The sequence below is a fragment of the Salmonella sp. WC3 genome (assembly GCF_042932255.1).
Classification (GTDB): Bacteria; Pseudomonadota; Gammaproteobacteria; order Enterobacterales; family Enterobacteriaceae; genus Salmonella; species Salmonella enterica.
The window spans coordinates 915,724-973,394 of sequence record NZ_CP170629.1; the positions used below are offsets into that span (position 1 = coordinate 915,724).

General features: G+C 50.1%; 50 protein-coding genes, 6 pseudogenes and 1 other annotated feature (2 of these 57 only partly in view). Of the genes and pseudogenes, 37 read left to right on the forward strand and 19 right to left on the reverse strand.

The annotated features are described in order from the left end of the window. On the reverse strand, window positions 1-620 hold the 5' portion of the coding sequence (robA, locus tag ACFK9X_RS04345) for an MDR efflux pump AcrAB transcriptional activator RobA (RefSeq protein WP_000371685.1). It extends 250 nt beyond the left edge of the window; only the first 620 of its 870 coding nucleotides appear in the window; it begins with the start codon at window positions 618-620; the stop codon falls past the left edge of the window. A gap of 211 nt (window positions 621-831) precedes the next feature. Here robA and creA point away from each other — a divergent pair, with 211 nt between their 5' ends. The 4 genes from creA to creD are packed head-to-tail and all read left to right on the forward strand — an operon-like array spanning window position 832 to window position 4,838. Then, complete coding sequence (gene creA / locus ACFK9X_RS04350) at window positions 832-1,305, forward strand: protein CreA (RefSeq protein WP_000875811.1); 474 nt, start codon at window positions 832-834, stop codon at window positions 1,303-1,305. A gap of 12 nt (window positions 1,306-1,317) precedes the next feature. Further along, window positions 1,318-2,007: a two-component system response regulator CreB gene (creB, locus tag ACFK9X_RS04355; RefSeq protein WP_001187047.1), complete on the forward strand. Its 690-nt coding sequence runs from the start codon at window positions 1,318-1,320 to the stop codon at window positions 2,005-2,007. Continuing rightward, window positions 2,007-3,431 (forward strand): two-component system sensor histidine kinase CreC, encoded by a 1,425-nt coding sequence (creC, locus tag ACFK9X_RS04360; protein ID WP_151115665.1) that lies wholly within the window; start codon window positions 2,007-2,009, stop codon window positions 3,429-3,431. The genes creB and creC overlap by 1 nt, the downstream gene beginning before the upstream one ends. A gap of 57 nt (window positions 3,432-3,488) precedes the next feature. Continuing rightward, complete coding sequence (gene creD / locus ACFK9X_RS04365; protein ID WP_076737687.1) at window positions 3,489-4,838, forward strand: cell envelope integrity protein CreD; 1,350 nt, start codon at window positions 3,489-3,491, stop codon at window positions 4,836-4,838. A 57-nt stretch (window positions 4,839-4,895) separates the two neighbouring features. Here the strand turns inward: creD and sthE are convergent, their stop codons facing one another. The 8 genes from sthE to arcA form a co-directional block, all read right to left on the reverse strand. Then, window positions 4,896-5,981 carry a fimbrial major subunit SthE gene (sthE, locus tag ACFK9X_RS04370; protein ID WP_151115667.1) on the reverse strand — a complete coding sequence of 362 codons (1,086 nt, stop codon included), beginning with the start codon at window positions 5,979-5,981 and terminating at the stop codon, window positions 4,896-4,898. A gap of 40 nt (window positions 5,982-6,021) precedes the next feature. Then, window positions 6,022-6,579: a fimbrial protein gene (locus ACFK9X_RS04375; protein ID WP_001056984.1), complete on the reverse strand. Its 558-nt coding sequence runs from the start codon at window positions 6,577-6,579 to the stop codon at window positions 6,022-6,024. Window positions 6,580-6,596: 17 nt separating this feature from the next. Next, the gene (locus ACFK9X_RS04380; protein WP_151115669.1) at window positions 6,597-9,134 is read right to left on the reverse strand and encodes a fimbrial outer membrane usher protein; all 2,538 of its coding nucleotides are present in this window, start codon (window positions 9,132-9,134) and stop codon (window positions 6,597-6,599) included. 45 nt (window positions 9,135-9,179) lie between these two features. Continuing rightward, window positions 9,180-9,863 carry a fimbrial biogenesis chaperone SthA gene (sthA, locus tag ACFK9X_RS04385; RefSeq protein ID WP_000680530.1) on the reverse strand — a complete coding sequence of 228 codons (684 nt, stop codon included), beginning with the start codon at window positions 9,861-9,863 and terminating at the stop codon, window positions 9,180-9,182. A 70-nt stretch (window positions 9,864-9,933) separates the two neighbouring features. Continuing rightward, on the reverse strand, window positions 9,934-10,479 hold the full coding sequence (locus ACFK9X_RS04390; RefSeq protein ID WP_000482239.1) for a fimbrial protein: 546 nt from the start codon (window positions 10,477-10,479) through the stop codon (window positions 9,934-9,936). 338 nt (window positions 10,480-10,817) lie between these two features. Further along, complete coding sequence (locus ACFK9X_RS04395) at window positions 10,818-11,489, reverse strand: winged helix-turn-helix transcriptional regulator (protein WP_151115671.1); 672 nt, start codon at window positions 11,487-11,489, stop codon at window positions 10,818-10,820. A 384-nt stretch (window positions 11,490-11,873) separates the two neighbouring features. Then, complete coding sequence (locus tag ACFK9X_RS04400) at window positions 11,874-12,188, reverse strand: hypothetical protein (RefSeq protein ID WP_088365367.1); 315 nt, start codon at window positions 12,186-12,188, stop codon at window positions 11,874-11,876. A gap of 266 nt (window positions 12,189-12,454) precedes the next feature. Beyond that, complete coding sequence (gene arcA / locus ACFK9X_RS04405; protein WP_151115673.1) at window positions 12,455-13,171, reverse strand: two-component system response regulator ArcA; 717 nt, start codon at window positions 13,169-13,171, stop codon at window positions 12,455-12,457. 95 nt (window positions 13,172-13,266) lie between these two features. On the opposite strand from arcA, the gene yjjY reads away from it, so the two are divergent. From yjjY to thrC, 6 genes are all read left to right on the forward strand, one after another. Then, entirely contained in the window at window positions 13,267-13,407 is a 141-nt protein-coding gene (yjjY, locus tag ACFK9X_RS04410) for a protein YjjY (RefSeq protein ID WP_001541509.1), read from the forward strand. A 399-nt stretch (window positions 13,408-13,806) separates the two neighbouring features. Beyond that, complete coding sequence (locus ACFK9X_RS04415; RefSeq protein ID WP_151115675.1) at window positions 13,807-14,493, forward strand: tRNA/rRNA methyltransferase; 687 nt, start codon at window positions 13,807-13,809, stop codon at window positions 14,491-14,493. Between the two features lie 213 nt (window positions 14,494-14,706). Next, window positions 14,707-14,772: a thr operon leader peptide gene (gene thrL / locus ACFK9X_RS04420; protein ID WP_001575544.1), complete on the forward strand. Its 66-nt coding sequence runs from the start codon at window positions 14,707-14,709 to the stop codon at window positions 14,770-14,772. Continuing rightward, window positions 14,708-14,828 (forward strand) — a sequence feature (Thr leader region). (Overlaps the previous gene by 65 nt.) A 25-nt stretch (window positions 14,829-14,853) precedes the next feature. Beyond that, window positions 14,854-17,316, forward strand: coding sequence for a bifunctional aspartate kinase/homoserine dehydrogenase I (gene thrA, locus ACFK9X_RS04425; RefSeq protein ID WP_151115677.1), 2,463 nt, complete (start codon window positions 14,854-14,856; stop codon window positions 17,314-17,316). Window position 17,317: 1 nt separating this feature from the next. Further along, window positions 17,318-18,247: a homoserine kinase gene (gene thrB, locus ACFK9X_RS04430; protein WP_151115679.1), complete on the forward strand. Its 930-nt coding sequence runs from the start codon at window positions 17,318-17,320 to the stop codon at window positions 18,245-18,247. A 3-nt stretch (window positions 18,248-18,250) separates the two neighbouring features. After that, window positions 18,251-19,537 (forward strand): threonine synthase, encoded by a 1,287-nt coding sequence (gene thrC, locus ACFK9X_RS04435; RefSeq protein WP_000781110.1) that lies wholly within the window; start codon window positions 18,251-18,253, stop codon window positions 19,535-19,537. Window positions 19,538-19,630: 93 nt separating this feature from the next. Here thrC and yaaA read toward each other — a convergent pair whose 3' ends face one another. Further along, window positions 19,631-20,404, reverse strand: coding sequence for a peroxide stress protein YaaA (gene yaaA / locus ACFK9X_RS04440; protein ID WP_151115681.1), 774 nt, complete (start codon window positions 20,402-20,404; stop codon window positions 19,631-19,633). Between the two features lie 78 nt (window positions 20,405-20,482). Further along, window positions 20,483-21,913: pseudogene (locus ACFK9X_RS04445) on the reverse strand (alanine/glycine:cation symporter family protein). Window positions 21,914-22,181: 268 nt separating this feature from the next. On the opposite strand from ACFK9X_RS04445, the gene tal reads away from it, so the two are divergent. After that, the gene (tal, locus tag ACFK9X_RS04450; protein WP_000130175.1) at window positions 22,182-23,135 is read left to right on the forward strand and encodes a transaldolase; all 954 of its coding nucleotides are present in this window, start codon (window positions 22,182-22,184) and stop codon (window positions 23,133-23,135) included. A 110-nt stretch (window positions 23,136-23,245) separates the two neighbouring features. After that, the gene (gene mog, locus ACFK9X_RS04455) at window positions 23,246-23,836 is read left to right on the forward strand and encodes a molybdopterin adenylyltransferase (protein WP_000380373.1); all 591 of its coding nucleotides are present in this window, start codon (window positions 23,246-23,248) and stop codon (window positions 23,834-23,836) included. A gap of 56 nt (window positions 23,837-23,892) precedes the next feature. Here mog and satP read toward each other — a convergent pair whose 3' ends face one another. From satP to ACFK9X_RS04470, 3 genes are all read right to left on the reverse strand, one after another. Then, on the reverse strand, window positions 23,893-24,459 hold the full coding sequence (gene satP, locus ACFK9X_RS04460) for an acetate uptake transporter (protein ID WP_000528525.1): 567 nt from the start codon (window positions 24,457-24,459) through the stop codon (window positions 23,893-23,895). Window positions 24,460-24,608: 149 nt separating this feature from the next. Further along, entirely contained in the window at window positions 24,609-25,322 is a 714-nt protein-coding gene (msyB, locus tag ACFK9X_RS04465) for an acidic protein MsyB (protein WP_001103477.1), read from the reverse strand. 35 nt (window positions 25,323-25,357) lie between these two features. After that, a complete protein-coding gene (locus ACFK9X_RS04470; RefSeq protein ID WP_001258090.1) occupies window positions 25,358-25,762 on the reverse strand; it encodes a DUF2541 family protein in 405 nt (134 codons plus the stop codon). Window positions 25,763-26,110: 348 nt separating this feature from the next. Here ACFK9X_RS04470 and dnaK point away from each other — a divergent pair, with 348 nt between their 5' ends. The 4 genes from dnaK (at window position 26,111) to ACFK9X_RS04490 (ending at window position 30,951) form a co-directional block, all read left to right on the forward strand. Further along, entirely contained in the window at window positions 26,111-28,027 is a 1,917-nt protein-coding gene (gene dnaK, locus ACFK9X_RS04475) for a molecular chaperone DnaK (RefSeq protein ID WP_151115683.1), read from the forward strand. A gap of 85 nt (window positions 28,028-28,112) precedes the next feature. Further along, entirely contained in the window at window positions 28,113-29,252 is a 1,140-nt protein-coding gene (gene dnaJ / locus ACFK9X_RS04480; RefSeq protein ID WP_001119009.1) for a molecular chaperone DnaJ, read from the forward strand. A gap of 280 nt (window positions 29,253-29,532) precedes the next feature. Continuing rightward, on the forward strand, window positions 29,533-30,480 hold the full coding sequence (locus ACFK9X_RS04485) for a LysR family transcriptional regulator (protein ID WP_000534907.1): 948 nt from the start codon (window positions 29,533-29,535) through the stop codon (window positions 30,478-30,480). A gap of 126 nt (window positions 30,481-30,606) precedes the next feature. Then, entirely contained in the window at window positions 30,607-30,951 is a 345-nt protein-coding gene (locus tag ACFK9X_RS04490; RefSeq protein WP_000026889.1) for a phage holin family protein, read from the forward strand. Between the two features lie 60 nt (window positions 30,952-31,011). Here the strand turns inward: ACFK9X_RS04490 and ACFK9X_RS04495 are convergent. Both ACFK9X_RS04495 and ACFK9X_RS04500 read right to left on the reverse strand, forming a co-directional pair. Beyond that, window positions 31,012-31,545 (reverse strand): annotated as a pseudogene (locus ACFK9X_RS04495) (glycoside hydrolase family 108 protein). Between the two features lie 16 nt (window positions 31,546-31,561). Further along, window positions 31,562-32,005 carry a transcriptional regulator gene (locus tag ACFK9X_RS04500; RefSeq protein WP_151115685.1) on the reverse strand — a complete coding sequence of 148 codons (444 nt, stop codon included), beginning with the start codon at window positions 32,003-32,005 and terminating at the stop codon, window positions 31,562-31,564. Between the two features lie 380 nt (window positions 32,006-32,385). On the opposite strand from ACFK9X_RS04500, the gene ACFK9X_RS04505 reads away from it, so the two are divergent. The 12 genes and pseudogenes from ACFK9X_RS04505 (at window position 32,386) to ACFK9X_RS04560 (ending at window position 46,963) form a co-directional block, all read left to right on the forward strand. Beyond that, a complete protein-coding gene (locus ACFK9X_RS04505; RefSeq protein ID WP_045900309.1) occupies window positions 32,386-34,485 on the forward strand; it encodes a glycosyl hydrolase family 18 protein in 2,100 nt (699 codons plus the stop codon). A gap of 91 nt (window positions 34,486-34,576) precedes the next feature. Then, window positions 34,577-37,572 (forward strand): annotated as a pseudogene (locus ACFK9X_RS04510) (chitinase). 280 nt (window positions 37,573-37,852) lie between these two features. Continuing rightward, window positions 37,853-38,557 (forward strand): winged helix-turn-helix transcriptional regulator, encoded by a 705-nt coding sequence (locus tag ACFK9X_RS04515; RefSeq protein WP_000738617.1) that lies wholly within the window; start codon window positions 37,853-37,855, stop codon window positions 38,555-38,557. Between the two features lie 429 nt (window positions 38,558-38,986). Further along, entirely contained in the window at window positions 38,987-39,529 is a 543-nt protein-coding gene (locus ACFK9X_RS04520) for a fimbrial protein BcfA (protein WP_000743357.1), read from the forward strand. A 100-nt stretch (window positions 39,530-39,629) separates the two neighbouring features. Next, window positions 39,630-40,316, forward strand: coding sequence for a fimbrial biogenesis chaperone BcfB (gene bcfB / locus ACFK9X_RS04525; protein WP_000742551.1), 687 nt, complete (start codon window positions 39,630-39,632; stop codon window positions 40,314-40,316). Window positions 40,317-40,320: 4 nt separating this feature from the next. Then, complete coding sequence (bcfC, locus tag ACFK9X_RS04530) at window positions 40,321-42,942, forward strand: fimbrial usher BcfC (protein ID WP_001245857.1); 2,622 nt, start codon at window positions 40,321-40,323, stop codon at window positions 42,940-42,942. Beyond that, window positions 42,943-43,950 carry a fimbrial protein BcfD gene (locus ACFK9X_RS04535; RefSeq protein ID WP_151115687.1) on the forward strand — a complete coding sequence of 336 codons (1,008 nt, stop codon included), beginning with the start codon at window positions 42,943-42,945 and terminating at the stop codon, window positions 43,948-43,950. It abuts the gene before it with no gap. Then, window positions 43,951-44,496, forward strand: coding sequence for a fimbrial protein BcfE (locus tag ACFK9X_RS04540; protein WP_050947860.1), 546 nt, complete (start codon window positions 43,951-43,953; stop codon window positions 44,494-44,496). It abuts the gene before it with no gap. 15 nt (window positions 44,497-44,511) lie between these two features. Then, the gene (locus tag ACFK9X_RS04545) at window positions 44,512-45,030 is read left to right on the forward strand and encodes a fimbrial protein BcfF (protein WP_001524221.1); all 519 of its coding nucleotides are present in this window, start codon (window positions 44,512-44,514) and stop codon (window positions 45,028-45,030) included. Continuing rightward, complete coding sequence (bcfG, locus tag ACFK9X_RS04550; protein ID WP_001135034.1) at window positions 44,996-45,727, forward strand: fimbrial chaperone BcfG; 732 nt, start codon at window positions 44,996-44,998, stop codon at window positions 45,725-45,727. Before ACFK9X_RS04545 ends, bcfG begins: the two co-directional genes overlap by 35 nt. Window positions 45,728-45,791: 64 nt before the next feature. Continuing rightward, complete coding sequence (locus tag ACFK9X_RS04555; protein ID WP_000291392.1) at window positions 45,792-46,637, forward strand: DsbA family protein; 846 nt, start codon at window positions 45,792-45,794, stop codon at window positions 46,635-46,637. Between the two features lie 38 nt (window positions 46,638-46,675). Next, complete coding sequence (locus ACFK9X_RS04560) at window positions 46,676-46,963, forward strand: hypothetical protein (protein ID WP_000839833.1); 288 nt, start codon at window positions 46,676-46,678, stop codon at window positions 46,961-46,963. Between the two features lie 98 nt (window positions 46,964-47,061). Here the strand turns inward: ACFK9X_RS04560 and ACFK9X_RS04565 are convergent, their stop codons facing one another. Next, complete coding sequence (locus ACFK9X_RS04565) at window positions 47,062-47,511, reverse strand: transcriptional regulator (protein WP_151115689.1); 450 nt, start codon at window positions 47,509-47,511, stop codon at window positions 47,062-47,064. Window positions 47,512-48,258: 747 nt separating this feature from the next. Here ACFK9X_RS04565 and ACFK9X_RS04570 point away from each other — a divergent pair. Next, window positions 48,259-48,450, forward strand: a complete 192-nt coding sequence (locus ACFK9X_RS04570; protein WP_012218477.1) for a hypothetical protein — start codon at window positions 48,259-48,261, stop codon at window positions 48,448-48,450. Between the two features lie 137 nt (window positions 48,451-48,587). Here the strand turns inward: ACFK9X_RS04570 and ACFK9X_RS04575 are convergent. Then, window positions 48,588-48,985: pseudogene (locus tag ACFK9X_RS04575) on the reverse strand (5'-nucleotidase C-terminal domain-containing protein); the annotation flags it as partial. A gap of 440 nt (window positions 48,986-49,425) precedes the next feature. On the opposite strand from ACFK9X_RS04575, the gene ACFK9X_RS04580 reads away from it, so the two are divergent. The 8 genes and pseudogenes from ACFK9X_RS04580 to nhaR all read left to right on the forward strand — a co-directional run bounded on the left by ACFK9X_RS04580 (window position 49,426) and on the right by nhaR (window position 57,090). Further along, complete coding sequence (locus ACFK9X_RS04580; RefSeq protein WP_000052612.1) at window positions 49,426-50,190, forward strand: outer membrane protein OmpK; 765 nt, start codon at window positions 49,426-49,428, stop codon at window positions 50,188-50,190. Between the two features lie 20 nt (window positions 50,191-50,210). Beyond that, window positions 50,211-51,703 (forward strand): annotated as a pseudogene (locus tag ACFK9X_RS04585) (sulfatase). A 103-nt stretch (window positions 51,704-51,806) separates the two neighbouring features. Beyond that, the gene (locus tag ACFK9X_RS04590) at window positions 51,807-53,003 is read left to right on the forward strand and encodes an anaerobic sulfatase maturase (RefSeq protein ID WP_001189145.1); all 1,197 of its coding nucleotides are present in this window, start codon (window positions 51,807-51,809) and stop codon (window positions 53,001-53,003) included. Between the two features lie 17 nt (window positions 53,004-53,020). After that, entirely contained in the window at window positions 53,021-54,274 is a 1,254-nt protein-coding gene (locus ACFK9X_RS04595) for a hypothetical protein (RefSeq protein ID WP_000457885.1), read from the forward strand. A 118-nt stretch (window positions 54,275-54,392) separates the two neighbouring features. After that, window positions 54,393-54,650: a hypothetical protein gene (locus ACFK9X_RS04600; protein ID WP_043985883.1), complete on the forward strand. Its 258-nt coding sequence runs from the start codon at window positions 54,393-54,395 to the stop codon at window positions 54,648-54,650. Next, window positions 54,572-54,799: pseudogene (locus ACFK9X_RS04605) on the forward strand (arylsulfatase); the annotation flags it as partial. The gene ACFK9X_RS04600 and the pseudogene ACFK9X_RS04605, both read left to right, overlap by 79 nt. Window positions 54,800-54,962: 163 nt before the next feature. Beyond that, a complete protein-coding gene (gene nhaA / locus ACFK9X_RS04610; RefSeq protein ID WP_151115691.1) occupies window positions 54,963-56,129 on the forward strand; it encodes a Na+/H+ antiporter NhaA in 1,167 nt (388 codons plus the stop codon). A gap of 61 nt (window positions 56,130-56,190) precedes the next feature. Further along, window positions 56,191-57,090, forward strand: a complete 900-nt coding sequence (nhaR, locus tag ACFK9X_RS04615) for a transcriptional activator NhaR (protein WP_000062872.1) — start codon at window positions 56,191-56,193, stop codon at window positions 57,088-57,090. 54 nt (window positions 57,091-57,144) lie between these two features. Here the strand turns inward: nhaR and ACFK9X_RS04620 are convergent, their stop codons facing one another. Beyond that, on the reverse strand, window positions 57,145-57,671 hold the final stretch of the coding sequence (locus tag ACFK9X_RS04620) for a TIM-barrel domain-containing protein (RefSeq protein WP_151115693.1). It continues 1,513 nt past the right edge of the window; only the last 527 of its 2,040 coding nucleotides appear in the window; its start codon lies beyond the right edge, outside the window; its stop codon occupies window positions 57,145-57,147.

The following is a 57,671-nucleotide window of genomic DNA, read 5'->3' on the forward strand; positions in this document are numbered from 1 at the left end:
GCCTGCTCTTGCGGCAGTGCGGTGGTATAGAATACTTCCTGCTCATCGTCTTTCTCCATGCTGGGGCGCGTTTCATTAAGCCCATAAAGCACTGGCGGAATAGTTGGCGAATGACCGAGGAAATCATGCCAGAATTGCACGCGCATTTCGTGGCGGAAGTCGGAAATCTGTTCCAGCGAGCAGGAATAACTCTGCGTGACGCCAAGGAGCGGCGTATCTTCCAGCGTAACGAACTGATGTTCCGGCACGGTAAACTCGCCCAGCCGTAATGGCGGGCGAATGCCAAAGGCGCTCCATTCCGAGGAGCGACGATACAGCGCTGGCGTCTGGGAAAACTGTTTCTTAAAGGCGCGCGTAAAGGTTTGCTGAGAATCGAAGCGGTACTGAAGAGCAATATCCAGAATTGGACGCGCGGTCAAACGCAGCGCCACTGCTGATTTCGATAAACGACGGGCGCGGATGTAAGCGCCAATGGCGTGGCCCGTCACGTCCTTAAACATTCTCTGCAGGTGCCACTTGGAATAGCCTGCTTTTGCCGCCACATTGTCAAGTGACAGCGGCTGATCCAGATGACCTTCCAGCCAGATTAACAGGTCGCGAATTATGCCAGCCTGATCCATAAAATATCCCCATCCTTTCAACAACGAGCACCCGATATCAGGTAAGAGGATAATAGCATTTTTTGTTCTTTTAGCATTCAGTGTTTTTTTTGAGCTTAAATGCTTTTTTTAGGCAACGTGACAGGTAATTATTCTAATCCTGTGATCTATAACCATTTTATTTTAGAATGTCTAATAATTACGCAACGTAACTTTTATGAATGGTAACAATATGAAATACAAGAGCTTAGTACTTTTCTCAATTTTGTTGCTGCTGGGGCAGAGCGCCCGTGCGGAACAAATTGGTTCAGTCGATACGGTATTTAAAATGTTCGGTCCTGACCATAAAATCGTGGTGGAAGCTTTTGACGATCCTGATGTCAAAAACGTGACGTGCTATGTTAGCCGGGCGAAAACGGGCGGCATAAAAGGCGGATTAGGGCTGGCGGAAGATACGTCTGACGCCGCCATCTCTTGCCAGCAGGTCGGGCCTATTGAACTGAGCGACAAAATTAAGAACGGCAAGGCGCAGGGAGAGGTGGTGTTCAAAAAACGCACCTCATTGATATTTAAGTCATTGCAGGTCGTGCGTTTCTATGATGAGAAACGCAACACGCTGGCGTATCTGGCCTACTCCGACAAAGTAGTCGACGGATCGCCGAAGAACGCCATCAGCGCGGTGCCGGTCATGCCGTGGCGACAATAACAGGGAAAGAGTATGCAGCAACCGCAGGTCTGGTTAGTCGAGGATGAACAGGGAATCGCCGATACGCTCATCTACACCCTGCAACTGGAAGGGTTTACCGTTGAGCTATTCGCTCGCGGGCTGCCCGCGCTGGAAAAAGCGCGTCAGCAACGGCCGGATGCGGTGATTCTCGATGTGGGACTACCGGATATCAGCGGCTTTGAGCTGTGTCGGCAGTTGCTGGAACGCCATCCTGCGCTGCCGATTCTTTTCCTGACTGCCCGTAGCGATGAAGTGGATCGATTGCTTGGTCTGGAGATCGGCGCAGATGATTATGTCGCCAAGCCGTTCTCGCCGCGCGAAGTGAGCGCCCGCGTGCGCACGCTGCTGCGCCGGGTGAAAAAGTTTGCTGCGCCGTCGCCGGTGGTGCGTACCGGACATTTTGAACTCAATGAACCGGCGGCGCAGATCGCCTGGTTTGGTACGCCGCTCTCGCTGACGCGTTATGAGTTTCTGCTCCTTAAAACCCTGCTGCTGTCGCCGGAACGCGTGTACTCGCGTCAGCAATTGATGGATATTGTCTGGTCTGATGCCCAGGAGACCTTCGATCGGACGGTCGATACACACATCAAAACCCTGCGCGCTAAACTACGCGCGATCAATCCGGAGCTCTCGCCAATTAACACGCATCGTGGAATGGGATACAGCCTGAGGAGCGTCTGATGCGCATCGGAATGCGTTTGCTGCTGGGCTACTTTCTTATTGTCGCCGTCGCCGCCGTGTTTGTGCTGTCTATCTTCGTTCAGGAGATAAAGCCGGGCGTCCGCCGCGCGACGGAAGGGACGCTGATTGACACCGCAACGCTGCTGGCGGCGCTGGCCCGCGACGATCTCCTTTCCGGCAACCCGACTGGCGGCCAGTTGGCGAAGGCATTCGCCCAGCTGCAACATCGCCCGTTTCGCGCCAATATCAGCGGGATCGTCAAAGTGCGCAATGAATACCATGTCTACATGACGGATGCGCAGGGGAAGGTGTTGTTTGATTCGGAAAACAAAGCGGTGGGGCAGGATTATTCTCGCTGGAATGACGTCTGGCTTACGCTGCGCGGACAGTATGGCGCCCGCAGCACGGCAAAAGATGCTGCCGATCCCAATAGCACCGTGATGTACGTAGCCGCGCCGATAATCAGCGATGGACGGATTATCGGCGTCCTGACTGTCGGCAAACCGAATGCGGCAATGGCGCCGGTGATTAAGCGCAGCGAACGGCGCATTCTGTGGGCCAGCGCCGTTTTACTGGGAATTGCGCTGGCGATTGGCGCGGGGATGGTCTGGTGGATTAACCGCTCCATCGCCCGGTTGACGCGCTATGCGGATTCCGTCACCGAAAACCGCCCGCTTGCGTTACCTGCATTAGGCAGCAGCGAGCTGCGTAAACTGGCGCAGGCGCTGGAGAGTATGCGCATTAAGCTGGAAGGCAAGAATGAGATTGAGCAGTATGTGTATGCGTTGACTCATGAGCTGAAAAGTCCGCTGGCGGCGATACGCGGCGCGGCGGAGATTCTGCGTGAAGGACCGCCCGCGGATGTGGTTACCCGCTTTACAGAGAATATACTGGCGCAAAATACGCGAATGCAGGAGCTGGTAGAAACCCTGCTGCGCCAGGCGCGGCTGGAAAACCGACAGGATATCCCTCTCGCGCCGGTTGCTGTTGATGAACTATTTACGCAGCTTAGCGAGGCGCGCAGCATTCAGTTGGCGGCAAAAAATATCACCCTTACTCTACGGCCTTCCTCGCTGGTTGTCGTCGCCGACGCGGAGCTTCTGGCGCAGGCGTTGGGCAATGTGTTGGACAATGCCATCGACTTTACGCCTGAAAATGGCGTTATCACATTAAGCGCTCAACCGATGGGAGAGAAAGCGATCCTGCAGGTGACGGATTCCGGCTGTGGTATTCCTGATTTTGCGCTGCCGCGCATTTTCGACCGATTCTATTCGTTGCCCCGCGAAAACGGGCGTAAAAGCAGCGGGCTTGGACTGGCGTTTGTCAGCGAGGCGGCGCGACTCCTCAACGGTGAGGTGACGTTGTGCAATCGTCCCGAAGGCGGCGTGCTGGCCTCGTTGACACTTCACCGTCACTTCACATAACTTCAAATTCTCCCCACATCGCGTTCTTACACTGCTGGTATTGCAAAGGAGAACGCTATGTTGAAATCCCCCCTGTTGTGGAAAATGATTACGTTAGGCGGCGCCATGATCCTGCTGTTAATTCCCCTGATGATGGTACGGCACACCATCGTGGAACGTGCTGATTATCGAAGCCATGTAGAAGCCGCTATTCGTCAGAGTACCAGCGGCCCACAAAAGGTTGTCGGCCCGCTGGTGGCGGTTCCGGTGACAGAGCTCTATACCGTGCTGGAAGAGGAGAAAGAGGTCCAGTATAAGCGCAGCTATCTCTATTTTTGGCTGCCGGAGTCGCTATTGGTCGAAGGCAATCAAAACGTTGAAGCGCGAAAAATAGGTATTTATCAGGGGCAGGTGTGGCATACCGATATGGCGATAAAGGCGGAGTTTGATGTGGCCCGTCTGCATGAGCTGAACAGACCGAACATTACCCTTGGAAAGCCCTTTATCGTCGTGGGCGTCGGCGATGCGCGCGGTATCAGCGCAGTAAAAGCGCCGCAGGTGAATGGTGAAACGCTCACTGTAGAACCGGGGACCGGCTTACCGGAAAGTAGAGAGGGCATTCATATCCCGCTGCCGGACAGTCAGTGGGCGACGCGCAACCTGACGTTGGCGATGTCGCTAAATTTAAGCGGAACCGGCAGCTTTTCACTGGTTCCCGTCGGGCGTAGCAGTGAAATGACCCTGACCAGCAACTGGCCGCACCCAAATTTTGTGGGGGATTTTCTTCCCGGTAAACGCGCAATCAGCGGTTCGGGATTTCAGGCCCAGTGGCAAACCAGCCGGTTTGCCACGAATCTCGGCGAACAGTTTGCTGATGCGCAAAAGGTGGATTGGGACAACTTACCGGCGTTTAGCGTCGCTGTATCGACGCCAGCCGACCAGTATCAACTGACGGACAGAGCGACGAAATATGCCATTTTGTTGATTACGCTAACGTTTATGGCTTTCTTTGTCTTCGAAACCCTGACGGGGCAGCGGTTACACCCGATGCAGTATCTGCTGGTGGGGTTATCGCTGGTGATGTTCTACCTGCTGTTGCTGGCACTGTCGGAACATATCGGTTTCACGCCAGCCTGGATCGCCGCCAGCCTGGTGGGCGCGTTGATGAATAGCGTTTATTTGCAGGCAGTGCTGAAAGGATGGCGCAATAGCGTACTGTTTACGCTAGCGTTATTGGCGCTGGATGGCGTGATGTGGGGATTGCTGCGTTCGGAAGATAGCTCGTTGCTTCTGGGTACCGGCGTTCTGCTACTGGCGCTTGGCGGCGTGATGTTCCTGACGCGCCATCTGGACTGGTATTCGCTCTCTTGTCAGCAACGTAAGTCATTACCGCCAGTACAAGATGACGAATTACGTTTGTGGAAATAAATCTAACGGGCGCGCGCGTTAACGTTTTCCCGCGCAGCGCCAGAAAATGTGATGCCGTTAGTTATAGGTCAGGTTTAATGTTGCCGTGGCATTCGCTTGCCCGGCCGTTACCGTGGCGGCGGTTTTATAGTAGCGCGCGCTAATTTTCAGGGTGGTCGACATATTCATGGTTCCGCCGTTAACCGTCTGGCTGCCATCGGCATTGGTGGTAATCGTGTGAGTAAAGAGATCAATTTTTTGATTGATTGGCAAACTGTCGGTAAAGAAACCGGCGTCCGGCGCCTGAATACCCAACTGTACGCCAACGCCGGTTGCGCTGGTTGGCGCGCTTGCATTGCTCAACTGGATGACTGAATTATCAGGATTGTTTCCTCTGGCCGGTTGGGCGCTTAACGATGCGGAAATAGCGGTGCCTTGTTCGCAGGTCAATAAGATATCCTGCTCGCCTGTGCCCGCCGTTTGACTGTTAGCGAAACTGCCTAAATTGACGCTGCCTAAATCAACGGTGATGGCAGGTGTTTCTACCCGACATCCCATCGCTTTCATAATCAATTGTGTATTCCCCAAATACAGATGGGTCAGGATATCGCCGCCGGAGTCTTCCGTTGCGCTATCGCGAAAGGATACGCGCGCCAGTGGGCTTTGGAATGTCGCGGTACCGGAGGTGATCGGACCTCCTAAGGCGACCAGTTCAACATTGTAGGCGGGAGCCATCGCATGGTGTGTTTTATTGCCATCGCCATTATGGTAGGTATTATCGATTGGCATGACATTATCGTAAGGGCCAGCATTCGTTTGGGTTTTAATCGCAATGCCCACGCCGGAAATGCCGGTGCTAAATACCGGTGTGTTGTTCCCGTCATTCGCATTGATTGTCGCTGATGTATTTGACTGCGCGCTACCGGGTTCATATAAAAAACCGACCTTATAATCGCGACTACAGCCATCCATTGTGACTTCGGAGGTGGAAAACCAGCCCGATTGCCACAACACTTCGCCTGCGGTATAGGCGTGGCTATCCACCACAAGCTGCGACGGCGGGGTGATAGTGATCGCGCCTTCATTTCCGGAACGTTTACAGGAGGCGTAACCATGACCGGAATACGCGAACAGCAGAATAAGCGCCAGATATAACCTTCTCATGAAAAATTCCTGCTTTTATACCAGGTGAAATAGAAAGATGTTATTGCCATGCGATAGTGATCGTCACAACGGACGTGAAATCCCCTGCCGTGACTTTTCCATACGGGGTATACATCCTTGCGGCGACAGGCAAATTGGCTTCATGGGTATTACTGTTGATATCCACCGTGTAAGTGACGTTGTTGGCCAGATTGACCAGACTTTTACCGTCCAGGTTAAAAAGCTGTAATCCTAAATCCTGCGCCGGATTGGCCGCGCTGTTTGCATAAATCGCAGAAGCATAATTTGGATCGGGATAAGGTACGCCGTTAAATGAAATCGCGGCTTTTGTGGTCGTTGCCGGGCAATTCGTCATTTTTATGGTGAAAGGAATGGTGGCGGTATTGCCGCCGGCCACGGCGATATCCGCCCGGGCATATTGTCCAAGAGAGAGCGTGTCGGGGACCGTCACGGTACACGGATCGGCATAAATTAATCCCGTAACGTTAATGTCTACGGCATCTGCGGTATTGTATGCCGCGCTGATCGATGGCGACCATAATGCCAGACCCGTGAACGTTAACAGGGCGGCTAATGCAGCAAATCTGTTCATATTCATCTTTTATCCCACCAGAATCACTGGCATTGCTCGTGTAAGATTTCTACGCCAGAAGCGGAGGGGGAGCTCGGTATACGATAAGAGACCTGACACCGGTCTGCTGCTGTTGGCCCCCACTTCACTAATAACCGCCCTTGTTTTTCCAGTCCGGTTAACCAGGCTTGCCCCGCATCACCAACAAAACTGCTGTGATTGTCTGGTTTTGTTAAAGACGAGACGGTCGCGCCAAAAGGAACAGGCAGATTGTTTATGCGGGTTAATACCATCAATGCCTTGTAACCAATACTGGTTTTATATTCAGCCCTGACCACCGCGCCACGGGTAGGCACCAGCGTTTTACTGGTATCAATGAGTTCAATATTTTTTCTAATGCCCGTCGTATCTAAAGACACTTCATTACGATGGTAAGGCGAAGCATAAGGTACGACGGCATAACCCCGAAAATCGGTGTCCACGCCCGTTTCGTTATTCACGGGGACACCCGCTGCGCCAGGGGCTTTAACCAATATGATGGTGTCGTCCATTGGCTGGGATAGTGTCAGGCCATTTCGATGTAACAGTACGCCGCCCTGAACGCCATAATTCAGGCGACGCATATGATTATCGTAGCTATACCCGCCGTTAATATCCGCATACGTCCCGTTATAGGTTGCGCTCACATTACCGCTGGTGGCTTTCTCTTGAGAGGAATAACCTTCCTGAACGCTCCATGAGAGATTTTTCTGTGCCAGCGCTGTTCCGTTTAAACCGACAGTATGCGTGGTATCGCCGTCTTTCGCGGAATTCATATTGTAGGTGGCATACGTTGACGGCATAAAGGCATCTAACGGAATACTAATATTGATTGAAATTTGCTGGTCATTACTGTCTTCCGTATCGTCGTCTTCATCCTGAGAATTATCGGCGTTCAGCGTATAAGAATAGTTAATGCCATAGCTTACGTTATGCCATGTGTTGTTATAGCCAATACTTAATGATGTGGTATGAGTGTCATTCCAGTAATCTTCATTATATAAAGTGAGTGAAATGGAACCGTAGATAATGTCTTGCGACAACGACAGGTCGGTGCGATTACGAACATGATCATAGTGACTATTATCGCTATAGGTATCCAGCACATCCTCAAGAGCGTAGTAATCTTTGGTCGAATAACGGTAACCGGCGACAGTGAAATTGGTGCCTGTTGACTGAATATCTTTGCTGTAACGAATACGCCAGGATTGTCCGGTAAGCGTATCGCTAACCACATCGCCTGCTTTAATTTTTGACCATGAGTTGGTGACGTCTAAAGACAATGCGCCCAGATCGCCAAGGTTTAAGCCTGTCCCGATGAGCGCCGCATGATAAACATCATTGCTCAGCGTACTCTCTATTCCGCCATAGGCGGTTATGCCGCCTGCTAATCCGTATAAGGCCGTCAGTTCAGCGAAGTTCTGTTGCGCGGAATGCGTATCTGATGAACGCGTGCGGCCTACCGTCAGGTCGTATTTCAGGTGGCCTTCACGCTGTAATACCGGAACGCTGGCGTAGGGCACAATGAAATGCTGTTCAGAACCATCGGATTCTTTGATGGTGACGTACAGGTCGCCCGAACCGCCGGTTGGATAAAGATCGTTGATGGCGAATGGACCCGCCGGAACGTTAGTTTTGTAGATGGTATAACCGTTTTGTTCAACGGTTACCTGCGCGCTGCTTTTGGCCACCCCGCGAATGACCGGGGCGAACCCTTTCATACTGTCCGGCAACATATCGTCATCAGAAGAGATCTGTACGCCCTTAAATGAAATACTGTCAAAGACGTCCGCGGGCGTGTTATTTTCCCCGGCGATCAGCTGTCCTTTTAAAAATTCGATATCGCGAGAAACATAGGTGTAGGCAGAATCCCAGCTATTTTGCCCATCGCTATCATGATTCCAGGTTGAGTAGTTACGAAAACGCCATGCGCCAATGTTAATACCAGGGCGCAGGTTAGCGTATTCGCTATTTTCCGTCCGGTTTTCATCAATATCGTGATCCTGCGATCCGGTAAAACTGTAGTTCAGCAAAAAAGCATTAATGCCTTCATCCCATTCGCTGGTAGGGACGAATTCTCGCGGGTCGGCGATCAACGCGATTTGAGGGATCGCTAAATCCAGCCGGTTACCGATGACATTAAACTTTGCTACAGCGCCAGCCAGCAGACTAAGATCGGTACACCCGTTTGGGTCATTTTTAAGCTCGGGGAAGTTTTCTGTTTTTACGCCCCACTGCTTGAGTTGTTCAACGCTAAGACACGGCTGTAGGGAGAGCTTATTATCTGCTGATTTTTTATTTTTAAAGGCAATGTTTTTTGTTTCAACACTGGTGTTATTAATATAAATATCAACATTATAGGTGCCTTCTGCCTGCCCCCCCTTTTCGAAAACCGATAGATCGACATTCTCCACGCCCGGTTCATCATTTTCCAACGATAATGGATTAAAATGATCATGCGCTAACGCTGGTTTTATGGAACAGCATATAAAGAGAAACGATAACGCTAATTGAGAACGGGGCTCTACTCTGGAGAATTGCACAGTAAAAGTCCTGAAAGGGTAAAAGTAAAATGAAGTCGTTAATGGCTAGAATGAACCGGAATGCGGCTCTAAACTCATCCCATAATCGCTGATTAATCGCCACGTTACCGTGCCATGAGGGGCGGCAGTAGAACCCAATTTAAATGACGCTGATGATTTTGGCGGAACGAAAGTCGCTGATTTCACTTCATGGCTGTTAAGCGTCACACTGGCAAAGTTCATATAATAGGGAGTGGGGTTATTTACGGTAATAACATCACCTGCCGTCTGCCATTTTAATTGTTGGCTCTGGCTATCAGGCGTTGATTTTGTTAATGCTGGCGGTCGATATATAAGCTTTATTTGGGTATTAATGGAGATTTCCACGCGGTTCGCGGAGGCATTATCATCAATAGAAGGAATACCCTTAATATTGAGCCAGTACATAGACTCCCGATCTGCAGGTAGGGGGGCGCCAGAGCGAATAACCCGAATACTGTTCTTTTGCCCGGCATCAAGGCGAAAAAGAGGCGGGGTGATAATAAACGCCTGCTTATTTGTGACCTGGGGATCGGCAACCGATAACCATGACTGAACAAGATTCGCTTTGCTGTCTTTATTCTCTACATTGATTGACGACTCATCATTATTGCCGTCGAAAACCAGTCGGGTTCCGCCAACAACAATGCTGGCATAGGCAACATGGCTTGTCAGTAATACGACCAACACGGATTTCTTTATGTGTTTCATTTTTTACTCTGTAAAGATGTTTTACGCTATGGACTGGCATCCTGCCTGTCCACATCAGGATGAGAATGCCTTACTGATACGAAACGGTATACGTAACCTGAGTGCTAACATCTCCACCGGTTACGGTTGCGGAACCATCGTTTGCCATGGCGGCGTAATAGGTAAAGTCTGCTGTCGAGCCGTCGGTTGGCAGGTTTACTGCGGCATCATCCGTGTTATCTGTCACATCGCTATGTGAAGCGTTCTGAATAGAAATACCGACACCCGCGGCGCCCGTTTCCGATCCTTCGTCCGCGTTTTTGAAGTACGTTGGGTTGGAATCATCTGTTGCGCCGTGGAAGCGGAACATGGCCTGGGTTGGTACGCCAGTCCCTGCTTCCGGGCAGCTAACCAGGCTTACGGTAAACGGCACGTAATCGGTTGTGGCGCCTTTTTCCGCGATGCGTTCTTTGCTGTAATTGCCTAAATCAATGGTGGTATCCGTGGAGCCATTAACCTGAACCGTACACGCCTGATCGTAAATTTTGCCATTGAACGTAATCGTGTTCTGGGCAAATACCGGTGTGGATGCTACGGCAGTTAACATTGCCAGGATGATAATTTTCTTATTAAACATATTAATTGTTGCCTGATTCTATTCGCTGAAAAATAAAGATAGCTATATAAAATAAAATATTATATTTTACTCTGTATGCGCTTCTTTCTGTTCTGTAGATAAGCAGGCGGCTATTCTACGTATATCAACTATGAACTCAATAAAAATTCTGATGCAATATTGAACGGCAGTCCAGTTTCGGACCCGGTAACAAAGTTTAATAAAATACCACTAAAGAAGTATGGTTGATGACTAGATTTATAGAGCAAGATCTCTTTTTTGATAATAGTTATTATTTCCTGGAGGATTTATTTAACTCTATATTGCTTTATTTTTAAGAATATACGACGCTTGTCCGTTTAAAATGAAACCGGCAGGTTTCGAAGTTCTAACAGTCTTCCATGCAGTATTTTTATATAGTCTCCCGCTTTTAGTTCTGAAAGTACCTGCATGATACGGCTGCGTGAAAGCCCGGTTCTCTGTTGTATGAAGTTCTGTGCGTTGATCTCAAATCGTGAGCTTTCAGGATACGACCACAGTTCAAGTAACAGCGCTTTTATCTGGCTATAGGCGTCCTGCCCGATAAGGTTTCTGTCACGGTTAGTCATGAAAGCAATGCGGTACATCAGGATGTTCGAAATGTCACGCCAGAGATGCTTTTCATCGGCTATTTCCACAAAATCTTTTACTGGGACAGGATAATATTCACAGGTGGTTTCGGCGATAAAAAAGACGTCTGAATTCTCTTCTGACTGGTATAAGTCAGCATAGGCATCTACAAGGCCTAAAATCATTGGTGAGACACCGCAGCCCATTACAATGCTGTCGATACGCCGACATACTTTAATAGCGCCTTTAGTGATTAACAGGATGTGGGATTGATTATCAATCTTGATATCCAGTGTTTTACCGGCCGTAATAGTGACAGGGGAGATGTTTTGAATAACGTGCCGATGAATATTTAAAATGGCTTGCAGGTTTTTTTCTTTCCCTGTGGGACGATACACACTCCCGCCGTTTAACTGCTTCATATCTTCCCCATTATTATGGCTGATAAAGTGGTTGACTATTAAAAGGTAAACATAAATTTAATATTCACTTAAAATTATAATTAAGTAAATTAAAATAGCCAACAAGAATATTTAAGTCAATGTATTCACCTTATCAATGCATGAGCGACAACGCTGTTTGTAAGGTTAACCATAGTAAATGTGATGATTTTATTTGCAATCATTTTATGACAGCTATCATAGGTACCGTGCTTAACGAGCGCGTAGAGCGTACAGGATAGCGAAGCGATGAACATCGCTGTTGGAGGATACGAATGAGAGAAAAGTACAAAATGCAGGCGGGCGGCGTTTTACTGAGCGAAATCGCCGCCTGCCGGAACTCCTCCCGGCGGGAGCCATAAGCGGTTAGCGGTACTGGACGATCAAACTTTGAATCTCCGGATGATCTTTTAACGACACGTGCCGTACCGTGGCGATTCCATTCATCAACGAAATAGCGTTTCCAGACGGTGTGGCGACTGTCTGTAAATGGGGGATATTATTCCGCAAACATGATACCTCGATATTGCGATCGTGAGGCGCAAGATTACAACCATATTCGACAATCTGGCCTTTGAAATGAATAACGCCTGCGGAGACCTGCGCGGTAGCAGCCAGCGCGGCTGATGAAGCTGACATCGCTGCACAAAACAGGTAGCAGCATAATGGTGATTTTTTCATCCTTTGAAACCTCACGTCCTGTGAGCATCCCCTTATTTTTTGGGGACTAACAAATCCCGTGTATTACTCTTTAATGTGAATACACAAACTACCTTAACTTTCGCAAGCTGAGATAAACAGCGCTATACGACAATTTTTATGTAAAAGAGTACGTCATAACGGCAGGTCAGGAGGGAAAGCGAGGCCGCTTAGCGGAAGGGGGACATAAGAAACAGCCAGTAAGAATAACTTACCGGCTGTTTTTACGGTTTGGCGCCTGGGCCGAATTAATCCTGCAGGTCGCCGCAGAAGCGATAACCTTCGCCGTGAATGGTGGCGATGATTTCCGGCGTATCCGGCGTGGATTCGAAATGCTTACGAATACGACGAATGGTAACGTCAACAGTACGGTCATGCGGCTTCAGCTCGCGCCCGGTCATTTTCTTCAACAGCTCTGCACGTGACTGAATTTTGCCAGGGTTTTCGCAGAAGTGAAGCATCGCGCGGAACTCGCTGCGCGGTAGTTTATACTGCTCGCCGTCCGGGCCGATCAGTGAACGACTGTTGATATCCAGTTCCCAACCGTTGAACCTGTAGCTTTCAACGCTACGACGCTCTTCGCTGACGGTACCCAGGTTCATGGTACGGGACAGCAGGTTGCGGGCACGGATGGTCAATTCGCGTGGGTTAAACGGTTTGGTGATGTAATCATCCGCGCCGATTTCGAGGCCGAGAATTTTGTCGACTTCGTTATCGCGGCCCGTCAGGAACATCAGCGCAACGTTAGCCTGTTCACGCAGTTCACGCGCTAACAGGAGACCGTTTTTCCCTGGCAGATTGATATCCATGATCACCAGGTTGATGTCATATTCAGAGAGGATCTGATGCATTTCCGCGCCATCTGTCGCTTCGAATACATCATAGCCTTCCGCTTCGAAAATACTTTTCAACGTGTTGCGTGTTACCAACTCGTCTTCAACGATAAGAATGTGCGGGGTCTGCATGTTTGCTACCTAAATTGCCAACTAAATCGAAACAGGAAGTACAAAAGTCCCTGACCTGCCTGATGCATGTCGCAAATTAACATGATCGGCGTAACATGACTAAAGTACGTAATTGCGTTCTTGATGCACTTTCCATCAACGTCAACAACATCATTAGCTTGGTCGTGGGTACTTTCCCTCTGGACCCGACAGTGTCAAAAACGGCTGTCATCCTAACCATTTTAACAGCAACATAACAGGCTAAGACGTACCGGACACCTAATAAAACTACGCTTCGTTGACATATATCAAGTTCAATTGTAGCACGTTAACAGTTTGATGAAATCATCGTAGCTAAATGCTAGCTTTCATCACAAATTTGCAATATTCCAACTAGTTACGTAAGCCAACTAATAAATGTGATGAATCCAAAGAACAGGATCTATTTTAAATTAAATTATCCTAAATAAACAGCAGGATAACGATGTTCTGTTAACATAAACAGCAATAGTACAGATACGCAATAGTGTAGCGTCTTTTACGAAATCAAAAATGCTTTTTCAGTGATATCCGTTAAAATTTTGTAAATTTGCGAAGCGTAATATGCTTACAAACGCCAGCTAATTTCCTGTAAATTAGTCAAAAAGAGTAATGAAATGCGTGTAACAATCGTTCTTGTCGCTCCCGCCAGAGCGGAAAATATCGGCGCAGCCGCCCGGGCTATGAAGACCATGGGATTTACTGACCTGCGTATTGTCGACAGCCAGGCGCACCTGGAGCCCGCCACCCGTTGGGTCGCACATGGATCTGGAGATGTTATTGATAATATTGAGGTTTTTCGCACCCTTGCCGACGCGCTCCACGATGTGGATTTTACCGTCGCGACGACAGCCCGCAGCCGGGCAAAATTTCATTACTACGCTTCGCCCGCTGAACTGGTTCCCTTATTACAGGAAAAATCACGCTGGATGCGTCATGCCGCGCTGGTTTTTGGCCGTGAGGATTCCGGTTTGACCAATGACGAGCTGGCGCTGGCGGATGTATTGACCGGCGTGCCGATGGCGGCGGATTACCCTTCGCTCAATCTGGGTCAGGCGGTCATGGTGTATTGCTATCAATTAGCAGGTTTAATGCAACAGACCACAGAATCCGTTGATATTGCTGATGAATCGCAGTTACAGGCGTTACGCGCGCGCCTTTTACGCCTGCTAACGACTCTGGAGGCGGCCGATGACCACAAATTAACCGACTGGCTACAACAGCGAATCGGCCTGCTGGGACAGCGAGATACGGTAATGTTGCACCGTTTGGTCCATGATATTGAAAAAAAACTAACAAAATAACGTGCTGTAATTTTTAAAATAATAAGAGATTACGTCTGGTTGCAAGAGATCATAACAGGGGGAATTGGTTGAAAATAAATATATCGCCAGCAGCACATGAACAAGTTTCGGAATGTGATCAATTTAAAAATTTATTGACTTAGGCGGTCAGATACTTTAACCAATATAGGAATACAAGACAGACAAATAAAAATGACAGAGTACACAACATCCATGAACCGCATCAGCACCACCACCATTACCACCATCACCATTACCACAGGTAACGGTGCGGGCTGACGCGTACAGGAAACACAGAAAAAAGCCCGCACCTGAACAGTGCGGGCTTTTTTTTCGACCAGAGATCACGAGGTAACAACCATGCGAGTGTTGAAGTTCGGCGGTACATCAGTGGCAAATGCAGAACGTTTTCTGCGTGTTGCCGATATTCTGGAAAGCAATGCCAGGCAAGGGCAGGTAGCGACTGTACTTTCCGCCCCCGCGAAAATTACCAACCATCTGGTGGCGATGATTGAAAAAACTATCGGCGGCCAGGATGCTTTGCCGAATATCAGCGATGCCGAACGTATTTTTTCTGACCTGCTCGCAGGACTTGCCAGCGCGCAGCCGGGATTCCCGCTTGCACGGTTGAAAATGGTTGTCGAACAAGAATTCGCTCAGATCAAACATGTTCTGCATGGTATCAGCCTGCTGGGTCAGTGCCCGGATAGCATCAACGCCGCGCTGATTTGCCGTGGCGAAAAAATGTCGATCGCGATTATGGCGGGACTCCTGGAGGCGCGTGGACATCGCGTCACGGTGATCGATCCGGTAGAAAAACTGCTGGCGGTGGGCCATTACCTTGAATCTACCGTCGATATCGCGGAATCGACTCGCCGTATCGCCGCCAGCCAGATCCCGGCCGATCACATGATCCTGATGGCGGGCTTTACTGCCGGTAATGAAAAGAGTGAACTGGTGGTGCTGGGGCGTAATGGCTCTGACTACTCTGCCGCCGTGCTGGCCGCCTGTTTACGCGCTGACTGCTGTGAAATCTGGACTGACGTCGATGGTGTGTATACCTGTGACCCGCGCCAGGTGCCGGACGCCAGGCTGCTGAAATCGATGTCCTACCAGGAAGCGATGGAACTCTCTTACTTCGGCGCCAAAGTCCTTCACCCTCGCACCATTACGCCCATCGCCCAGTTCCAGATCCCCTGTCTGATTAAAAATACCGGTAATCCGCAGGCGCCAGGAACGCTGATCGGCGCGTCCAGCGACGATGATAATCTGCCGGTTAAAGGGATCTCTAACCTTAACAACATGGCGATGTTTAGCGTCTCCGGCCCGGGAATGAAAGGGATGATTGGGATGGCGGCGCGTGTTTTCGCCGCCATGTCTCGCGCCGGGATCTCGGTGGTGCTCATTACCCAGTCCTCCTCTGAGTACAGCATCAGCTTCTGTGTGCCGCAGAGTGACTGCGCGCGTGCCCGCCGTGCGATGCAGGATGAGTTCTATCTGGAGCTGGAAGAGGGGCTGCTGGAGCCGCTGGCGGTTACGGAGCGGTTGGCGATTATCTCTGTTGTCGGCGACGGTATGCGCACGCTACGCGGCATTTCAGCGAAATTCTTCGCCGCGCTGGCGCGGGCCAATATCAATATCGTGGCGATCGCTCAGGGATCTTCTGAGCGTTCCATTTCTGTGGTGGTGAATAACGACGATGCCACCACCGGCGTGCGGGTAACGCACCAGATGCTGTTCAATACCGATCAGGTGATTGAAGTGTTTGTCATTGGCGTCGGCGGCGTCGGCGGCGCGCTACTGGAACAGCTTAAACGTCAGCAAACCTGGTTGAAGAACAAGCACATCGATCTACGCGTGTGCGGCGTGGCGAACTCAAAGGCGTTGCTAACCAATGTGCATGGCCTGAATCTGGACAACTGGCAGGCGGAACTGGCGCAAGCGAACGCGCCGTTCAATCTGGGACGCTTAATTCGCCTGGTGAAAGAATATCATCTACTCAATCCGGTGATTGTTGATTGCACCTCCAGTCAGGCGGTGGCCGACCAGTATGCTGACTTCCTGCGTGAAGGATTCCATGTGGTGACGCCAAACAAGAAAGCGAACACCTCGTCGATGGACTACTACCATCAGCTACGTTTCGCCGCCGCGCAATCACGGCGCAAATTCTTGTATGACACCAACGTCGGCGCCGGTTTGCCGGTAATCGAAAACCTGCAAAACCTGCTGAATGCGGGTGATGAACTGCAAAAATTTTCCGGCATTCTTTCCGGGTCGCTCTCTTTTATTTTCGGTAAACTGGAAGAGGGGATGAGTCTCTCACAGGCGACCGCCCTGGCGCGCGAGATGGGCTATACCGAACCCGATCCGCGCGACGATCTTTCCGGTATGGATGTGGCGCGGAAACTGTTGATCCTCGCCCGCGAGACGGGCCGCGAGCTGGAGCTTTCCGATATTGTGATTGAACCGGTGTTGCCGGACGAGTTTGACGCCTCCGGCGATGTGACCACCTTTATGGCGCATCTGCCGCAGCTTGACGACGCGTTTGCCGCCCGTGTGGCGAAAGCTCGTGATGAAGGTAAGGTATTGCGCTATGTGGGCAATATCGAAGAGGATGGCGTGTGCCGCGTGAAGATTGCCGAAGTTGATGGTAACGATCCGCTCTTCAAAGTGAAAAACGGTGAAAACGCGCTGGCGTTCTACAGCCACTATTATCAGCCCTTGCCGTTGGTGCTGCGCGGCTACGGCGCAGGCAATGATGTGACGGCGGCGGGCGTGTTTGCCGATCTGTTACGGACCCTCTCATGGAAGTTAGGAGTTTAACATGGTGAAAGTGTATGCCCCGGCTTCCAGCGCGAACATGAGCGTCGGTTTCGACGTGTTGGGCGCGGCCGTCACACCCGTTGACGGCACGTTGCTGGGCGATGTGGTATCCGTTGAAGCAGCGGACCATTTCCGTCTGCATAACCTGGGGCGATTTGCCGATAAACTGCCGCCGGAGCCGCGTGAAAATATTGTTTATCAGTGCTGGGAACGTTTTTGCCAGGCATTGGGGAAAACCATCCCGGTGGCGATGACGCTGGAAAAAAATATGCCGATTGGTTCCGGGTTAGGGTCCAGCGCCTGTTCCGTCGTCGCCGCGCTGGTCGCGATGAATGAGCACTGCGGCAAACCGTTAAACGACACGCGTCTGTTGGCGCTGATGGGCGAGCTGGAAGGCCGTATCTCCGGCAGCATCCATTACGATAACGTCGCGCCGTGCTTTCTTGGCGGTATGCAGTTGATGATTGAAGAAAACGGCATTATTAGTCAGCAGGTGCCGGGCTTTGATGAGTGGCTATGGGTACTGGCTTATCCGGGCATTAAAGTTTCTACCGCAGAAGCACGGGCCATTTTGCCTGCGCAGTATCGCCGTCAGGATTGCATTGCGCATGGACGGCATCTGGCCGGTTTTATTCACGCCTGTTACTCGCGGCAGCCGCAGCTTGCCGCCGCGCTGATGAAAGATGTTATTGTCGAACCATACCGCGCGCGTTTACTGCCGGGCTTTAGCCAGGCGCGACAGGCGGTGTCGGAGATCGGCGCGCTGGCGAGCGGGATTTCCGGGTCGGGGCCGACGCTGTTTGCGCTATGCGATAAACCGGAGACGGCGCAGCGCGTCGCGGACTGGCTGAGCAAACATTATCTGCAAAATCAGGAAGGCTTCGTTCATATTTGCCGGCTGGATACGGCGGGCGCACGAGTAGTGGGATAATCAATGAAACTCTATAATCTGAAAGACCATAATGAGCAGGTCAGCTTTGCGCAGGCCGTCACGCAAGGACTGGGCAAACAGCAGGGACTTTTTTTTCCGCACGAACTGCCGGAGTTTAGCCTGACGGAAATTGATGAGATGCTCAACCAGGACTTTGTCAGCCGTAGCGCAAAGATTCTCTCGGCATTTATTGGCGATGAAATACCGCAGCAAATTCTGGAAGAGCGCGTCCGCGCGGCGTTTGCGTTCCCGGCGCCGGTAGCGCAGGTAGAAAGCGATGTCGGCTGCCTGGAGCTGTTCCATGGTCCGACGCTGGCCTTTAAAGACTTCGGCGGGCGTTTTATGGCGCAAATGCTGACGCATATCAGCGGCGACAAACCGGTGACGATTCTGACCGCAACGTCAGGCGATACCGGCGCGGCGGTGGCTCACGCGTTCTATGGCCTGGAAAATGTGCGGGTCGTCATTCTCTACCCGCGCGGTAAAATCAGTCCGTTGCAGGAAAAACTGTTCTGTACGCTGGGCGGCAACATTGAAACCGTGGCGATCGACGGCGATTTCGACGCTTGCCAGGCGCTGGTGAAACAGGCATTTGATGACGAAGAACTGAAAACGGCGCTGGGGCTGAATTCGGCTAATTCGATTAATATCAGCCGCCTGTTGGCGCAAATTTGCTACTACTTTGAAGCCGTGGCGCAACTGCCGCAGGGGGCGCGTAACCAACTGGTGATCTCCGTCCCCAGCGGCAACTTTGGCGATTTGACGGCAGGGCTGCTGGCGAAGTCGTTAGGCCTACCGGTGAAACGTTTTATCGCCGCCACCAACGTCAACGACACGGTGCCGCGTTTTCTGCATGACGGAAAGTGGGCGCCGAAAGCGACGCAGGCGACCCTGTCGAATGCGATGGATGTCAGCCAGCCGAATAACTGGCCGCGCGTGGAGGAGCTATTCCGCCGTAAAATCTGGCGTCTGACTGAGCTGGGCTATGCGGCGGTGGATGACACTACGACACAACAGACGATGCGCGAGCTGAAAGCGAAAGGTTATATCTCGGAACCTCATGCGGCGGTAGCGTATCGGGCATTACGCGACCAGTTAAACCCTGGCGAGTATGGCTTGTTTCTCGGAACGGCGCATCCGGCGAAGTTTAAAGAAAGCGTGGAGTCCATTCTGGGAGAAACGCTGGCCTTGCCTGAAGCGCTCGCCGAACGCGCCGATCTGCCGCTGCTTTCACATCATCTGCCTGCGGATTTTGCCGCCCTGCGTAAGCTGATGATGACCCGCCAGTAACCATTGCGCCCGGTGGCGCTGTCGCTTACCGGGCCTATGGGGTGGTGTCGATTTGTAGGCCGGATAAGGCGTAACCGCCATCCGGCGATGCCGTTACTGCTCGTAGCGTTTAAAGACCAGCTCGTCTTGTGTGGAGGTTTCTTCATCAAAGAAATACCCTTCACGGTCAAACGCGGTAAGCTGTTCCGGCTTCGTTAAGCGGTTTTCAATAATAAAACGGCTCATCAGTCCGCGCGCTTTTTTGGCGTAGAAGCTTACCACCTTAAACTTGCCGTTTTTCTCATCAAGGAACACGGGCTTAATCAGTTCGGCATTCAGTTTCTTCGGCTTCACCGATTTAAAATATTCCTCGGAGGCCAGATTCACTACCACCCGATCGCCCTGCGCCTCAAGCGCTTCGTTGAGCTTATCGGTAATGATATCGCCCCAGAATTGATAAAGATCTTTGCCGCGCGGATTCTCCAGGCGAATCCCCATCTCCAGACGATAAGGCTGCATTAAATCCAGCGGGCGCAATACGCCATACAAGCCAGAGAGCATACGCAGATGTTGTTGAGCAAAATCAAAATCCGCGTCGTTGAACGTTTCCGCCTGTAGGCCGGTATAAACATCGCCTTTGAACGCCAGAATCGCCTGGCGTGCATTATCCGGCGTAAAATGAGGCTGCCAGTCATGAAAACTCGTGGCGTTGAGATCCGCCAGTTTGTCGCTAATTCCCATCAGCCTGGAAATTTGCGGCGCCGAAAGCTGGCGGGCCTGTTGAATAAGCTGCTGGCTGTGATCCAACAGCTCCGGCTGGGTATAGCGGGTCGTGGCCAGCGGGCTTTGATAATCAAGCGTTTTTGCAGGTGAAATCAGAATCAGCATATTCAGTCCTTGCAGGGAATTTTCTGCGACTTTAGCAAAAAAACGCCGCAGAGTTGACCGATGGTTGCGATTGTCGGCTTAATCGCGCGATGCCGCCTCCCAGGTATCTGGCGCCAGTTGTGGTTCGATATCCGGGAAGCGCCGCGGATCAAACTGCGGTCTTACGCCCAGTTTCCGTTGTCGCAGATAATCGCCGGCGAGGGTATACACCACCGGTGAGAGCAACAAAATCGCCGTCAGATTGGTAATGGCCATACAGGCCATGATCATGTCAGCGAGCTGCCATATCAGCGGAAAACTGATAAGCGTACCGGCGATAACCATGCCAAGCGTCGCAAGGCGTAATAGCCAGATGGCCTTTGCGTTATGTAACCGCAGAAAAAACAGATTGTTCTCGGCGTAAATATAGTTGGCGACGATAGAACTGAACGCGAACAGAATGACGATAAGCGCGACAAAACTGGCGCCCCATTCACCGGTCAACGAAACCATTGCATGTTGGAGAAGCTGAATGCCTTCTGTTGACGAGTGGGACGCGTGATTCCCCGCCAGCAGGATAATCATCGCGCTGGCGGTACAGATGATAATGGTGTCGCTGAATACGCCAATCATTTGCACAATCCCCTGCGCGACAGGGTGAGGGGGATACGACGTTGCCGCTGCGGCCGCATTAGGCGTTGACCCCATTCCCGCTTCATTAGAGAACATCCCACGCTGAAAACCGCTGGTAATAGCCTGAGTGAGCGTATATCCGGCTGCGCCTGCCGCGGCTTCCTGCCAGCCAAATGCGCTTTTGACTATCGAGGCGATAACGCCAGGCATTTGCTCAATATGCCAGAGGCAAATGAACACTCTGCCGGCGACCCACAATAACGCGATGAGGGGAATCAGCCATTGCATCAGGCGGGCGACGCCTTTTATGCCGCGAATGATAATTAACAGGGCACAGAACGCCAGAGCAATGCCGGAGATAAGCGGCGGAATGTTGAAGGCGAAATGGAGCGCGCGTGAGACGGCATTCGCCTGCACGCTATTAAAAATCAACCCGTAGGCGACGAGCAGAAAGAGGGCGAAAACCACGCCCATCCAGCGCATTCCCAGCCCACGCGCCATATACCACGCCGGGCCGCCGCGGAACTGGCCTGTCGGGTCACGTTCTTTATAAAGCTGGGCAAGCGAACACTCGGCGAAGGAGGTCGCCATGCCAATGATGGCCGAGACCCACATCCAGAATACCGCGCCGGGACCGCCTGCGGCGATAGCCAGCGCCACGCCGGCCAGATTACCGCTGCCAATCCGCGCCGCGAGGCTGGTACACAGCGCCTGAAATGACGTCAGGCCGCCTGGCTGCGGGCTAAAGCTGCCTTTCAGACTGCGGCTAAATTGGCGAATATAACGAAATTGAATGAATCCGGTACGCCAGATAAATCAACATCCTGCGCCGAGCAGCAGGTAAATCATTACCGAGCCCCAGAGTATTTCGTTAATAAAACTGAAAAACTCAGGCATTAACGTCCCTCTTGTTGATGCCGTCACGCTTTGATGATCCTGTATAAGCGTGACCCATGATGTAGATGACCTTGTCAGACTAATATTAACGGCAGTTTACCATAAATACGGCGGTATCCTTTAATTGCGCATCAACCGTCGGCAGATACGCAAACAGTGCACAAGGGCAGCCAGGTGCATGTAGGCGGTTGCGCCGTGAGTGCGTCGTGTTATCATCAGGGTAGACCGGTTACATCCCCTAACAAGCTGTTTAAAGAGAAACTCTATCATGACGGACAAATTGACCTCCCTTCGTCAGTTCACCACCGTAGTGGCTGATACCGGAGATATCGCGGCAATGAAGCTGTACCAGCCGCAGGATGCTACAACTAACCCTTCTCTCATTCTTAACGCAGCGCAAATCCCGGAATATCGTAAGCTGATTGACGATGCTGTCGCCTGGGCGAAGCAGCAGAGCAGCGACCGCGCGCAGCAGGTTGTTGACGCGACCGATAAGCTGGCGGTGAATATTGGCCTGGAAATCCTGAAGCTGGTGCCGGGGCGTATTTCTACCGAAGTTGACGCGCGTCTGTCTTATGACACTGAAGCGTCTATCGCCAAAGCAAAACGTATCATTAAACTCTACAATGATGCGGGTATCAGCAACGATCGTATTCTGATCAAGCTGGCGTCCACCTGGCAGGGCATTCGTGCAGCCGAACAGCTGGAAAAAGAAGGCATCAACTGTAACCTGACGCTGCTGTTCTCCTTCGCGCAGGCGCGTGCGTGCGCCGAAGCGGGCGTCTACCTGATCTCGCCGTTCGTAGGTCGTATTCTTGACTGGTATAAAGCCAATACCGACAAGAAAGACTATGCGCCAGCTGAAGATCCGGGCGTGGTTTCCGTAACGGAAATCTACGAGTACTACAAACAGCATGGTTACGAAACCGTCGTTATGGGCGCAAGCTTCCGTAACGTAGGCGAAATTCTGGAGCTGGCGGGCTGCGACCGTCTGACTATCGCGCCGGCATTGCTGAAAGAACTGGCGGAAAGCGAAGGGGCGATTGAGCGTAAGCTCTCTTTCTCCGGCGAAGTCAAAGCGCGTCCGGAACGCATTACCGAAGCCGAGTTCCTGTGGCAGCATCACCAGGACCCTATGGCGGTTGACAAACTGGCGGATGGTATCCGTAAGTTTGCGGTAGACCAGGAAAAACTGGAAAAAATGATCGGCGATCTGCTGTAATCATTAACGCGTGGCCCTGATATGGGTCACGCTACCTCTTCTGAAACCTGTCTGTCCTTCCTTTCGCAGTGTATCATTCTGTTTAACGAGACTGTTTAAACGGAATAATTATGGATACCTTACGTATTGGCTTAGTTTCTATCTCCGACCGCGCTTCCAGCGGCGTTTACCAGGATAAAGGCATTCCTGCGCTTGAGGAGTGGCTCGCTTCTGCGCTGACCACGCCTTTCGAGGTCCAACGGCGCTTAATTCCTGATGAACAGGAAATTATCGAGCAAACGTTGTGTGAACTGGTCGATGAGATGAGCTGTCATCTGGTGCTGACCACTGGCGGTACCGGTCCGGCGCGTCGCGACGTCACGCCGGACGCGACCCTTGCCATCGCCGACCGTGAAATGCCAGGTTTTGGCGAGCAGATGCGCCAGATCAGCCTGCGCTTTGTGCCGACCGCCATTCTTTCCCGCCAGGTGGGCGTTATCCGTAAACAGGCGTTAATTCTTAATCTGCCTGGACAGCCAAAATCGATCAAAGAAACGCTGGAAGGCGTAAAAGCGGACGATGGCAGCGTTAGCGTGCCGGGCATTTTTGCGAGCGTGCCGTATTGCATACAGCTGCTTGACGGGCCGTATGTCGAAACCGCGCCGGAAGTGGTTGCCGCTTTCCGTCCAAAGAGCGCCAGACGTGAGAATATGTCGTCCTGACCGGAAAATACTGATAGTAGGGTTATTCCTCCCGGTGCGGGAGGAATAAAAGAGATTTAGTGCGCCTCGCCGATTGGCAGAATAGTGCGGCCAAATTGCTCGTTTAGCACTTCACCCATCGCCAGATAAATAGCGCTGGCGCCGCAAACCAGACCAACCCAGCCTGCGATATGGATAATGGCTTCGTTACCGGTGATATTGCCGACCGCCAGCAGAGCGAACAGTACGGTCAGGCTCAGGAAAACAAATTGCAGCGCGCGGGCGGCTTTCAGCGTACCGAAGAACATAAACAGCGTGAACACGCCCCACAGACCTAAATAAGCGCCGAGTAGCTGAGCGTCAGGCGCATCCGTCAGGCCCATTTTCGGCATCAGCAGGATAGCGACCAGCGTCAGCCAGAACGAACCGTAAGAGGTAAAGGCCGTTAAACCAAAGGTATTGCCTTTTTTATACTCCAGCAGACCGGCAAAAATTTGCGCGATACCGCCGTAGAAAATCCCCATCGCCAGAATAATACCGTCCAGGGCGAAAAAACCGGCATTGTGCAGGTTAAGCAGAATGGTGGTCATGCCGAAGCCCATCAGGCCCAGCGGTGCCGGATTAGCCAACTTAGTGTTGCCCATAATTCCTCAAAATCATCATAATTGAATGGTGAAATAGTTTCCCAGAATAACGAGTTCCGTATTCGGGGCGCGGCATAATAATCAGGGGGAAGAGGACTGTCTATGATCTAATAAGGGGGAAAAGAAAATATTTCCCCCAGTGAGGGCATTCACGCCTGAACGGCTGCCATCATTCGTCGCAGGCAGGCTATTTGCAACACTGCCGGAATAGTCACGCGATACGCGCTGCCGCTCATCGCTTTGACGCCGTTTAACGCCGCGCCGACCGGGCCGCCAAGACCTGCGCCGCGCAGCAATCCGTGGCCCAGGATGCTCATTGCGGCATGGGTACGCAAAATGCGGGTAAGCTGGGTGGAAAGCAGGTGGGAGACCCCTTTTGCCAGACTGCGATCTTTCATGAGCAGCGGCAGCAGTTCTTCCAGTTCAGAAACTTTGGCGTCTACGGCTTGCAGAAATTCCTGCTTATGCGCCGCGTCCATCTTCTGCCAGGTATGACGTAAAAAATGCTCCAGCAGTTGCTGTTCTATTTCAAACGTCGACATGCTTTTATCTGCTTTGAGTTTTAGCCGTTTTGCGACATCCAGCAGAATCGCGCGGTACTGTTTTCCGTGTCCGCGCAATTTGTTGGCGATACTGTCGCCGCCGTAATGCTGAAACTCGCCGGCAATGAGCTGCCAGTTACGGCGGTGTTGCTCCGGGTGACCTTCCATCGCTTTGAACAGTTCGTTATGACTAAGGACGCTCGACAAGCGAGCCTTGCCCTTTTCGTTATGCGTCAGCAAACGGGCGAAATCGGCGAGTTGTTCTTCGCTACAATGCTGAAGAAAGTCTAAATCCTCGTCGTGTAAATAGGTGACGTTCATTTTCAGTCTGGCTTTTGGAATAGAAATAACAGCGATTAATCGTCGCCAATGACTTTAAGTCTCGCCATATCGGAAGAATTTACCGTATGGCCTGAGAAGGTAATCTTTGATACGCAGCGTTTGTTGTCGTTATCGCTATTAATATTGATCCAGCCTGTTGTCTGGCCCTCTTTGATTGAGGAAGGGACGTTCAGGCTTTGGCTGGCGCTACGCGCAGTTTTAAAATAGACGGATGCGCCGCTAAGTTCGATGTCGCCGTGATCCGCCGTGAGTTGAATGCGCTTCACGATGCGGCAGACGGGAATTTTCAGCGTGAGATCGTTCGTTTCATTTCTGGGCATGGCAATAACACCCAGTATTTTATGGTCGTTCGCGTGCGCGACGCTACTTAACGCCAGGCCGAAAAGCAGGCTGGCGGAAATCGTTAACACAGATCGCATGAAATTTCTCTTTGACGGGTTCAATAAGCAATTACCGTCTATCATACTCTGCTCATGGCAACGATTCAGTTTTGTAATCTTTTCTTTTTATTACAATTTTTCTGTGAATGGTATTCGTTTTTTAATTTATTTCATGAATATTTATCTGTCTGGTTTTCCATCGCGCCCTCTCGTCACTAAAAAATTTTTTCATCTCCCCCTTGATGACGTGGGTTACGACCCCATCTTGTAGTCAACCGCAGTGGTGAGTCTGAAAAAAAACGATTCAGGGTAGTTGAAACCGCACGTTTCGCCCTTATTACAGATTCACAACCACATGATGACCGAATTTTTAGTGGAGACGTTTAGATGGGTAAAATTATTGGTATCGACCTGGGTACTACCAACTCTTGTGTAGCGATTATGGATGGAACGCAGGCACGCGTGCTGGAGAACGCCGAGGGCGATCGCACTACGCCTTCTATCATTGCTTATACCCAAGATGGTGAAACTCTGGTTGGTCAGCCGGCTAAACGTCAGGCAGTGACAAACCCGCAAAACACCCTGTTTGCGATTAAACGCCTGATTGGCCGCCGCTTCCAGGACGAAGAAGTTCAACGTGACGTTTCTATCATGCCGTACAAAATCATCGGCGCCGACAACGGCGACGCATGGCTTGATGTGAAAGGTCAGAAAATGGCGCCGCCGCAGATTTCTGCCGAAGTGCTGAAGAAAATGAAGAAAACGGCTGAAGATTATCTGGGCGAACCGGTAACTGAAGCGGTTATCACCGTACCGGCTTACTTTAACGATGCGCAGCGTCAGGCAACCAAAGATGCTGGTCGTATCGCGGGGCTGGAGGTTAAACGTATCATCAACGAACCGACTGCCGCAGCGCTGGCTTACGGTCTGGATAAAGAAGTCGGCAACCGTACTATCGCGGTTTACGACCTCGGTGGTGGTACTTTCGATATCTCTATTATCGAAATCGACGAAGTTGATGGCGAAAAAACCTTTGAAGTTCTGGCAACCAACGGTGATACCCACCTGGGTGGTGAAGACTTCGATACCCGCCTGATCAACTACCTCGTTGACGAGTTTAAGAAAGATCAGGGCATTGACCTGCGTAACGATCCGCTGGCCATGCAGCGCCTGAAAGAAGCCGCAGAAAAAGCCAAAATCGAGCTGTCTTCTGCGCAGCAGACCGACGTGAACCTGCCGTACATTACCGCAGATGCCACCGGTCCGAAACACATGAACATCAAAGTGACTCGTGCGAAACTGGAAAGCCTGGTTGAAGATCTGGTGAACCGTTCTATCGAGCCGCTGAAAGTCGCACTGCAGGACGCTGGCCTGTCCGTGTCTGATATCAACGACGTGATCCTCGTTGGCGGTCAGACCCGTATGCCAATGGTGCAGAAAAAAGTGGCTGAGTTCTTTGGTAAAGAGCCGCGTAAAGACGTTAACCCGGACGAAGCTGTGGCTATCGGCGCAGCGGTACAGGGCGGCGTGTTGACCGGTGATGTGAAAGACGTACTGCTGCTGGACGTTACCCCGCTGTCTCTGGGTATCGAAACGATGGGTGGCTTGATGACTCCGCTTATCACCAAAAACACCACCATCCCGACCAAGCACAGCCAGGTGTTCTCTACTGCGGAAGACAACCAGTCTGCGGTAACCATCCATGTGCTGCAGGGTGAGCGTAAGCGTGCGTCTGATAACAAATCTCTGGGTCAGTTCAACCTGGATGGCATCAACCCGGCGCCGCGCGGTATGCCGCAGATCGAAGTCACCTTCGATATCGATGCTGACGGTATCCTGCACGTCTCCGCGAAAGATAAAAATAGCGGTAAAGAGCAGAAGATCACTATCAAGGCGTCTTCTGGTCTGAACGAGGAAGAAATTCAGAAAATGGTTCGCGATGCAGAAGCGAACGCTGAATCCGACCGTAAGTTCGAAGAGCTGGTTCAGACCCGTAACCAGGGCGACCATCTGCTGCACAGCACCCGTAAGCAGGTTGAAGAAGCAGGCGATAAACTGCCGGCTGATGACAAAACCGCTATCGAGTCTGCCCTGAACGCGCTGGAAACTGCCCTGAAAGGCGAAGATAAAGCCGCTATCGAAGCGAAAATGCAGGAACTGGCGCAGGTTTCCCAGAAACTGATGGAAATCGCTCAGCAGCAACATGCGCAGCAGCAGGCTGGCTCCGCTGACGCTTCTGCAAACAACGCGAAAGATGACGACGTTGTCGACGCTGAGTTTGAAGAAGTAAAAGATAAAAAATAATCGCCCTTTGAACGGGTAATTACTGGCACGGGCGAAGAGGTTTCCTCTCCGCCCGTGTATGCATGTTAAGGGCAGATAAAAAGAGATGGCGAAAAGAGATTACTACGAGATTTTAGGCGTTTCCAAAACAGCGGAAGAGCGTGAAATCAAAAAGGCGTATAAGCGCCTGGCCATGAAATATCATCCGGACCGCAATCAGGGTGATAAAGAGGCCGAAGCTAAGTTTAAAGAGATTAAAGAAGCCTACGAAGTGCTGACCGATGCGCAAAAACGCGCAGCCTACGATCAGTATGGTCACGCCGCGTTTGAACAAGGCGGTATGGGCGGCGGATTTGGCGGCGGCTTTAATGGCGGCGCTGATTTCAGTGATATCTTTGGTGACGTTTTTGGCGATATCTTTGGCGGCGGGCGTGGTCGCCAACGTGCGGCGCGTGGGGCTGATTTGCGTTATAACATGGATCTCACCCTGGAAGAAGCGGTGCGTGGCGTGACCAAAGAGATCCGTATTCCGACGCTGGAGGAGTGCGACGTTTGCCACGGCAGCGGCGCGAAAGCTGGTACGCAACCGCAAACCTGTCCGACCTGTCATGGTTCTGGTCAGGTACAGATGCGCCAGGGATTCTTTGCTGTACAGCAGACCTGCCCACACTGTCAGGGCCGCGGTACGCTGATCAAAGATCCGTGCCATAAATGTCACGGTCATGGGCGTGTTGAAAAGAGTAAAACTCTGTCCGTTAAAATCCCGGCGGGCGTGGATACCGGCGATCGTATTCGTCTGGCAGGCGAGGGCGAAGCGGGCGAGCATGGCGCACCGGCAGGCGACTTGTACGTTCAGGTCCAGGTGAAACAACACCCTATTTTCGAGCGTGAAGGCAATAATCTTTATTGCGAAGTGCCGATCAACTTTGCGATGGCGGCGCTGGGCGGTGAAATTGAAGTGCCGACGTTAGATGGTCGTGTGATGCTGAAAGTACCGAGCGAAACACAAACGGGCAAGCTGTTCCGTATGCGCGGCAAAGGCGTGAAGTCCGTACGCGGTGGCGCGCAGGGCGATTTGCTGTGCCGTGTGGTGGTTGAAACGCCGGTCGGTCTGAGCGAAAAACAGAAGCAATTGCTAAAAGATCTTCAGGAAAGTTTTGGCGGCCCGACGGGAGAGAAAAACAGCCCGCGTTCAAAAAGCTTCTTTGACGGCGTGAAAAAATTCTTTGACGATTTGACTCGCTAATCTTTTTCCCGTTGTATTTTTCTTCAGCCCGGGTGTATATCCGGGCTTTTTTCTGCCTGTACGCGCCCAGGCTTCTGTTAAACGCATCGTATCCTCTCATTTGTTGATATTTTGTTTTTACTGATAAACAAATTGATGTTAATCAGCAGTTTTGTATACGCTTATTCTTTAAAAAAACGTGATGTGATGACATTAATGATTGCTTTTTTAGATGCTGTGAATTGATTTATCTTGAGTATTATCTATATTGCTTTTTTTAGTTTCCGGAGGCAGACAGCGAATGGGATCGAAAGGTGCCAACAAGAGCTTTGATTATAATTTAATCAAAATTCTTGACGCTGTTATTTTGTCAGGAAATGCGGCTATGGCGGCAAAAAAGTTAGGCATTACACCGGCTGCCGTTTCTCTGGCGTTAAAGCGCCTGCAGAGTTATTACCCGGAAGAACTGTTTAGCAGAGGGAAAGGCGGGCTCATCCCCACAGCTAAGGCTGTCGACATTCACCAAAATTTCAGTCAGGTGATGAAACTGGTGGATGACACATTTCTCTGTAATAGCAAAAAAGATGAAGCGTTCCAGATAACGTTATTAGGCAGTGATATTGTTGAAAGCTATTATCTTTCTCAGCTCTATAACAGCGATATATTTGACCGTATTTTGATAAATCATTTCACTGTCAGAAATATGAGTCGGGAGCATATCAGCGAACTTCTGTTTACTGCGCAAGGCGATCTGTTGATTAGTGCCGAACCTTTGCTGGAGTCCGGCATAGAGAATCAAATTATTGATAGTTTTAAATCATTTGTTTGTATCTGTAGCAGTAAACACATGCTGAGTACCCTCTCACAACTGTCGCTACATCATTTTTATTCTTCGCGTCATGCGTTATATCAGCCGGGGATGGGGGCTTCAGTGATATATCATGATAGCGAATTATTTAAGGATGATCTTTACTATACTGGCAGGCGTATTGTCGGCTATCGCAGTGATTCGCTTAACGGTTTGATGAGCATGATCGAACGAACCTCATTGATTGCATTGATGCCTTTGAAATTAGCGCTTTTTTATAAAAATCATCGTAAATATGACATTAAATTTATTCAGCCTCCGCCCGAACTGGCTTTGAAGTCAGTTCAGGTCTATGCATCCTGGAATAAAAATAGTAGAAATATATCGACGATTAATGAGATGGTAAGTATGTTACAAACACTTTCCTCCTTCCGTCGCTAATACACCTCATTTTTACGCTTTGATTTAATATGGTTTTAAATGATGTGCTTTGATTTTTACCCTCCTGACAGGGCGCTTACACTCCTTGTGTTAATTATTCATTTATAATGATTTCGGAGTGTTAAAATGTCTATTCCCAACCATGTGTCGACAACGGAAGTTGTGCTATTGGAGCTAGAGATCTTACTCACTATTATTTCGATTGGCGCGTGGGGAGGCTTTGTCAGCTATCTTTTACGCAAAGATAAGACAGAATATAATAGTTCTCATGAAAGTATTAAATATTGCTTAACGCAGATCGTGATTTCCTGCTTCACCAGTTTCTTGTTAAGCGCGATTGCGATCGAAAAAGAATGCAGTTTCAACATTGTTCTGTTGGCGGCAGGCTTAGGCGGTGTTTTCGCGAGTCCGATCTTAAAGATTCTTGGGCGGCGGATTAAAAAAATTATCGAAGGTAATAATTCAGATTAATTATCATTTGCAGTATCAGGCTCATCCGTGAGCCTTTTACGCGTCTTTTTTCAGCCTGGTCTAGGTCACTCTATTCTTGATCCAGCCATAAATAAATTGTTCGTTATTGTGGTTTTTCTCAGCAACGTTTAAGTAGTACGTGCCCTGACTGCAATTGAGGGCTTTCACCAAAACGGCTTCCCCTTCCTGGCCTCGCTAGGCCAAATAATGTTCGAGAGCGGCAAGCGTCCGCGGGCCAATATTGCCATCCACATGAATATCCGGGTAGCGTTTACCTTCGTGATTAAAGACGTTCAACCAGCGTTGCAGCCACGCGCTGGGGTGGTAAGCGCCTATGTTGACTGCCGCATTGCACAGCTCGAAGGAGACTGGCCACGATAGCGTCGAGATGACGTCAAAACCTGGTTTTATCCAGTAATCCTCTTCGAGAATCGCGTAGGCTTCAGCGTGGGTCAGATCCCGCATATCGCCAGCATAGCCATGCGCTCGCGCCGTGGCTTCGGTAATGCCCCAATGGGTGGCGCCGCCTTTATCTTTAGGGTTAAATACGTAACCGCCTTCAAGCGCAATAATTCCATCTATAATTGGATTCATCTTCCCTTTCCTTCGCTTAGTGAATATGCAGATACATGAGAGAACCTAACGTTACTGAAAATACGGTCGTCAGGGCGGCGATGGTTTGCCGTACAATCTGTTTTTTTCTTCCCTTTGTTTCGCTATCCGTCGCGATAATGGTGATATCACTATTAACTTTGAGGCCTTGTCTTGGAATGGTAATAAAAAGATCGTTAATACCAAGCGCTTTAAGGTCACGTCTGATTAAATAGAGAATCTGCGTTAGATTTGCATCATTAACATAATGGCTTCGACTTCCCCATAACGCAGTGGTTATTTTTTGTCGCTCGATAATCTCCAGATGAGCATTCTCGATGATGAAACTGAGACATTTGGCTCTCATCGCAGTCATTTTAATAACCTGTGAATTTGAGACCGTCCTCAGTTCATATTTACCTTCATTGTAAATGCAATTGCTATTAATGATATAAGTTCTCATAACGTCTTCCTTTAGAAATGTACATCCTGGTTGTCTGTGGTGACTATATTGTATGAGAAATGTCTTAATCCAATAAATGTCACTGGTTTTATTGTATTGTCATTGTCTATAGCGAGTGTAATCACATTATTTCATTGTAATTAAATGATATTTAATTACATGATAAATGATATTTACTATGTTCTCACCAGAACGGAGTAAGCGGGCGCTGAGAGGTGTTGTTTTCTCTTCGTTAGACGGTGTTGTTAACCTCATTTTTATGATTTTTATATCATCTAAAAAGATGATGTTTTGTGATTAGCTATTTTTTATGCCTGTAACGATTATGGACCCCGCAGAACGAGCTGCGACAATTTTGAAACGTAAAAGGAAATTTGAAAATGGCTACAAGCAAACTGATTCAAGGCGATACAATTACTGAAACTACTCATGCAGCGAATGGTTTTGATCCTGCAACAAGCGATGATAAAATAAGCTATACTTCCGCTCGTGTTGCGAAACCGGTATACAATAAATATAAAAATTCCACGACTAAACCGAAGGTATTCGGTTATTACACCGACTGGTCACAGTATGACAGCCGTCTGCAAGGCAATATGTCCCAACCGGGCCGTGGTTATGATTTAACCAAAGTTTCACCGACGGCTTATGACAAACTGATTTTTGGCTTTGTTGGCATCACCGGTTTCAGAAAAATTGATACAGAAGACCGCGATGTCGTAGCAGAAGCGGCAGCGCTGTGCGGCAAAGTGAAATATGAGCCGACCTTCCTCGACCCATGGGGCGACTTCCAGTCTTATATCAACCTCGGCTTTGATGTCAGCGGCTGGGATGTGGATCCGAAGACTGTAACTCAGTCTAACGCCAAGGGTCTGCTGGGCGCGCTGCGTGATATGCAGGCAAAAGCGAAAGCCGCAGGTCACACGCTGGCGCTCTCCATGAGTATCGGCGGCTGGAGCATGAGTAACGGGTTCCACGAAACCGCCGCTTCTGACTCTTCTCGTAAAATCTTCGCCAAAGGCGTGGTGAAACTGTTCAAACAGTTCCCGATGTTCAGCGAAGTGGATATTGACTGGGAATACCCGAACAATGAAGGGGCGGGCAACCCGTTTGGTCCGGAAGATGGCGCTAACTACGCGCTGCTGATTGCCGAACTGCGTAAACAGCTGGATTCCGCGGGTCTGAGCAATGTGAAGATCTCTATTGCCGCTTCTGCTGTCACTACTATTTTTGACTATGCGAAAGTAAAAGATCTGATGGCTGCCGGCCTGTATGGCATCAACCTGATGACCTATGACTTCTTCGGTACGCCGTGGGCGGAAACGCTGGGCCACCACACCAACCGCAAAGCGCTGGAAGAGGGCGGCTGGGCTGTCGAAACTATCGTTGATCACCTGCTGGCAGAAGGTTTCTCCGCTGACCGTATCAACATCGGTTATGCCGGCTATACCCGTAACGCTCGTCAGGTAGAAATTGAATCCCTGTCGCCGCTGAAAGGTTCTTACAACCCAGGTTCAGGCCCTACTACCGGTTCCTTCGAATCCGGCACCAGCGAATGGTATGACGTCATTTATAGCTACCTGGATCTGGAAAACCAGAAAGGCCGTAACGGTTTCAACGTTTACACCGACCAGGTCGCTGATGCTGACTACCTGTATAGCCCGGAATCCAAACTGTTTTTATCCCTGGATACGCCGCGTACTGTCAAAGCAAAAGGCGAATATGCAGCGAAACTGGGCCTGGGCGGCGTGTTTACCTGGACTATCGATCAGGACAACGGCGTGCTGGTTAACGCCGTGCGTGAAGGTCTGGGTTATGAAATCGAATCTGAAGTTATCGATATGGAACCGTTCTACTTTGAAGGTATCAATGTAGAAAAAGATGAAGAGCAGAGCGACAGCGACGACGCGCAGAAGGTCAACCACGCGCCGAAAGCGGCGATTGAACTGATGGTTGTAGGCGGATCTACGGTACAGCTGTCTGGCGCAGGTTCTTCTGATGAAGATAACGATGAGTTGTCCTTTAGCTGGGGCGTGCCTTCTCAAATCGATGTGGCAGACAAAACGGCAGAAATCATTGAGGTTGTGGTACCGGAAGTTAGCGAAAAAACAGCCTTTCAGTTCACCCTGTTTGTACGCGACTGCTACAACGAACCGTCCTCTCAACAGCGCTTTGTTCTGACGGCTGTGCCTGCGCTATCTCAGGTTCAACCGGAACCGGAAGAGGAAGAAGAGATTATCGTTCCTGTACCGGACGAGGAAGAAGAGACCACGCCGGCTGAGGATGATACGCCAGCAGATGACAAAACGTCACCTTACGCGCAGTGGGATGCTTCTACCGTTTATGGCGCAAACTGGGGTTCTTTCGAAATCGTTAGCTGGAAAGGCCATAACTATCAGGTGAAATGGTGGTCTATGGGCAACCAGCCTGACCTGAACTGCGGTGTCGGCGGTGCATGGACCGATCTTGGCGCTTACTAATACACGGTATTAAGCCGATGTATTGGGCTTCATGATTCAAGCCCCGGTTTACCGGGGCTTTTCTCCACCAGGGACAGAGGAAGAGTAGACCATGACCATTTCCATTCACGCCAGCGCATTTGACGTCAACAGCTGGTATCAAAAAATTACCTTAACTTTCATCAATGAGAGCGGTAATGCGGTCGATATGAACCATGCCGCAATATCATTCACGGCTTCCGGGCACATCGATCCATGGGGAAATAGCGGCGGTACGCTCAAAGGGAACCTGCCGCTTACGCTGAATGATAGTTCGTATGGCACGCTGGAAACTAACAACATCATCATTAATAACAGCGATGCATTACTTCTTCAGCCGGGCGAACGCGGGACGCTCTCTTTCAGCCTCGCGGCGACGCAGGTGCCGGTAAAAATGTCCGCCATCACCTTGACGCTGGCGTCATCGTCATCCGAAGACGCAGAGTCTGCAACCCCATCCGATCAGGAGACGCCAGCGATACCCGCCGCAGACGAACAACTCGCCGAACCCGATGTGCCGGAAAAGGACAATGATCTTCAGGAACACGGCCTTACGCTTAACGTTAGCGAGTTGAATACCGCAAGTTGGTATCAACGCGTCACCTTTACGCTGACCAACCTCTACGCCCAGGCGGTAGATCTCAATCAGCTTCAACTGAATTTTACGGCCAGCGCGCACCCCGATCCCTACAGCCCGTTTCAGGGAACAATGCTGGGGAATCAGGCCGTGACGCTGGCCAGCGATGGGGGATGGCCCATCGAGAAGAATACCATCACCATTAATCATGACGGCGCGCTGATGCTGGCGGCGGGGGATACCGCCGAATTACAGTGCTATCTGGCCGCCACGCAGACGCCAGTTGCCATCAGCGATTTGAACGCGACGTTGGCCCATGATCCTGCCCGTCAGGGAAAAGTTTGCGTTCATTTTCCTGCCATGACGCAGACCGTGGCGCTCAAACCGGTGATTGAGCTGCTGTTTCCTGCCGGCGAAACCCGGCGCTTTGTCGGTGAGTGGGGAGAGGTTATGACAATAGGCGATCTTAGCGCAGGAACGTATCGGCTTACCGTACCGGTACTGGCGAATGATGAGATGCAAATCGCGCCAGTCGAGTCCTCTTTTACCGTTACGCTGCAATCCGGCGATGCCGCCGCGCAGGTCCAGGTATCCTGTCTGCCAATTGTCCGTTATGCCAGCGCGCGTCTGATGATTGACGCCCCTGCGCTTGGTAATGCGAAATTGACCGTTGAGATCGCCGATGTTACACAAGCGGATGAGCGTACCGTCACGCTGATCGCCAACCAACCGCAGTTAATCACCCGGCTACTGGCGGGGCATCATTATACGGTCAATCTGCAGCCTGCGATGATTAATAACCGCTTTATAGCGGCACCCATACAGCTTACGGGTTTTATCCTTGCTTCGGCGCAGGTTGCCGAGGTTGCTGTCGCTTACCAACAGTCAGCGCTCGACACGGCGAGTTTCGTGACGGTGGATGCCACTATACTGGGTCTGCCAGATGGCGTCGCGCCGCAGCGTTATCTGTTCAGTAGCGGTAAATATCAATACTCATTAATGCTGGAGAGCGGCAGCGATCGGCAGACGTTGGCATTACGCTTTGCGCCCGGGCTGTATGATGTTCAGACGGACGATATTTTCATCGACAGCGTGCCGTGGCGTTGTGAACAGGCCGGGCCGCTACGGTTGTTGCAAAAGGTCAACCATGTGGCGCTGGAGTTTCTGCCCGGCGTGACGCTACAGGTAAAAGGTTGGCCTGATTACCTTGCTCATGGCGGCGTGACGGTTAACGCGCCAGAGACGGTTTCTCTTTATCGCGATATACCGTTTAGCGCGTTGTTTAAATACGATGGTTTTGACGGCGGCGGCGATCCGGTTCCGGCCGCGGAGGTTGACGTGAACGGGGATGGTTTTCTGGATTACGCGACGTTACCGATCCATAAAACCGTTGCGCTGGTGCGCCAGATAGAAAAAGAAGCCGGGCGTAGCGTCATGCCGGTAATGGTCATTTATACCGCGAATGCCAGCGGCGGTAGCGCGCTGGCGGATTTACAGGATGCGCAAAAGCTACGTAACCATTTTGGTAACTTTATTACCCAGTGTCTGGCGGCGCAGTCATACAAAGATGAGACGCATCCTGTCCCGGCCACCTTTGTGCTTACCCGGATTTTCTCGGGGCGCTACAGCAAGGACCGTATGGCTATACCGTAGTACGGCAAAAAAACAGTGTGCCGGTGAATGCCCAACTGGCGGCGGCGATACAAGCATTACCGGCGATGGCTGGCTTTATCGTGCCTTCGTTGCCGACGTTTAGCGACGATCTCTACGGCTATATTCAGGCGGTGAACTATCTTGTTCGTCAGTTTGCCCCGGATGTGGCTTTTGGCTGGCAGACGAATGTCTGGGCGACAGGAACGGCGGACTGGGTGCTGCGCGATACCGCTGATCCGGTAGCTGAAGGGCAGGCGATCGCCGGATTTATTCATGAACTGGGCGTTTATAGCGGAGAATATGCGCCGGACTTTATTGCGTTTGATAAATTTGAGCGTGACTGTTTCAGTCCTGATGCGCTTGCCCACTATGGCTGGAATGCGACATGCTGGCTTAATTACCTGGCGATGGTCAAACAGGTGACGAAAGCGCTGCTGACGCCCGCCATGCTGTGGCAAATCCCTGGCGGCCATATGCCTACAGTAGAAGAGGGCGTCAGTAAAATCAGCGCTGCGCACTTTGCATCCGGCGGAACCTTTTTTATGGGTGACGCCCGTATTGGCAGCGATCCTGACACGCTCTCTTTGCAGCTACTCAATACGGCCTTAAATAGCGCGACTTACGGCGTCCCGACCGTCGGCGACTTTTTACGTAAAGGTAAAGGGTATGACTGGGGCCAGATGCAGGCGCTGAACCTACCGGACTTTAACGTCTTTTCGATCTTATGGGGCGGTGGTTCTACTATCAGTATTACGACAATCCATTCTAACGGTGAAGACGGCGGCTGGCTGGCGGATAAAATGGTAGAGTATTATGCTGCCCCTCGCTATTTCAGATAATATCACTGCTTATTTGCATTAATCTGGACTATTAGTTTGAGATTCGAAGGCGCGTTCTTTCGAATCTCTTTTCCTGCGCCCCCTGACCTCTCATTCTTTATGCGTAATTTGTTATTAATTTTCTGTAATCATTTTGTATTAAGAATTGTCTTAATCTTAAAAATATTGCGTATTAGTGCGTTGTGAATACAGAAATACTGCATAGCGATGTTATTTATTATTAATTTAAGTACTTTTTGAGAGGTTATACTGTGACGCTACATTGAGTAGACAACCGTTAATGAAAAAAATGATGAACGACGCTTTTGCTAAAGATAATAATGAGAATTCATTACACTCTTTTCTTTTTTCTCAGCAGGCTAAACCTCACGCGGCAATTGATGCCTTATTTTCGGCCTTGTTGCCATTTGGTCAACCGTTTACGCTGGGTATCGGCGATGAGTTTTATTTACAGGCAAACGATGAACACTACATTGTATTACTGGAGTCAGGCGTTGTTTCTTTCTGTCATGATGACAAACGACTCCATATATCTTCATCGTTTGCGCCATCGGTCGTGGGTATGGTTGACAGCTATGGCGCTACCTATAACGTCCCCGCGCGACCGGAACACTTTTTGCTCGCAGAAACGGTTTGTACCGGTAGATTTGTTCGCCTGCCGGATTTTATAAAAATCGCCGATGAATGCGATTTGTGGCACGACGTGGCCCGTTGTCTGGCTTACCGTCTGATGGTGATGAGCGCGCGCGATCGTGAATTAGTCGGCGTCGATTCTTATCTGAAAGTTCGGGCGCTGCTGACTGAAATCTGGGCTTATCCACAGGCCTACCGGGAAAGCATTATCGTGTTGAATTTTATTCAACGGCGTACCGGGATATCGCGCAGTCGGACCATGAAGATTCTGTCTGAACTAAAAAAAGGCGGGTATATCCATATTGATAATGGGCGGCTGACGGCGCTCGGAAAACTGCCAGTGGCGTATTAATGCACTATCCGCAACGATATATTTACATATCTCGACTGAATTTGCCTGGTATCGTTAATAGAATGTTTTACTGAAGGTTGTTATGAAAGCTATTTTTAAAAAGTCAATATGGCTAAAGGAGATAGGCCGAACGACTGGTGTAAAGTTAATATAAAACAACATGTTATGCCTGGTCCTATAAAACCAAATGTCGATGATTGCAACTTGCCGTTGGCTTGCTAATAATTAATAACATCGTTATCTCATTATAACGTAAAGATTAACTCACGACGTTGAGTGGCTGTTTTATTGCCTCTGACATTTATATCAGAACAAGAAGACACTTTTTTTCGCATAAGAAAAAGTCGTGATATTGCTGTGAAGAAATATCAGCAGCCGTTTCGTTAAAAAATCTGATTACCCTCATTTTTATATTTAAAAGGAGCTTGAATGAAAAAGCCTGTACTAGCATTAATGGTCTCTGCAATTGCCTTTGGCGGAATGTTGTCCACCGCGCAAGCGGATACTACAACCGTCACTGGCGGTACGGTAAATTTTGTCGGACAGGTCGTTGACGCTGCCTGTTCTGTTTCCGCTGATTCTGTCGATCAGACCGTGACATTAGGCCAGGTTCGCGCCAGTAAATTAACCGAGGCCGGTATGGTGGCGAATCAAAAAGAAGATTTCACCATCAAACTGGAAGACTGCGATACTCAGACCAGCCAGAATGCGGCGGTGATTTTTAATGGCCAACAGGACGCAAACCAGCCGGGGTCGCTGGCGAATACCGCTGGGGCAGGTTCGGCGACGAATGTGGCATTACAACTTTATGGACCAGATGGCCAGGCGCTGAATATCGGTGAATCGTCCAGTACTGTTACCTTGAACGATGGCGAAAACGTTATTCCGCTTAGCGTGGATTATATCGCTACCGGTACGGCGACTGCCGGTAATGTTACCGCGACGGCGACATTTAGCATGGTTTATTCCTGATTCCTTATCGGGATTTTTTTCTCGTCTGTTGGGAGGCGAGAAAGGGGCGTTACGCGCGTCACTGCGCGTAACAAACCGACGGCATCAGGATATTACGCAGATGAAAAAAAACGTACCGATTTTCCTTCGATTATTGCTACTGCTGTCGGCGGCCGGCCTGTCGTTTGCCGCGCAGGCGGGAGGCATTGCGCTGGGCGCGACCAGAGTGATTTATCCGCAGGGAAGTAAGCAAACCTCCTTGCCGATTATTAATTCTTCTGCCAGCAATGTTTTTTTAATTCAGTCATGGGTCGCCAATGCCGATGGTTCACGCTCGACGGATTTTATCATTACGCCGCCTCTCTTTGTGATCCAGCCTAAAAAAGAAAATATATTACGTATTATGTATGTCGGGCCGTCATTACCGACCGATCGCGAAAGCGTATTTTATTTAAACAGTAAAGCGATACCCTCTGTCGATAAAAATAAATTGACCGGCAACTCCCTGCAAATTGCGACGCAAAGCGTGATTAAGCTATTTATCCGCCCGAAAAATCTGGCGGAGGCGCCAGCTCATGCCCCGTCGACGCTTCGCTGCCGTAACGAGCGCGGCCAGCTAACGATTACTAACCCTTCGCCGTACTACGTTTCGATGGTTGAACTGTACAGCGCGGGGAAAAAACTGCCGAATACTATGGTTCCGCCGAAAGGCGCGATCACTCTCCCGGCGACGCCCGGCCAGGTATCTTTGCGCACGGTAAACGATTTTGGCGCAACGACGCCAGCACGCGTTTGTCCAGCTTCATGATGTTATGCGTAATCAGCTTTTCATGACGCGATATTACTCCAGCGTAACTAAACCCGTATTAACCCCGCTGGCGTTGGCTATCGCATTGGCGCCTGCGCCGGGGTGGGCGGAAAACTATTTCAACCCGGCATTTCTGTCTGACGACCCGTCTGCGGTGGCCGACCTATCGACCTTTTCCCGTAATGCCCAGGCGGCGGGGATGTATCGCGTTGACGTTTACCTGAACAATACGTTTCTCGCGACCAGAGACATTGCCTTCCAGGCGGTGAAAACGACGGGAAAAAGCGCGCCCACCGATGACAGCGGATTACGCGCCTGCCTGACGCCTGAAATGCTTAAAAATATGGGGGTAAACACCGGGGCGTTTCCACTGTTGGCGAAGGCGGCGGCGGGAAGTTGCCCGGATCTCGCCAGTGCGATACCGGCCGCCCGGACCCGCTTTGATTTTGCGCAGCAACGTCTCGACATTAGCATCCCGCAGGCGGCGATGGTTGCCAGCGCCAGAGGCTATATCCCACCGAAATACTGGGATGAAGGTATTAATGCGTTGCTATTGAATTACACCTTTACCGGCGCGAATAGTCAGGATCGGAGCCCAGGCGGCAGTGCGGAGAACAGCTATTTTCTTGGATTGAATAGCGGCCTTAATCTGGGGGCCTGGCGGTTACGCGACTACTCCACATGGAACGCGAATAGCGGCGATCAGAATAGCGACAGCGACTGGCAGCACATCAGTACTTATCTGGAACGTGATGTGGTCTTTTTGCAGGGAGAACTGACGGCAGGCGATAGTTATACCCCCTCCGCATTATTCGACAGCCTTCCTTTTCGCGGGCTACAACTGGCGTCTGACGACAATATGTTGCCAGACAGCATGAAGGGCTTCGCACCGACCATTCACGGCATTGCCAGAAGCAACGCGCAAGTGACCATTCGGCAAAACGGCTACATCATTAATCAGCGCTATGTGCCGCCCGGGGCATTTACTATTAATGATCTCTATCCTACCGCCGCCAGCGGCGATTTGACTGTGGAAGTCAAAGAGTCCGACGGTTCTATTAATCGCTATAACGTGCCCTATTCCGCCGTGCCGATTCTACAACGAGAAGGGCGGCTGAAGTATGCGGCGACGGTGGCGGAGTATCGTAGCGAGAGTAGTCAAAAAGAGAAGGTGAAATTCAGTCAGGCGACCTTGATATGGGGGTTACCGCATGGTTTTACGCTGTATGGCGGAACACAACTTTCCAGTCATTATCACGCGCTGGCGATCGGCAGCGGCGCAAATCTGGGCGACTGGGGCGCGGTGTCGCTGGATGTCACCCAGGCTACCAGTACGCTGGCGGATAATAACACCTACCAGGGGCAATCGCTGCGTTTCCTGTATGCCAAATCGCTTGCACAGTCAGGAACCAATTTACAGCTTATGGGCTATCGCTATTCAACCTCGGGCTTTTACACGTTGGATGATACCACGTGGAAACGGATGAGCGGCTATGACGATGACAGTCGGACTGACAGCGATAAAAGCAGGCCGGAATGGGCGGATTATTACAACCTTTATTACACCAGGAGGGGGAAAGTACAACTCGATATCAATCAACAGCTAGGCGGGTTGGGATCGCTTTTTATTACCGGCAGCCAGCAAAGTTACTGGCACACTGATGAAAAGGATTCTTTGTTGCAGGTGGGATACAGCGATACGCTGGCGGGGATTGCATGGAGCGTTTCTTACAACAATAACAAATCCGCAGGCGATGCGGAGCGCGATCAAATTTTCGCGCTGAATATCTCGGTGCCGCTAAGTCAATGGCTGCAACACGATGATGAAGTCACGCGCCATCACAATGTTTACGCTACCTTTAGCACCAGTACGGACAAACAGCATAACGTTACGCAGAATGCGGGCCTTAGCGGCACACTGCTGGACGAAAACAATCTTAGTTACAACATACAACAAGGTTATCAGAATCACGGTATTGGCGAAAGCGGCGCCGCTAGCCTGGAATACGATGGCGCGAAAGGCAACGCCAATATTGGCTATAACGTTAGCGATAACGGCGATTACCAGCAGGTGAATTATGGCCTGAGTGGCGGCCTGGTGGCGCACGCGCATGGAGTGACGCTAAGCCAGCCGTTAGGCAATACCAATATTTTGATTGCCGCGCCGGGCGCAGCCAATGTCGGCGTTGTCGACCAGCCGGGTATTCATACGGACGCGCGTGGCTATGCGGTGGTGCCGTATGCGACAACATATCGCCAAAACCGTATGGCGCTGGACGTTAACGCCATGGCGGATGATGTCGATATTGATGACGCGGTGACTCGCGTTGTGCCGACCGAAGGCGCGCTGGTTCTGGCCCGCTTTAAAGCGCGGGTCGGCGCGCGTGCCCTGGTAACGCTGAATCATAACGGTAAGCCTGTACCCTTTGGCGCAACGGTGACGGTGAATGATCGCCATGCGGAGGCGATTGTTGACGAGGCCGGGGAGGTCTATCTTTCCGGGTTGTCAGCGCAAGGCGTTCTGCACGTTCGCTGGGGGAACCTACCGGATCAACAGTGCGTCGCGTCCTATCATCTCTCTTCCTCCCGTCAGATTCTGAGTCGACAACATGCGGAGTGTCATTAAATGAAAATACCTCTTTTATTTGCTCTGCTGGCGGGAAGTGTCGTATCGCAGTACGCCTTCGCAGACGTGTGTAAAAACGTTAACGGCGTGCCTTCCAGTATTAATTACGATTTAACGACCACTCTGACGGCAGAACAAAACCAGGTGGGAAAGACGGTTCAACTGGAAAAAAGCCAGGAAGTTAATGTACAGGCGGTGTGTCCCGCCGGCGCGTCGACCTATAGCCAGACTTATCGCTCCTATGTGTCGCCATATCCGGTCGTAGAAACGAGCGGTAACTGGAAATATTTAAAGCTGGACCCGGACTACCTTGAAGGCGGAATGCGAATTGAGGATTCTTCGGCGGGCGATATCTATCCGCCAATGAACAATGTCCTGATGGGATATGATGAAAATGTGAAAGCGGGTCAACCGTTTTACGTTCGTGACTCAAATCTGGAGTTTCAGCTCAAAATTGTTAAACCGTTCGTCGGCACGGTGAATATTAGTCCTAAGACTATGTTTAATGTTTATGTCATGACCGCCGCAGGCGATCCGCTGACAGATGTCGTGTACAGCATTCTTTATAGTGGAACGGTGACCGTACCGCAAAGCTGTGAAATCAACGCCGGACAAACGATTCTGGTAAATTTCGGCGCATTATACAGCGGCAATTTCAACCATGCAGGCCAAAAGACGGAGGGGGTACGAGCGAAAAAATTCAGCGTACCGGTAAAGTGCAGCGGTCTGGATTCGCAGGTCAATTTAACAATGCGTCTTATCGCTACGCCGGATAGCCACGTTCCCCAGGCTATCGCTTCGGATAATGCCGATGTCGGCGTAGTGGTCGAAACCGATGAAGGAAACGCGCTTATCCCCAATGATGTACAGAGCGTCGCGCCTTTTATCACCGATAGCGCCGGACGCGCTAACATCACATTGCAGGCCTACCCGGTAAGTACAACAGGCGAAACGCCTGCGGAAGGGGCATTTACCGCACTGGCCAGCCTGCGAGTGGACTTTGACTAAATGAACAGATCACACTGCGCTCTTTTTGCCATGGGACTGATGCTGTGTCCACAAATCAATGCCAGCGCTGACGACCTCGCTTATAACCTCGAATTTACCGGCACTATTGTGGCGCAAACCTGCGACATAGATATTTCCAGTCTCAGTCAAGGTATTGATTTAGGGCAGTTTGCAGTTGGCGATTTCCCCTCGACGGGAACAACGACAAAATTTAAGCCCTTTAATATCAACCTCAAAAATTGTTCCCGAGGAATTACCGGGGCGAAGATCTGGTTTACCGGCGAACCCGATCCGGACAATCCCGCGCTACTGGCAATAACCGATACCGGAATGGGAAGCGGAAACATGTTAGCAAGCGGGGTAGGGGTGGAAATTCTGAATGATGATCAGGATACCATCAGTATCAATAATGCCGACTCGGTGGTCTATCCGTTGAAAGCCGGACGCAACACGCTGTCTTTTTATATTCGCTATAAATCGACCCGGCCGACGGTCACGTCCGGGAACGCGACGGCGGTCATGTATTTCGATATGCAGTATGAATGAGGAGCCATCGTAATTATGCGTAACGATATCCTGTACGGCATCGGGATGCTGCTGGCGGCATCCGGCGTCCAGGCGCACGATGGCCGGGTTTATGTCTCCGGAACCATCACGGACAATACGTGTTCGCTCTCTCCAGACTCGGAAAATATTAACGTGGCGATGGGCGCGGTTTCTCAACGGCAGTTTTATCGCGCGGGCGACGGTTCCGCCTGGCAACCTTTTGCTATCGATTTACAAAACTGCGGCAGCACTGCCAGCGGCGTAACGGTCAGTTTTAGCGGTGCGGGGGATAGCCGTAATACGGATTTATTGGCGCTTACCGCAGGGGAAAGCGACGCTTCAGGCATTGGGATTGCGCTTTATGATCAAAATAAAACTTTAATCCCACTGGGGCAGGAGAGTGATGTGGTGACGCTCAGTCCGGGCCAGGCGTCGGCGCATCTGCAATTTTACGCGCGTTATCTTGCCGATGGCGGCGCGGTAACGCCCGGGGACGCCAATGCCTCCGCAACCTTCATTCTTGCCTATGAATAAGTTCTTTTTACGCTGCGCGATATATTGGTGCTTGCTTCCCATATCATGGGCGCAGGCTGGCGTGGTAATTGGCGGTACTCGCTTTATCTATCATGCGGGCGCCCCGGCATTAAGCGTACCGGTAAGTAACCATTCAGAAGCGTCCTGGTTAATTGATACGCATATTTTACCTGGTGGCCGATGGCCAGGAACCAAAAACGAAGGGAATATCACGCCCTTCGTGGTCACGCCGCCATTATTTATGCTTTCAGCGCGCCAGGAAAACTCAATGCGGGTGGTTTATACCGGTGGACCGCTACCCGCCGACAGGGAAAGTCTGTTTACCTTGAGTATCGCCGCTATTCCCTCCGGTAAACCGGAAGCGAACCGTGTACAAATGGCGTTTCGTTCGGCTTTAAAATTGCTCTATCGCCCTGAGGGACTCGCCGGCAATCCGCAGCAGGCCTACCGGCATCTGATCTGGTCGCTTACCCCCGATGGCGCGACGGTACGCAATCCTACACCCTATTACGTTACGCTCTTTTTATTACGTGCTAACGAGCGCGCCCAGGACAACGCCGGGGTCGTGGCTCCCTTTGCAACGCGTCAAACGGACTGGTGCCGGCACACGGTTCGCTGCACTGTGCGCTGGCAAAGTATTAATGACTATGGGCGGGTAATGCCAGCGCAAACCGTGGATCTGACGCGTATTCATTAACCTATTTTTCAGGCGTCTCCCGATAGCGGGAGGCTTTCCGAACTTATCGAACGAGACTTTTATTATGTATTATCACGCGTTAAAACTTTCCCGACTGGCGATGTTGACGTTGGCAGGCGTTGCCGTATCCGCCTCGGCAATCGCCGCCGATTCTGCCCCGACGTCGCAAATTGGCCCGACGGCGGAAGCCTACATCGTCAGTCATCCGGATAAAGTGGGAGAGGTGGTGGCAACGTATTTGGCCGAACATCCGGAATTTTTGGTCGCCGCCAGCGAGACGTTGCATCAGCGTCAGCAGATTGCGCAACAACAGGCGTATGTTCAACTGGCATTACAGTATCGTGCTGAGTTGCTCAGTAGCAGCAGTCCTTCCGTTGGGCCCAACGAGGCAAAAGCGGCGGTGGTGATGTTCTTTGATTACCAGTGCTCGTGGTGCAGCAAAATGGCGCCTGTGGTCGAAAACCTGATTAAGGCGAACCCGGATACCCGGTTTATTTTCAAAGAGTTTCCTATTTTTTCCTCCCGCTGGCCGGTATCCGGACTGGCGGCCAGAGTCGGCGAACAGGTATGGCTTACACAGGGCGGGGCGAAATATCTCGACTGGCATAATGCGCTTTATGCCACAGGGAAGGTGGAAGGCGCGTTAACGGAACACGATGTCTACACCCTGGCGCAACATTATCTAACGCCGACGCAGCTGGCCGCCGTAAAAGAAGCGCAAAGCAGTGGTGCAGTACATGATGCGCTCCTCACTAACCAGGCACTGGCGCAGCATATGGACTTTAGCGGCACGCCTGCTTTTGTCGTCATGCCTCAGACGCAAGACGGTGATGTAAAACGGGTGACCGTGATCCCGGGAAGCACGACTCAGGATATGTTGCAAATGGCGATTCAGAAAGCGAAGGGGTGATATTCGCTCAGAGGAGAACGCACAGGAGTGAAAGTAAAATGAAGTCTATGCGTTGCGTCATACCGGTGATTTTACTTTCCTTTATCGTTCATGAAGGGACAGCGAAACCGACCGCTCAGATTCATTTTATGGGATCGGTTGTTGAGGCAGGCTGCTGGAATGACGTGGGAACCTTAGAAATTCAATGCCATAATAAAGAGGGAGTTGAACGTTATATTATTGTCGAGAATATTATCACGCCGATATCGTCTCCTCATGCAACGGTAAAACGAGATTATTTGGATGAAGATAAGCAATTAACAGTGCTACGCATTGTCTATGACTGAACCGCGTAGCAGACCGCAGATGGGTCCCGTCAGTGTCGTGTGAGGATATTATGAAAAATGTTCTCACCTTCCCGGGACACGGTCTATAGACTTTATCTTCAGATAAATGGCGCTAAAAAGAAAAGTACGATCAATAAAAAAAGAGTGGGAATACCAATGGATATAATTTTATTACATCGGTGAGTATGATGTTGAATAGCTTGTGGCGGTATGTCAGCAGCGTCAATGATAAATCTTTCATCGATTTTTATCCCCTGCCTGGGGAGCGTAACAAACAGTTCGAAAAGCCCGATTTGTTGTAAATCTCGTCGCAGCAGATAAAGAAGTTGCGTCAAATTAGCATCGCTAACAAATTGACTTCGATCTCCCCAAGCTGCGTACGCGACACCTTCACGGATAATCAATTCCTGATGTGCGTTTTCTATTAAATAGCTCAGGCACCGGGCCCGCATAAATGTCATTTTGAACGCTGCATTGCTGCGCAAGGACGTGATTTCCCTTAATGATTCATTGTAAATAAACTCATTATTTATTTTATGCTGTCTCATGATTACTCCATTTGTGCTTTCAGGCTATGACATCCCACTTGTTCCGTATAGTCAGCATCGTTGCAACGTGTCCGCTATGCTATGAGCAAGGATAGGTTGGGGCGACAGGCCTGAAAAATCAACTGTCATTAAATTGGCTAAATTGTTTAAGTGAAATAAATATTATTGTGTTATTGTTTTTGTGTTCTTTCTATAAGCATGTTGATTCTGTTTTATCAATATTTAATGAGGTATGCATATAACGTGTCGTTTAAGGATTCTCAAACCATGTTTTTGAGCGGTAAATAATATGTATGTCATTATTTTTTATTCAGTTGATGAGAATTGTCTGTTGTGATTCATTAATTTGAAAATGCGGTTAGTTACAAAAAAGGACATAAAAATAATATTTTGCCACCGTTTGTGATTAATTTTATTAAGTGGTGCTATGATTTTAGGTTAAGCATTTTTTATGTGCTTGAATGGTAATTTATGTTACCTGGTATAACGTTTATTTCGGCCTATTGGTCGGTCTTATGGATGCTATAGGATATAGGTAAAAAGAACTAAATAAATATTCGATGATGACTTGCTTTCTCAGGATGAAATTTTATGAGTAGATGGCGATATAAAATATTTTTATGATTTTTTTTGTTATTGCGTTATACATGATAACTATGCTGAACATCTTCGGAATATTACGTTGGACGGGCAGAGAAATTGCTTCTGCATTGCAGAAGTCTCATAACGTATAGTCTGGAGAGCATTATGTACGTAAACCAACAGTCCTCACTCGCCATGCCTGCACCAAGAGCGCCGATGAATCAGAAAATTGATACCGATAACGCGATGGTGCAAAACCATAACGCCATATACCAACAGCTCCTCGACCAAATTCGTGATGACAATACATATACACATGCCGTTATTACCTTAATCCTTATGGCACCGCGCCGTTAAGCCTTTATCCTGGTGTCTGAGTTGAAAGCAGCGAACCGGGTATCGTGGAGTTTCTGGTTTTTGACAACGGTAATTACCGTTTCCGCGAAGATAATATCAATCTGCCGCCACCGGGTAACGACCGCATGAGAGTTGTTTTATTTACTGATGTCGTCAACACGCATGGTGTGATCCGGAACGATGTTATTGATATGTTCCATATAATCAGCAATTGCCTGCGAGGTTTACAGCCCTTTAATGTCTTTGACATTTTTACCTTTCGTGAAGTCAAATCCGCCACGGCCTTTACCGATAAAGGAGTCAGCGCGACGGTACTGAATATCTTGTCTGCGACCTGTTTACCTTTGATATCAAATTCGACAATACGCTGTCCCAGCGGTTTTGTGTTGTAGTGTTTGAATTTGGCCGTTTTCGACACATGCAGCATGCCGTTCTTCGGATCGGCTGCATGAGACATCATCGCCTTCAGATCTTTACCGCTAATTTCCACGTTCATTACGTCGTTAGTAAAAGGATACATACTCAGAACATCGCCGAGCAGGTAATCATCGTCATATCAATAATGGTGTGATGGAGGGCACCGTTGTTGTGATGGCTGTGCTGGCAGGTTTTCAGGTATTGCTTACAGCGATAGAGTTGCACTCCTGAGGGGGAAATGACCGTTTCGGATCACCCCCTGAGTTACGGAACAGCGGGGCAAATCACATCAATCTTTGCTATCAGTTATCCAAAAGGTAAAGCTTAGTACAACACTAAATCTGCGGTATGACCTAAAAAGATGAAGTGTTGATTTAATAATAAACATTGAGTTATTTTTTATAAAAAAACATTTCTCGACACATTATTTTTAAATACTTTTATCCTGCGTGATGTGAGATTTATATCACTATTCTATAACTAGATTTGGTTAAACTTCGACACCGGAGTAAAACATATTCATTGATGAATAAAATATAACTATGGGAAATATATTCAATGTCTCTGATAAAGCGAACAGTATTATTTAGTCTCTTACTTACAATATCTACTGTTTTTAGCCATTCTGTACATGCACTGGAATATAAGAATTCATTTGGATCAATTAATGCCGGTTATGCTGACTGGAATAGTGGATTCGTCAATGTACATCGTGGGGAGGTGTGGAAAGTAACTGCTGACTTTGGTGTCAATTTCAAAGAGGCAGAATTCTATTCATTTATTGAAAGCAACGTGTTAAATCACGCTGTTGCTGGAAGAAATCATACTGTTTCTGCCATGACTCATGTACGACTCTTTGATTCAGATTATACTTTCTTCGGTAAGATATATGGTCAATGGGATAACTCATGGGGCGATGACCTCGATATGTTTTATGGAGCGGGGTATTTAGGTTGGAGCGGGAGTTGGGGGTTCTTCAAACCCTATATTGGTCTGCATAATCAATCTGGTGATTATGTCTCGCAGAAATATGGGCAGACAAGCGGCTGGAATGGCTATGTTATTGGCTGGACTGCAGCCTATAATTTTAATTTATTTGGTGAAGATTTTGTTTTATCTGACTGGAATGAAATCGAACTAGATAGAAATGACGCTTATACGGAGCAGCAATTCGGTCGAAATGGATTAAATGGTGGATTAACACTGGCATGGAAATTTTATCCCCGCTGGAAAGCTACTGTGACATATCGTTATTTCGCGAACAAACTAGGTTATGACGGATATGGAGACCAGATGATTTATATGGTCGGATATTCATTTTAAATAAAATCAAAGGAGTTGAAATGAAAAAAACAGTCATTGCCAGCATGATTGGACTGGCGCTTTGTGCGACAAGTACGTTATCTGTCGTGCACGCGGCTGCCGAAAAACGCCCGAACTTAGTTTTTATTGTGGCAGATGATCTTGGCTATGGTGATTTGGCGACTTACGGTCACCAGATAGTGAAAACCCCGAATATTGACCGCCTGGCGAAAGAAGGGGTCAAATTCACTGAATACTATGCGCCGGCTCCTTTGTGTTCTCCTTCCCGCGCCGGGATGTTAACAGGCCGTATGCCCTTCCGCACCGGTGTACGCTCCTGGATCCCTGAAGGTACTAATGTTTCTATTGGACGTAACGAATTGACCATAGCCAATCTGCTGAAACAGCAGGGTTACGATACCGCGATGATGGGTAAACTGCATCTCAACGCCGGGGGCGATCGTACCGATCAGCCGCAGCCGAAAGAGTTAGGTTTTGATTACTCTCTGGTGAACCCGGCTGGCTTTGTGACCGATGCTACGCTGGATAATGCCAAAGAGCGCCCGCGTTACGGCGTCGTCCACCCAACCGGCTGGATGCGTAACGGCAAACATATTGATCGTGCCGATAGCATCAGCGGCGAATTTGTCAGTTCTGAAGTGGTGAACTGGCTAGATAACAAGAAAGACGACAAACCGTTCTTCTTATACGTTGCCTTTACGGAAGTTCACAGCCCGCTGGCCTCGCCGAAAAAATACCTCGATATGTATTCACAATACATGAGCGAATACCAGAAGCAGCATCCCGATCTGTTCTACGGCGACTGGGCGGATAAACCGTGGCGCGGTACCGGTGAATATTACGCCAATATCAGCTATATGGATGCGCAAGTCGGCAAAGTACTGGATAAAATTAAAGCGATGGGGGAAGAAGATAATACCATTGTCATCTTCACCAGTGATAACGGCCCGGTGACGCGTGAAGCGCGTAAAGTCTACGAGCTGAACCTCGCAGGCGAGACTGACGGTCTGCGCGGACGTAAAGATAACCTGTGGGAAGGCGGTATTCGCGTTCCGGCAATTATCAAATACGGTAAACACATTCCACAGGGCGTCGTTACCGATACGCCGGTGTATGGTCTGGACTGGATGCCGACGCTGGCGAACATGATGGATTTCAAACTGCCTACTGATCGTACATACGACGGGCAATCGCTGGTCCGCTGTTGGAGCAGAAAACGTTAAAACGTAATAAGCCGCTGATCTTCGGTATTGATATGCCGTTCCAGGATGATCCGACCGATGAATGGGCGATCCGCGACGGTGACTGGAAAATGATCATCGATCGTGAAAATAAACCTAAATACCTCTATAACCTGAAAAAAGATCGGTTCGAAACGCTGAACCAAATTGGCAAACAGCCTGAAATTGAAAAACAGCTGTATGGCAAGTTCCTGAAAATGAAACAGGACATCGATAACGACTCGTTAATGAAAGCCCGTGGCGACAAACCAACGCCGGTGACCTGGGGCTAAAAGGATAATTATAAAAAATTAAGTATGCCACTTAGGGCTCTGCCCGCCTGATTCAGCGCCCTCGTGCTGAGTCAGGTTCTTTTATTTTAGGGATACGGAAAATATGCAACGGAAAAGCTGTCAGGTAATGATCAAACCGACCGGGTCGGTGTGTAATCTTGATTGTAAATATTGCTTCTATCTGGAAAAGGAAATGCTCTATCCCGATAGAAAAAACCATTACAAGATGACGGAAGAAACGCTGGCGTTGTTTGTGCAACAGCATATTGCGGCGCAGGACGTGGATGAAGTGATTTTTGCGTGGCAGGGTGGGGAACCGACGCTGATGGGGCTGCCATTTTACCGCCAGGCTGTAGCGCTCCAGCAACGTTATGCTAATGGAAAAGCCATCGTTAATACTTTTCAGACCAATGGCATTCTGATTGATGATGAATGGGCGAGATTCTTCAGGGCTCATGACTTTCTGGTTGGTATTTCGATTGATGGCGATGCGGCGCTGCACGACGAATGGCGAGTAACTCGCGCAGGGCAACCTACCCATCATAAAGTTGAACAGGCGATAAAATGCCTGGCGAGTCATGGCGTTGAATTTAATACTCTCACGGTGGTGAGTCAGAGCAATATGCTGCACCCGCAGCGGGTTTATGCGTATCTGAAATCTATCGGCAGCCGCTATATGCAGTTTATTCCGCTAGTGGAAAGAGCGGCAAATAAAGACGGAATGCTGGCGCATCCGCAGGACGAGCAAACCGCAGTAACCCCCTGGTCAGTGGACGGATTACAGTTTGGAAAGTTCCTGAATGCCATTTTTGATATCTGGATCCGCGAAGATATTGGTGATATCGGCATTCAACTCTTTGAACAAACGCTGGCGGCATGGTGTGGACTCCCCCCTCAGGTTTGCGTTTTTGCGCCCGTTTGCGGTAGCGCTTTTGCAATGGAAATGAATGGCGATGTGTATAACTGCGATCATTTCGTTTACCCGCAATATAAGCTCGGCAATATTAACGACACGCCGCTGCGTCAGATGAATAATAGCGCGCAAAACCAGCAGTTTGGTCTCGATAAAAGCCGCACGATGGCGCAGGAATGCCATACCTGCCCGTGGCAATTCGCCTGTTATGGCGGTTGCCCTAAACACCGCTTTTTGCCTTCGGCTTGCGGACCGATGAAGCAAAACTATCTTTGTGCCGGCTATCAGTGCTTTTTCTCTCATACCGCGCCAATGATGAAAGCGATGAAAACCCTTTACGTAAATAACCTGTCACCGGCGGAGATCCGGTCTGTTTTTTTTAAGTAATGCTCAAGGAGGAACGCATGTTTGCCAATATTAATGTGGACTGCTGTAAAACGCCGGGATGTAAAAATCTGGGCGTGTTGAACAGTCCGGATTATGTCCGCCAGGGAAAAGATGTTCTTTGTCGGGAATGTGGTTTCCTGTTTCCTGTTATTTCCGCTGGGGCGTTAAATCTTTTTCGCCACACGGTAAACCGGGGATGGAAAGGCCTGGTCAAACAGTGTCCTGCCTGCGGCAGCACCTCATTAAAGAAATACGGCTTCTCGACTCAGGGCGAACACCGCATGGCGTGTAGTCAGTGTCGGAAAACGTTCATCGTCCCCGAAAAGGCAAAAAGCGATTGCCGACAGGACGAGCTGGCAACCCTAATTGAGGAAGGGACGTCGCTTGCCGGGATCCGCTCACAGCTGAAATTAGACAGCACAGGTCTTAACCGGGCGCTGTTTAAACTATCCCGTAATGCAAACCTTGCAGAGCGATGCCAGCAGTTTCCGGCCTTCGATATCGCACTCAGCACCCGCGCTTTCAGGGTGAACTATAACGGTGGAGACAGCAGCCTGTATGTTCTGGTGACGGCAGAAGAACAAAGCGGAAGGGTGGTGGCGATTTCGTCAAATTATTCAGCACAGCCGCTGGATAAAGCCTGGCAGTATCAGTCGTATTATGAAGAACGGCTACCTCCGGGTACGCTGGCGCATATGGTGCAACGTAAGGAAGCGATTACAGCGCGCCGCGAAACTTTATTTGATATCGACTACGGTCCGGCCTCGTTATATAAGAATGACTCCGGAATGATCGTAAAGCCGGTGTTGCCTGCCTACCGCCATTTTGAACTGGTGCGGATGCTGACGGACGAACGCTCCTTAAACGTTCAGCATTACCTCGATCATGAATGCTTTATTCTGGGGGGATGCATGATGGCGAATATGCCGCATGTCCATCAGGGCCGTTGCCATATTTCATTTGTCAAAGAACGCGGTACGACGCCGCTGCAAAAAGATATTCCGCCACGCCTGTTTTTAAGCGGCGGTATCCGTAACAATGTCTGGCGTACTTTTTCTACCCGCGATTATGCTATGGCGGTGTGTAATCTCACCGGTAATAAAAAAATTACCCAGCAACGCTATGCTACGTTACAAGGCGCGACGGCGTTCATTAATTATCTGTATGCGCATCCTTTTTTGGCGCAGCTTAATCGTCTGTCACCGGCAAATGTGACGGCAACGCTGGATTATCTGAAGTATGAATATAATCAATCCCGTAAGGTCGGATAACGCATCGCATGCCGTGTGATAGAGCTGAGTCGATGGCTTTTGATTATCAGTACAACCCTCTCCAGCGTATCTATTTCGTTGTTCCAGCAAGGAACGACAACGATATACTGGAGAGATCATGGGGCCGTTCAAACATCAAAAGAATACGCTTCCTACCCCGTGTCTTGCCGTCAATCAGAGGATTGATAAGCAAAATGCGATGGTGCTCAACCATACGGCGATTTATGAGCACAGCCTCAGCCAGATTACAGAAAGTAATACAGTACAAAATGCGCTGATTATTCTTAATCCGTTTATGGCCGCGCCATCTCTTGCCAGCCTGGCGAGAGCGATATTATCGATCCGCAGGCGGGCAGTGAGGCTATGGGGCTGCTAATTTTACAGGAGATTGCGCCTACGGAGAAAACCGTGCTTTTTGAAGCGACCATGACGTCAGGTTACTACAAAAACGCGGAAACGAACGGGGAAGGCTATCGCTACGATATTACCAGTTTCCGGGTGTATAAAATGGATCTGTACGCGTAGCGGTCTATCATCAATGACTGACTGCACTAAAAAAGTCCGGCGTAAGTCGGACTTCATTTCGTAAAAAAACGAGCTATTCATCATATATAATCTAATTTTAACGATGAGTCAGGCGAGGTAAGATAGTAGATTCGAAGAATTCACCTGATTGAGAGAATAAAAAGTGAAACATCTGCACCGATTTTTTAGCAGCGATGCCTCTGGGGGCATCATTCTCATCATCGCCGCTGCGCTGGCTATGCTGATGGCCAATATGGGCGCGACCAGTGGATGGTATCATGATTTTCTGGAGACGCCGGTTCAGCTACGGGTTGGGGCGCTTGAGATCAACAAAAACATGCTGTTGTGGATCAACGATGCGCTGATGGCCGTGTTTTTCCTGTTGATTGGCCTGGAAGTTAAGCGCGAACTGATGCAAGGCTCGTTAGCCAGTCTGCGCCAGGCCGCTTTTCCGGTGATTGCCGCCATCGGCGGGATGATTGTACCGGCATTGCTCTATCTGGCCTTTAACTACTCCGATCCGGTCACTCGCGAGGGCTGGGCTATTCCTGCCGCGACGGATATCGCCTTTGCGCTGGGCGTGCTGGCGCTGTTGGGCAGCCGGGTTCCGCTGGCGCTGAAAATTTTCCTGATGGCGCTGGCGATCATCGATGATCTCGGCGCCATCGTTATTATCGCACTGTTTTATACCAGCGATCTTTCTATCGTCTCGCTGGGCGTGGCGGCGTTCGCGATTGCCGTGCTGGCGCTGCTGAACCTGTGCGGCGTCAGACGGACAGGGGTATATATTCTGGTCGGGGCAGTGCTGTGGACGGCGGTACTGAAGTCCGGCGTTCACGCGACGCTGGCAGGCGTCATTGTCGGTTTCTTTATTCCGCTGAAAGAAAAACACGGTCGCTCGCCGGCCAAGCGTCTGGAGCATGTTCTGCACCCGTGGGTCGCGTACCTGATCCTGCCGCTCTTCGCTTTTGCGAATGCCGGCGTTTCTCTTCAGGGCGTCACGATTGACGGTCTGACCTCCATGCTGCCGTTGGGAATTATTGCCGGTCTGCTGATTGGTAAGCCGCTGGGGATTAGCCTGTTTTGCTGGCTGGCGCTGTGTTTCAAGCTGGCGCATCTGCCGCAAGGGACCACTTATCAGCAAATCATGGCGGTCGGCATTTTGTGTGGCATTGGCTTTACGATGTCCATCTTTATCGCCAGCCTGGCATTTGGCAATGTCGATCCGGAACTTATTAACTGGGCGAAATTGGGCATTTTGATTGGTTCATTGCTCTCCGCAGTGGTGGGGTATAGCTGGTTGCGCGCGCGTTTGAACGCGCCGGCATAACCAGTACGAAGGAAAGGGGGAGCGATGTATCGCTCCCTTGCGACATTGAACAGGGAGAGGAATGAGCATGTCTCATATTAACTACAACCATCTTTATTATTTCTGGCATGTCTATAAAGAAGGTTCTGTCGTGGGTGCCGCAGAGGCGCTTTTTCTGACGCCGCAAACCATTACTGGTCAAATTAAAGCCCTGGAAGAGCGTTTACAGGGGAAGCTATTTAAACGTAAGGGACGCGGTCTTGAGCCCAGCGAACTGGGCGAGCTGGTTTTTCGCTATGCGGACAAAATGTTTACGCTAAGCCAGGAGATGCTGGATATCGTCAATTACCGCAAAGAATCAAACCTGTTGTTTGATGTCGGCGTCGCCGATGCTTTATCCAAGCGTCTGGTCAGCAGCGTTCTGGATGCGGCGGTAGTGGTAGACGAACCCATACATCTGCGTTGCTTCGAGTCCACGCACGAAATGTTGCTCGAACAGCTCAGCCAGCACAAGCTGGATATGATTATCTCCGACTGCCCGATAGATTCCACGCAGCAGGAGGGGCTATTCTCAGTCAAAATCGGCGAATGCAGCGTCAGTTTCTGGTGTACGAATCCGCTTCCTGAAAAAGCGTTCCCTGCCTGCCTGGAAGAGCGACGGTTGCTGGTGCCGGGACGGCGCTCAATGCTGGGGCGTAAGTTGTTGAACTGGTTTAATTCGCAGGGGTTGCAGGTTGAGATCCTCGGTGAATTTGATGACGCGGCCTTAATGAAGGCGTTTGGCGCGACGCACGATGCGATTTTTGTGGCGCCGAGCCTTTATTCACTGGATTTTTATGCCGATGAGTCGGTAATAGAGATTGGGCGCGTGGAGAATGTCATGGAAGAATATCATGCGATTTTTGCCGAGAGAATGATCCAGCATCCGGCGGTGCAGCGTATTTGCAATGCGGACTACTCGGCATTGTTTAAACTACAGTAGACGTACCTACCGTAATACTTCCGGCTGCGGAACTAGCCCGCAGCCGGAATCATTCTACAAGTTCAGTAGGCTACGGTACTGCCCACCTTCGCGGATAAACACCGGAATTCTGTTCAGTGGCGTAGCGTACTGCAGCGTCTGCCCTCCTGAATAGTTTTCACCGGTTGCAAGATCCGTCCATGTTTCCCCTTCCGGTAGCCAGATATCACGTTCGCGCATACCTTCATGCATGACGGGGGCGATCAGCAGGTCAGGACCAAAACAATACTGGTCGGTGATTGTCCAACTTGTTTCCTGTTCGGGGAATTCAAAGAACAGGGGGCGCATCACTGGCGTATTGTGCTTATGGGTTTCCTCCATCAGCGCTTTGATATAGGGCTTGAGTTTTTCTCGCAACGCCAGGCAACCTGTCAGTACGTCGCATACTTGCTCACCGTAGCTCCAGACCTCGTTCGGCGCACCTGTAGGGCATTGAGCAATGCCATCCCGGTACGGTTGCGCGGGTAAAATCTGCGGATCGCGGTTGCCGTGCAGACGCATCACCGGACTAAAGACGCCCCACTGGAACCAGCGAATTAGCA

Bases quoted from the DNA above. Each gene is read 5' to 3' on its own strand.
- creA (WP_000875811.1), top strand. From the start codon at position 832: ATGAAATACAAGAGCTTAGTACTTTTCTCAATTTTGTTGCTGCTGGGG.
- creB (WP_001187047.1), top strand. From the start codon at position 1,318: ATGCAGCAACCGCAGGTCTGGTTAGTCGAGGATGAACAGGGAATCGCC.
- creC (WP_151115665.1), top strand. From the start codon at position 2,007: ATGCGCATCGGAATGCGTTTGCTGCTGGGCTACTTTCTTATTGTCGCC.
- creD (WP_076737687.1), top strand. From the start codon at position 3,489: ATGTTGAAATCCCCCCTGTTGTGGAAAATGATTACGTTAGGCGGCGCC.
- sthE (WP_151115667.1), bottom strand. From the start codon at position 5,981: ATGAGAAGGTTATATCTGGCGCTTATTCTGCTGTTCGCGTATTCCGGT.
- ACFK9X_RS04375 (WP_001056984.1), bottom strand. From the start codon at position 6,579: ATGAATATGAACAGATTTGCTGCATTAGCCGCCCTGTTAACGTTCACG.
- sthA (WP_000680530.1), bottom strand. From the start codon at position 9,863: ATGAAACACATAAAGAAATCCGTGTTGGTCGTATTACTGACAAGCCAT.
- ACFK9X_RS04390 (WP_000482239.1), bottom strand. From the start codon at position 10,479: ATGTTTAATAAGAAAATTATCATCCTGGCAATGTTAACTGCCGTAGCA.
- ACFK9X_RS04395 (WP_151115671.1), bottom strand. From the start codon at position 11,489: ATGAAGCAGTTAAACGGCGGGAGTGTGTATCGTCCCACAGGGAAAGAA.
- ACFK9X_RS04400 (WP_088365367.1), bottom strand. From the start codon at position 12,188: ATGAAAAAATCACCATTATGCTGCTACCTGTTTTGTGCAGCGATGTCA.
- arcA (WP_151115673.1), bottom strand. From the start codon at position 13,171: ATGCAGACCCCGCACATTCTTATCGTTGAAGACGAGTTGGTAACACGC.
- yjjY (WP_001541509.1), top strand. From the start codon at position 13,267: ATGACTAAAGTACGTAATTGCGTTCTTGATGCACTTTCCATCAACGTC.
- ACFK9X_RS04415 (WP_151115675.1), top strand. From the start codon at position 13,807: ATGCGTGTAACAATCGTTCTTGTCGCTCCCGCCAGAGCGGAAAATATC.
- thrA (WP_151115677.1), top strand. From the start codon at position 14,854: ATGCGAGTGTTGAAGTTCGGCGGTACATCAGTGGCAAATGCAGAACGT.
- thrB (WP_151115679.1), top strand. From the start codon at position 17,318: ATGGTGAAAGTGTATGCCCCGGCTTCCAGCGCGAACATGAGCGTCGGT.
- thrC (WP_000781110.1), top strand. From the start codon at position 18,251: ATGAAACTCTATAATCTGAAAGACCATAATGAGCAGGTCAGCTTTGCG.
- yaaA (WP_151115681.1), bottom strand. From the start codon at position 20,404: ATGCTGATTCTGATTTCACCTGCAAAAACGCTTGATTATCAAAGCCCG.
- tal (WP_000130175.1), top strand. From the start codon at position 22,182: ATGACGGACAAATTGACCTCCCTTCGTCAGTTCACCACCGTAGTGGCT.
- mog (WP_000380373.1), top strand. From the start codon at position 23,246: ATGGATACCTTACGTATTGGCTTAGTTTCTATCTCCGACCGCGCTTCC.
- satP (WP_000528525.1), bottom strand. From the start codon at position 24,459: ATGGGCAACACTAAGTTGGCTAATCCGGCACCGCTGGGCCTGATGGGC.
- msyB (WP_001103477.1), bottom strand. From the start codon at position 25,322: ATGAACGTCACCTATTTACACGACGAGGATTTAGACTTTCTTCAGCAT.
- ACFK9X_RS04470 (WP_001258090.1), bottom strand. From the start codon at position 25,762: ATGCGATCTGTGTTAACGATTTCCGCCAGCCTGCTTTTCGGCCTGGCG.
- dnaK (WP_151115683.1), top strand. From the start codon at position 26,111: ATGGGTAAAATTATTGGTATCGACCTGGGTACTACCAACTCTTGTGTA.
- dnaJ (WP_001119009.1), top strand. From the start codon at position 28,113: ATGGCGAAAAGAGATTACTACGAGATTTTAGGCGTTTCCAAAACAGCG.
- ACFK9X_RS04485 (WP_000534907.1), top strand. From the start codon at position 29,533: ATGGGATCGAAAGGTGCCAACAAGAGCTTTGATTATAATTTAATCAAA.
- ACFK9X_RS04490 (WP_000026889.1), top strand. From the start codon at position 30,607: ATGTCTATTCCCAACCATGTGTCGACAACGGAAGTTGTGCTATTGGAG.
- ACFK9X_RS04500 (WP_151115685.1), bottom strand. From the start codon at position 32,005: ATGAGAACTTATATCATTAATAGCAATTGCATTTACAATGAAGGTAAA.
- ACFK9X_RS04505 (WP_045900309.1), top strand. From the start codon at position 32,386: ATGGCTACAAGCAAACTGATTCAAGGCGATACAATTACTGAAACTACT.
- ACFK9X_RS04515 (WP_000738617.1), top strand. From the start codon at position 37,853: ATGAAAAAAATGATGAACGACGCTTTTGCTAAAGATAATAATGAGAAT.
- ACFK9X_RS04520 (WP_000743357.1), top strand. From the start codon at position 38,987: ATGAAAAAGCCTGTACTAGCATTAATGGTCTCTGCAATTGCCTTTGGC.
- bcfB (WP_000742551.1), top strand. From the start codon at position 39,630: ATGAAAAAAAACGTACCGATTTTCCTTCGATTATTGCTACTGCTGTCG.
- bcfC (WP_001245857.1), top strand. From the start codon at position 40,321: ATGCGTAATCAGCTTTTCATGACGCGATATTACTCCAGCGTAACTAAA.
- ACFK9X_RS04535 (WP_151115687.1), top strand. From the start codon at position 42,943: ATGAAAATACCTCTTTTATTTGCTCTGCTGGCGGGAAGTGTCGTATCG.
- ACFK9X_RS04540 (WP_050947860.1), top strand. From the start codon at position 43,951: ATGAACAGATCACACTGCGCTCTTTTTGCCATGGGACTGATGCTGTGT.
- ACFK9X_RS04545 (WP_001524221.1), top strand. From the start codon at position 44,512: ATGCGTAACGATATCCTGTACGGCATCGGGATGCTGCTGGCGGCATCC.
- bcfG (WP_001135034.1), top strand. From the start codon at position 44,996: ATGCCTCCGCAACCTTCATTCTTGCCTATGAATAAGTTCTTTTTACGC.
- ACFK9X_RS04555 (WP_000291392.1), top strand. From the start codon at position 45,792: ATGTATTATCACGCGTTAAAACTTTCCCGACTGGCGATGTTGACGTTG.
- ACFK9X_RS04560 (WP_000839833.1), top strand. From the start codon at position 46,676: ATGAAGTCTATGCGTTGCGTCATACCGGTGATTTTACTTTCCTTTATC.
- ACFK9X_RS04565 (WP_151115689.1), bottom strand. From the start codon at position 47,511: ATGAGACAGCATAAAATAAATAATGAGTTTATTTACAATGAATCATTA.
- ACFK9X_RS04570 (WP_012218477.1), top strand. From the start codon at position 48,259: ATGTACGTAAACCAACAGTCCTCACTCGCCATGCCTGCACCAAGAGCG.
- ACFK9X_RS04580 (WP_000052612.1), top strand. From the start codon at position 49,426: ATGTCTCTGATAAAGCGAACAGTATTATTTAGTCTCTTACTTACAATA.
- ACFK9X_RS04590 (WP_001189145.1), top strand. From the start codon at position 51,807: ATGCAACGGAAAAGCTGTCAGGTAATGATCAAACCGACCGGGTCGGTG.
- ACFK9X_RS04595 (WP_000457885.1), top strand. From the start codon at position 53,021: ATGTTTGCCAATATTAATGTGGACTGCTGTAAAACGCCGGGATGTAAA.
- ACFK9X_RS04600 (WP_043985883.1), top strand. From the start codon at position 54,393: ATGGGGCCGTTCAAACATCAAAAGAATACGCTTCCTACCCCGTGTCTT.
- nhaR (WP_000062872.1), top strand. From the start codon at position 56,191: ATGAGCATGTCTCATATTAACTACAACCATCTTTATTATTTCTGGCAT.